The following is a 57,671-nucleotide window of genomic DNA, read 5'->3' as shown; positions in this document are numbered from 1 at the left end:
TATGGCCATCAGCATGGTGACGAAGTGTTACGCCGGGTGGCCAAGGCGCTATCCGGTTGTCTCAAGCGTCCGGCTGATATGGTCGCCCGTTATGGCGGGGAAGAATTTGCGGTATTGCTGCCCGGGACGGATCTGGAGGGGGCTGCCAGTGTTGGTGAGGAGCTGCGCAGTACGGTTGAAGCACTTCATCTGGAGAATGCCAAGTCTCAGGTGTGTGAATGGGTCACCATTAGCCTGGGTGTCGCAAGCTGTATTCCAGCGCCGGGCGATATTGAAACAGAGCAGCTGATCAAGCAGGCGGATGAAGCCCTGTATGAAGCCAAGGAACAGGGCCGAAACCAGGTCGTCAAGGCGTCTGAATCGGCTGAGGGGAATAGTGCATCATCATGATGTCGGGGGCGAACATGAGTAGTCGCAGTTATCGTTATCGTGTGCTGCTGGTTGATGACAATCCCAAACCGGTAGAGACGTTGCGCAACCTGCTGTCATCACGAGGCTATGGGTGTGAAGTGGCCCTGACCTGGCGGGATGCATTGACGCAGGTTAAACGGCAGGTGTTTGACCTGGTGGTGAGTGGTTACCGGCTTAAGGATAAGAATGGTGTCATGCTGATTCAGGAAATGCAGGGGATAAAGCCGGGGCTGGCTGGACTGGTACTCAGTAGCTTCAGTGATATGAAAGCAGTGGCGCATGATACTCATCAATCGGACGCCATACACTTTATGACGCGACCCTATCAGGACGATAAGCTGCTGAAGACTGCTGATGATGTGATCAGAACCTCGAAGAAACAGAAAACGGCGAAGCCCGAAAGGTCAGAGAAAGACTATATTCTGGATCATAAGGTCTATAGCCACAGTGCAATCAGTGATCTTGAACGTGTTTACCCCGGTATTACCCAGGGGATTTGGGATGAAGCCATTGACAAAGTCAAGTGGCGGCGCCATAGACGCTAACGTCGCGACCGCCACATGTAAGAACGCAGGTTAGCTACCTGCGTGTGTCACCTGAAGAATGCTGTGACGGATCTCACTGGGTAACACCCGACGGGCGTCACGTGCGACCACCGCAATCTCCTCACCAAACTCCAGCTGGTTGTCAGCATTAATGCGAACAACGCCATTGTGTTGCAATTCCTCAATAAAGTGCCGGAACAGCGTTTTATCAAAGAATTCCGGCGCATTGAGGCCGTGAATGATGGACAACCGTTGCGCCATATCCCGGCTCTGGCCTTCCAGGGATTCCGCATCGACTTCGCCGGACCCGTTACGCAGCATCAGACTGATCACAACATAGAAACGCTCAAGAGCCTGTTGGATCGGACGCGACAGGATAGTTAGTGTAATGAAGCCGGTGCTGCCGGATTCCGGACGTCGCAGCAGGGTGCCGTCCACCGTCAGCAGGCCGGCTTCTGCCATGGCGGAGAGCCAGTGTTTGACGATCTCGTCCAGCGCTTCAATATCCCACTGAAGGAACAGCTCGGATTTCAGGTAGGGATACAGAATCCGGCAGAAATTGATGACTTCCTGCTGCTCAATGGCGTGGCTGTTGGCAAACATCCGGCTGATCAGCGAGGGGATGGCAAACAGGTGCAGGATATTGTTGCGGTAATAGGTCATCAGGACTGCATTGCGGTCATCCATCCGGATGATATCGCCCAGGCTGTCCGTCTGCCGGTAAACCATTTTCATGGATTCCACATAGCGGATCATATCCTGGCCGGACATACCCACCGGCTGGGTGGTATGGCTGTTGTAGGGTACCTTGGCGAGCAGTTCCTGACAGGCTTCCAGCTGGATCACCAGCTCTTCTTCTCCCAGCGCATGGCGGGGAGAGCTCAGCAGCACCATGGCGACCAGGTTGACCGGGTTGATGGCGGCGGCACTGTTGATACGGCTGGCAATCAGGGTGCCGAGCTGATTCGTCGTGTCCCACAGCCAGGCAGGACGAGGATTATCGCCATAGTCCTGCGCTTGCCAGGCCGGTTGTACCTGGTTAAGGAACTGATCCAGCAGTATGGGCTCGCCAAAGTTGACATAGGCATGGCCGAAGCTGTTTTTCAGACCCGCGACGGTGCGAATAATGTCCAGCGGCGATTCTTTTTTCTTGGTCTTGCCATGAAGTTCACCCAGGTAGGTGTTCACTTCCAGCAGCTTTTCATAACCGATATAGACCGGGACAAAAGCGATCGGCTTGCGGCTGTCTCGCAGGAAACTGCGCAGGGTGATGGACAGCATGCCGGTCTTGGGGCGCAGGGTGCGTCCGGTTCGTGAGCGACCGCCCTCGACAAAGTATTCGGTTGGAAACCCCCGGGTGAAGAGTGTGTGCAGGTATTCGTGGAATACCGCAGTATAGAGCGGATTGTCCTTGAAACTGCGACGCATAAAGAATGCACCGGAACGACGCAACAGGGAGCCAACCAGTGGCATGTTCAGGTTTATGCCGGCCGCAATATGGGGTGGCTGCAGCCCCTTGTGATACAGCACATAGGACAACAGCAGGTAGTCGATATGGCTGCGGTGGCAAGGTACATAAATCAGCTCATGGCTGCCTGCCAGGTCTCGGACCGGTTCGATGTGATTGATGTCCACACCGTTGTATATCTTGTTCCAGAACCAGGTCAGGAGTATGTCCAGGAAGCGAATGGCGGAATGGCTGAAGTCAGAGACAATCTCGCGGGCATAGTCCCGGGCCTTGGCTTCGGCTTTTTCCAGGGGGATATTGCGGGTTTCTGCCTGTTCAGTAATGACTTTGCGCACGGTATCGGAGCTGATGATACTGTTGACCAGTATGCGCCGGTGCGATAGGTCAGGACCAAGGACGGAGGCACGGATTTGCCGAAAGTGAACCCGGAGGATGCGTCCGATCTTGCGTAGTGTCCGGTTATGGTCCTGTCCTTCGTCAACAATCTCACGTAGAGACAGTGCCGGGCTGAAGTGCACCAGAGTCTGGCGGCCATGCATCAGGATCGCCAGAAATTTGCGGAAGCGACTGCCAACATTGTAGTTCCAGGCAAACAGTAGCTTCAGGGGTGAGTCTTCCTTGTCAGGCGCCCGTCCCCAGAACACGCTGACAGGCACAATCTGTACATCCTGATCGTGATTGGTTTCAACCGCGTTAACCAGTCGCACCAGCCGGTCAGAGTGGTACATCCGCTCTCGCGTCAGAAACAGGCCTTCCGGGCGGGCAAGGAAAAAGTAGGCGTGCTTTTCACTGATGGCCTGGCCTGTCAGTGGTGTATAAGGACGGGGCAGGCCGGCTTTCTGGCATTCACGGTCCAACACCAGCAGGTCAGACAAAGAACGGCTTTGCAGTACATAAATGACAGGTTTGTCAGCGTCGAGCCCGAGTGCCTCAACAGTGTTGTTTTGTACCCGGGTTCTGACCCAGAAAAACATAAGCCGCCGCAGCAGGTTGAACAGAAAGCGGCTGAGTTGGATCGGTTTATCCATAAAAGTCTGCAGATTCGGTGACATGGTGATGAAACTGGCTGTATAGCTCCGAAAACCCGGTTCCATGCCTGCTCTCACAGAGGGCAGGCTCAAGGGGCGCTATTCTACCACCGGGCGTTGATGCCAGACAGTCGTTTCATGCGTTATGCCCATTCAATGAGTCGCTCTTCGCCGTTTTCGGCGATCTGCCACCACTCATCCATGTTAGCGCTCTCTTCCTGCCAGAAGGCGCCGTTGCAGCGGATTTGGCAGTTCAACGCCGTATGGCAGGCGCGGGCACAGTCGACATCACTTTCCCAGGGCGTGTCCGGTGAGTTGAGCCAGATACTGGTCCAGGCCTTACCAGCGGCATCTTCGACAACGGTGACGGGAATCGTCTGGCTATTGAGTGTCAGGGTCAGCGAATGGCTGCGCCCCTGTTGCGTCACATCCGACATGTCGTCGGCACAGGTTTCCAGCCAGGAAAGGATAGCGTCGATCGGCGTGCGCTTGACGTAAATTTCAATATCGGGCTGCTGCATGGTGTGTGTCTCTGTAGGCTGATCGGCGAATGGCCTGTGTGCAAGCCGGGTTACTGTGTCAGCTGAAGGGTGTAGAGCGTGATCTCGGCTGTGCACTGCAGCTGATGCAATGCATCCAGTCGCTGGCGCTGGGCGGCGCTAATATGCCAGTTATGGGGCGTCATAGCCAGCAGATCACGGATGTCTGCCGCGCTGTTAAGGCAAAAGTCCGCCTGAACGGTGTGTTCGCTGATGACTGTATAGGTTTCCGGCATGCTGTTCAGAACCTTGCCGGGCTGGTAGCTTCGTACCTCTTCATAGATGGCTTCCCGCAGAGACATCAGGTGATTGGCGCCAGGTGCCAGAATGACCAGATGGCCGGCGGGTTTCAGCACCCGTGCAAACGTATCCCAGTCAATCCGGGAAAAGATGCTGACCACCAGGTCGGTACTGTTATCCGCCATTGGCAGGTCAGCCACACTGCCAATCAACCAGTGAATGGCGCGGCTGCGCTGGCAGCAGGCCCGTATGGCGGGCTTGGAGATATCCAGTGCATACAGGTCCGCATTGGGGATAGCGGTTTTCAGCTGGTGGGTGTAATAGCCCTCGCCGCAGCCGGCATCCAGAATGACGGGGTCTTCCCTGTCAGTGAGTAGCTGGGTCGCAGCCTGTGCGACGGCATCGCTGACAGGCTGATAATGGCCTGCGTCCAGAAACCGGGTGCGAGCCGCAACCATGTCCTGGTTGTCGCCAGGCTGTCGGCTATTCATCTTATGGCTGAGCAACAGGTTCAGGTAGCCTTGCCGGGCGAAGTCAAAACGGTGCCGGGAGGTGCACTCCATGCCATTGCCGGATACCGCTAATGGCGCATGGCAAACAGGGCAACGAAGTCTATCTCGGGTAAAGAGGGCTTGGGAGACTGATGTCATTGGAGGTTAACTGCAGGCTGAGAGGGTAAGGGCGAAAGACCGATTACCGGATATGGATGTATGAAAGGCTGAAATTGTATCAGAGCTTGCAGGGTATCAGACAGCAGTTCTGCAACGGGGATCATCCATTATCCCGACTGCAGGAAAAACCGGGCGATCAGGTCAGCAGGTTCACCAGGACCTGTTCATAGATGTTGCTGAGGATATCCAGGTCATCGGCCTTGACGCACTCATTGACCTGGTGAATGGTCGCATTGCAGGGGCCCAGCTCAACCACCTGGGTGCCGGTCGGGGCAATGTAACGGCCATCGGAGGTGCCGCCCGTCGTCAGCAGCTGGGTGTCCATGCCGGTGATATCGCGGATAGCTTCTACTGTGGCATCAATCAATGGGCCTTCAGAGGTCAGGAACGGTTGGCCAAACAGTGTCCAGTTCAGATCATATTCCAGGTTATGGCTTTGCAGGATCGCATCGGTGCGTTCCCTGAGTTGTTGATCGGTCTGTTCCGTGGAAAACCGGAAGTTAAACATCACATCCAGTTCACCGGGAATCACATTGCCAGCACCGGTGCCCGCATGAATATTGGAGATCTGGAAGCTGGTGGCTGGAAAGAATGCGTTACCCTCATCCCAGACTGATTCTGCCAGTTCAGTCAGTGCCGGTGTTGTCCGGTGGACCGGGTTGTCCGCCAGATGGGGATAGGCGACATGGCCCTGATGACCTTTGACAGTAAGCTCGCCGGTCAGTGAACCGCGGCGGCCATTTTTGACGACATCCCCCGTCTTTTCCGTGCTGGAAGGTTCACCAACAATGCACCAGTCAATTTTTTCGTTACGGCCTTCCAGCGTTTCCATGACTTTCTGGGTGCCATTAACGGCCGGGCCTTCCTCATCACTGGTGATCAGCAGGGCAATGGACCCTTTATGGCCAGGATGCTTGGCGAGGAAGCGCTCAATGGCTGTTATCATGGCCGCCAGACTGCCTTTCATGTCAGCGGCGCCGCGTCCGTACAGGTAACCGTCTTTGAACGTTGGAGTAAAAGGTGGAGAATCCCAGCGATCCTCGGGGCCCGTTGGCACAACATCGGTATGACCGGCAAAGGCCAGCACTGGCCCGCGGTTACCGCGACGTAGCCAGATATTATCCACGTCGCCATAGCGCAGTCGCTCAATCATGAACCCCAGGGGGGCGAGCCGATCGGCCAGCAGATCCTGACAGCCAGCGTCGTCTGGGGTGACTGAGGGGCGCGATATCAGGTCACAGGCAAGTGTGACAGTAGGCGAATGTGACTCCATTGATGCTTCCGGTAAAACTGTTGTGATTATTAAAGAGACGCTATCTTAGCAGAATGTTTCCACCCTATGTGTTGTCGTTCCTTTCAAACCGGTCAGTGTCACAAACCAAACGACGTCAGCCAACCAGGCGCCATTATTATTCTGTTTTGTCCCGGTATTCACACAGATCCTCAATGATGCAGGAACCACACTGGGGCTTGCGGGCCTTGCAGACGTAACGGCCATGCAGAATCAGCCAGTGATGCGCATCAATCAGGAATTCCCTGGGGACTAGCCGGAGCAGGCGCTTTTCAACGTCCAGCACATTTTTGCCCGGCGCAATGCCCGTGCGGTTGGCAACCCTGAAAATGTGGGTATCCACTGCCATGGCCGGCTGACCAAAGGCGGTATTGAGGATGACATTGGCGGTTTTTCGCCCAACACCCGGTAGCGCTTCCAGGTCCTCCCGGTTATCCGGTATGACGCTGTTGTGTTGGTCAATGAGGATTCGGCAGGTTTTGATGACATTCTCCGCCTTGCTGTTAAACAGGCCGATGGTTTTTATGTATTCCTTCAGGCCGTCAACTCCGAGGGCATAGATGGCTTCCGGCGTATTCGCCACAGGATAGAGTTTGCGGGTCGCCTTGTTAACACCAACGTCAGTGGCCTGGGCCGACAGAATCACCGCGATCAGCAATTCAAACGGTGTTGTGTATTCCAGTTCGGTGGTGGGGTGCGGATTATTCTCACGTAGACGTTCAAAGATCAGTCTGCGTTTTTCCTTGTTCATTTATGATGCCTTACATTCTCATCAAACGGCGGGATCATAGCATGACAGGCAGTGGAATGGGGGGCTGGCGGTCGTAGTCAGTTGCGCTGACAACGGAAGTCCCGGCCGGGTTAACCAGCCGGGTTTGGTCGGGCTTAGAAGAAGCCGAGCGGGGACGTATCGTAGCTGACCAGCATGTTCTTGGTCTGCTGGTAGTGATCCAGGATCATCCGGTGGGTTTCACGACCCACGCCGGACTGCTTGTAACCCCCAAAGGCGGCGTGTGCCGGGTAGAGGTGGTAGCAGTTGATCCAGACCCGGCCGGCTTCAATGCCGCGTCCCATGCGCTGGGCACGGTTCATGTCGCGGGTCCAGACACCGGCGCCAAGACCAAACTGGGTATCGTTGGCGATAGCGAGGGCTTCCTGCTCATCCTTGAAGGTGGCAACGGACAGTACGGGACCAAAGATCTCCTCCTGGAAGATCCGCATGTCGTTGTTACCTTTCAGGATGGTCGGCTGGACGTAGTAGCCGTTGGCCAGTGAGCCATCCAGCTGTGCACGGTCACCGCCCAACAGGCAGGTGGCGCCTTCTTCCTGACCGATCTTCATGTAGCCAAGGATCTTGTCCAGCTGGTTCTGACTGGCCTGGGCGCCGATCATGGTGTCGGTATCCAGCGGGTTGCCCATACGGATCTGACGGGCGCGTTCCAGCACCTTTTCCATGAATTCGTCGTACATGGATTCCTGCACCAGTGCCCGGGACGGACAGCTGCAGATTTCACCCTGGTTCAGGAATGCCATCAGCATGCCTTCAACGGCTTTGCTGATGTAGTCCTCTTCTTGCTGGAGGATATCGGCGAAGAAGACATTCGGGGACTTGCCGCCCAGCTCGACGGTGCAGGGGATGATGGATTCCGCCGCGCAGTGCATCATGTGGGAACCTACCGGCGTGGAACCGGTAAATGCCAGTTTGGCGATACGCTTGCTGGTGGCCAGCACTTCACCGGCCTCGCCGCCGAAGCCGCTGACCACGTTGATAACACCGGCCGGCAGCAGATCAGCGATCAGGTCGACCAGCATGAGGATGGAGGCTGGGGTCTGGCTGGCGGGCTTCATCACCACGCAGCAGCCGGCCGCCAGGGCCGGTGCCAGCTTCCAGGCCGCCATCAGCAGCGGGAAGTTCCAGGGAATGATCTGGGCGACCACACCGATCGGCTCATGGAAATGGTAGGAGGTGGTATTGGCGTCGATTTCGCCGATGGTGCCTTCCTGGGCGCGGATGCAGCCGGCGAAATAGCGGAAATGGTCAACTACCAGGGGTAGGTCGGCGTTCAGGGTTTCGCGGATCGGCTTGCCGTTTTCCCAGGTTTCGGCCACGGCCAGCATTTCCAGGTTCTGCTCAAGGCGATCGGCAATGCGCAGCAGGATGTTGGAACGTTCGGTGGTGGAGGTCTTCGCCCAGCTGGCGCGGGCCTTGTGGGCGTGGTCCAGTGCCAGCTCGACGTCGGCGGCGCTGGAGCGGGCAACTTCACAGATATGCTCGCCGGTCAGTGGCGAGTGGTTGGTGAAGTAGCGGCCTTCGAGCGGTGCTACCCACTCGCCCCCGATGAAGTTGTCGTAGCGGGGCTTGAAGTGAGTCAGTGAGCCTTCATGGCCGGGTTGTACGTAGATCATGAACCTTGGTGCTCCGATACTGTACGGATTGTGTTGTGGTTCTCACCTGTTATTGAGGTGTGTACCAAGATCCAATGATGGTATGAAAGCAACCCTTATGTAATTAGGCATTTGTCGTATATTTGCTCACAAAAGCGAACTTCGGCATGTTTGATTATGTTTGAAATGGTTACGGGCGATAGAGACGATTGCAAACGGGGTAAATTTGGAACAACCGTATTGAAAAATTCAGGCTTGATAGTGCTTTAGAAAAACTAAGACTGGTTGCAATGCCAACTTGCGAGATAGTTTGTCAAGTTGGCTCAAGAAAGCTGGCGACAGATTATAGAGGCTGTGGCAGCTATGGTTTACTGGATGGTTCCGGTTACCCGGACACGCTTGCTGCCCACCGATGTTGTTTTTTTAGATAACTGGTGTGTCGTTATGCGCTCATCCAGAAGGTTTTTCAAGGCTATCAGGAAGCCCATGAAGACGAATGCACCCGGCGGTAGAATCGCAAACAGGAATTTCTTGTAGTCGGGTATGACTGTCATTTGCCAGTTCTCAGCAACGGGTCCAAACAGCAGGTGCATGTTGGCAAAGAGAGTGCCCTGTCCGACCAGCTCCCGTAAGCCCCCCAGCAATACCAGTACCAGCGTAAAGCCGGTGCCCATCATGAAGCCATCCAGTGCGGCGGGTGCAATGCCGTGTTTTGACGCGTAAGCATCGGCCCGACCAAGAATAATGCAGTTGGTGACAATCAGCGGGATAAAAATCCCCAGTATCTTGTACAGCTCATAGGTGTAGGCCTGCATCAGGAGTTCAACGCAGGTGGTCAGTGAAGCGATGACCATCACGAATACGGGTAAACGGATGGCTTCTGTCATCTGTCGTCTGAACAGGGAGACCGCGATGTTGGAAAAGGTCAGCACCGCAATCGTGGCAATGCCAAGGCCCAGTGCGTTCACGACACTGTTGGAGACGCCCAGCAGTGGACACAGGCCCAGCAGCTGCACCAGTGCCGGGTTGTTTTTCCACAGACCTTCCAGGGCGATATGACGCGGGTCAGTGCTGGCCATGGGGTGACTCCTTCAGGCGTTGAAGCCCGTTGGTGAACAGGGCGCTATGGTAATCGGCAAAATAGTCCAGGCTACGGCGAACGGCCGCAACAACCGCGCGGGGGGTAATGGTCGCACCGGTAAACTGGTCAAACTCACCACCATCCTTGCGCACGGCCCAGCCTTCCCCGGCTGGATGATTGATGGACTTGCCATTAAAACCCAGAATCCAGTCAGAAATACGGGTATCAATGCTGTCGCCCAGGCCGGGGGTTTCCTTGTGGGTAATGACCCGAACGCCGGATATTCGTCCGTCGGCATAAATACCGACCAGCAGGTTGATTCGGCCACTGTAACCGTCAGGTGCGACGACCGGCAGGATGATGGCTGACGGTTTATCGTTCTGAAATGCGATATACGCTTCAGGCGGTTGCACGTAAGGGCCCAGTCGCTCGGGTTCTGGCAGTATGACACGGGTATCGAGCAGACTGTTGTCAAACGCTGACAGAGGCAATACCTCGTGCAGGGCCTTTTCTTCGCTGGCGCGTACCTGGCTGGTTATCTGGTCGCGCGTGGCGTACCAGGTCAATGCCACGAGGCCGGTTGTCAGTACCGCGAACAGACCCAGCGTCAGGCTGTTTTTACTGATGGTTCGAAAGAGTGCAGTCATGGTTATTCAGACTTCGCCAGCCCCCGTTTCGGTTTTTTGTGGCCGTAGGTACGGGGCTGGGTGTAGTAGTCAATGGTGGGGGCAGCCATGTTCATCAGCAGCGTGGCAAAGGCGACACCGTCAGGGTAACCACCCCAGGCTCGAATGATGTACGTGATCAACCCAACGCCCAGGCCGAAAATAAAACGTCCCTTGGCGGACGTTGCACCGCTGACCGGATCGGTAATGATGAAAAAGGCGCCCAGCATGGTGGCGCCGGAAAAGAGATGGAGCAGCGGAGAACCGTGTGATTCGGACCCTGATCCTCCCCAGAACACCAGTGACATTACGATCAGACCTGCCAGCATGCCCGCGGGTGCGTGCCAGGTGATAACTTTCCGGTACAGCAGCACCAGGCCGCCAGCCAGAAACGCCAGGTTGACCCAGAACCAGCCGATACCGGTCATTCCCTCCAGTTGGGGTTTGCTTTCCCATAGCTCCGGCATGGTCAGTGAGCGGTTTTCACGCACGATATCCAGAGGGGTGGCCAGGGTCCATCCGTCAACCGCCAGCGTACTGCTGGCGGGTGTGAAAATAGCCCTGAAGGCATCACCGAAACCGGTAATGGCCGGATGCCCTTCAACACCCGTCGGTGGGGCCCAGCTGGTCATTTCCTGAGGGAAGGATATCAACAGGAGCACATAGCCCAGCATGGCCGGGTTGAACGGGTTATAGCCCATGCCGCCGTATAACTGTTTGCCAATCACAATGGCAAACACCGTACCGGTCAGCGTGAGCCACCAGGGTGAGAACGGTGGCAGCGCCAGTACCAGAAGAAGGGATGTGACCAGTGCGGAACCGTCTTTCAGGTAGAACGACAGTGGGCGTTTACGCAGGGTAAGCACAACTGCCTCAGCCGCAAGGGCGATCAGCGAGCACCAGGCCAGATTGATCAGCGTGCCCCAGCCAAAGAATCCGGACAGGGCCAGCAGACCGGGCAGGCTGGCCGCCAGTACCCATTGCATGACGTTGGGCGTCCGGTTGGCGCCGAGGGTATGGGGTGACGTTTGTCGTATAAGCGCCATGGTCATTCCTTCGGCTGTTCGTTGACGGCGGTAGACGGCGCGGTTTCCTGTGCCAGGCAGGCAGCCAGAGCGTCATCAGCCTGTTGTGCCTCGGTTTCAGCCGTCTTCAGCGCCTGTTCAAGGGTGGTCATATCGTCATCGGCAGAGGTGTTTTCCAGTGCCCGCCGTGCTTTTTTGACCTTGGCCCATGCCATGGCGCTCTCGATTTTGTGCTTTTTGGCCGCATCACTCAACGGTACCCGTTTAGACTTGGCTGGTTTTTCCTGGGTGGGCGCGGGTGTTCCGTTGTCGGCGGATTCAGCGACCGCTTGTTCACGCTCGGCCAGAATTTGACGACAGTTTTCGACTTTGACCTTGAGGGCTTCAGTCTGATCGTTGTCAATCTCAAGCGCTTCTGCCAGCGCCCGTTCGGTCTTGCGCAACTCAGCACGGGCCATTGCCAGCTCGATCTTCAGTTTTTTCTGATCATCGCTCAGGGATGGTTTGGCTGCTTTTGGGGGCTGGGCTGCTTGTGAGCCTGATGTGCCAACCGACTCGGTGGTGTCACCTGCCTGATCAAAATCCTGCTGAAGTTGTGCCTGCTGTTCACGCAGGCGATCAATGTCTGCCTGAAGTTTAGCGGCTGTTTCCGAATCACTGTCGTCCAGCTGGGCGAGCGTCCGATCCGTCTTCTTCAGTTGGGCATTGATCATGGAGAGCTGTATCTTCAGCTCTTTTTGCCTAGGGTTCAGTGTAGGGCGTGCCTTGCGTATAGGCTCGCTGGCGGGTTGTCCGGCCGCTGCCTGTTTGCGTGCTTTTGCCCGTTCGATGGCGGCCTGGATGGCATCCTGTTTTCCCTCATCTGCTGTCGCTTCAGACGCTTTGGCAGGAGCAGACTTCTCCGCTTCCCGTGCAGCCTTGAGTTGGGCGGCCCGCTCGGCATTGGCTTTGCGCTTAGCTTCTTTTTCTGCCGCCATGCGTTCCAGACGCTGCTGACGATTTTCAAAGCGGCGCTTTGACTGTTCGGCTTTTTCGTGTTTCGCCTGCTGCAGCCGGATCTCGTCCTTGCCGGCTCGGAAGTACTGCACCAGCGGAATGTTGCTGGGGCAGACATAGGAACAGGCACCACATTCTATGCAGTCAAACAGGTTATGGTGTTGCAGTTGATCATTGTTCGCGGCCTTTGCATGCCAGTAAAGTTGCTGTGGCAACAGCGACACCGGGCAGGCGACGGCACAGTCTCCGCAGCGTATGCAGGCACGGGCGGGGGGCGCTGCCGGGAACTCCTGCGCCGTACCGGCAATCAGGCAGTTGGTGGTTTTAATCACAGGAATATCGGTGCTGTCCAGGGTGAATCCCATCATGGGGCCACCCAGGACCAGGTTGTTCATCGAATCCTGCCTGAGACCGGCAAAGGCCAATAGGTCGTTAGCCGGGGTGCCGATGAGCGCTTCAACGTTTTGAGGTTGTGCCAGCGCATCCCCTGTCAGGGTTGTGATCCGGGAGATCAGTGGCCTGCCCAGGATAATGGCATCATGGATCGCAGCAATCGTGCCGGTGTTGTAGCAGAGAATGCCGATATCCACCGAGCGCGCATCGCTGGGGACTTCCCGCCCGGTTAGCAGATAAATCAGTCGCTGGGCGTCGCCGGACGGGTATTTGGTGGGCACGGTAACGACCTGGTAAGCGCGGTCCTGGCAGGCACGTTCCATTGCCTTTGCGGCGTCAGGCTTGTTGTCCTCAATGCCAATGAGCACCTGTTCCGGATGCAGCAGGTGGCAGAGGATATCAATACCGCTGACGATGCGATCGGCACGCTCACGCATCAGCATGTCATCAGCGGTGATATAGGGTTCACACTCGGCGCCGTTGACGACCAGGGTATGGATTTTGTCTTCGTTGCGTGACGCCATCTTCACAGCGGCAGGGAAGCCAGCGCCACCCAGACCGACAATGCCCGCGTCGTAGATACGCCGAATCAGTGCTTGATGGTCTACCGTCGTATAGTCTGGCTCGGGGAACAGTTCGCACCAGTGGTCGTCCCCATCACTGGCCAGCACGATACAGGTTTCGGTCAGCCCGGAAGGGTGGGGGACTTTACGGGCTTCAATCGCCGTGATGGTGCCAGAGGTCGGCGCATGTACCGGCGCACTGACAAAGCCGCTGGCCCGTGCCAGCAACTGTCCTTTTAATACACTGTCACCGACTTTGACCAATACCTGGGCCGGTGAGCCGGAGTGCTGGTTCAGTGGTAACACATACTCGGCGGACAGCGGTGGTGTAGCGATCGCCGTCCGGGTTGATTGCTGTTTGTTTTCCGGTGGGTGAACGCCACCCGGGAACTCGTGAATAGTAATCAGGTTACTCATGCAGCCTGATCCCCCGGTCCGGGCGCGGGCCGGCGGTCAGTGGCGATCAGTTGTTCCGGCGGCACTGGCAGGCTCCATGCCCAGCTTTTTGTTGTCACTTCAAGCGGTACCATATCGATACAGTCTACAGGGCAGGGTTCGACACAGAGATCACACCCCGTGCACTCATTGACGATGACCGTGTGCATTTGTTTCGCGGCGCCAAGAATGGCGTCCACAGGACAGGCCTGGATACACTTGGTGCAGCCGATGCATTCGTCTTCCCGGATATAAGCGACCATGGGCGGCTTTTCGGTGCCGTGCTCACCATCCAGGGGAACGGCTTCTACATCCAGCAGATCGGCCAGTGCGTTAATGGTGCTTTGACCACCCGGCGGACAGTGGTTGATGGCTTCACCGTTCGCAATCGCTTCGGCGTAGGGACGGCAGCCGGGGTGGCCACACTGGCCACACTGGGTCTGCGGCAACAGTTCGTTGATCTGGTCAACAATCGGATCGCCTTCTACCTTGAACTTTTCTGCGGCGAATCCCAGCAGGGCGCCAAAAATCAGGGTCAGCACCAGCAGGGCGAGAATCGCGTGAATGATGATGTCCAACAATGCCCCCTTACAGCTTGATCAGGCCGGTAAAGCCCATGAAGGCCAGGGACATCAGACCGGCGGTAATCATGCCGATGGCCGCGCCGCGAAAGGGAATCGGCACGTCGGCGACCGCGATCCGTTCACGCATGGCGGCAAACAGGACCAGTACCAGCGAAAAGCCGATGGCCGCGCCGAAACCGTAGGTGGCAGAGTCCACAAAGCTGCTGTGCATACGGTTGCTGTTCAGCAGGGCAACGCCGAGTACTGCACAGTTACTGGTGATCAACGGCAGGAACACGCCCAGGACCCGGTAGAGGAGCGGACTGACCTTTCGCACCACCATTTCGGTAAATTGCACGACAACGGCAATGACCAGAATGAACGACAGGGTTTTCAGAAACTCCAGACCCAGCGGGATCAGGATGTATTCGTAGGTGATGTAACTGCAGATGGACGCGAGGGTCAGCACAAAGGTGGTGGCCATCGACATGCCCATGGCCGTTTCCAGCTTGTTGGAAACCCCCATAAACGGACAAAGCCCGAGAAACTGCACAAGGACAAAATTATTGACCAGTATTGCGCTCAACAGGATCAGCGCCAGCTGGGTCAGGGTTTCGGTCATGACTCTCACCGATAGCTGCAAGGCAGCCGGTATCACACCGGGCTGCGACAAGCGCTGTTTACCTTTGCGTCGTAGTAACTAACGACGCGGCTCCTGGTAACAGCGCACTTTATTATATGGCGACCCGCGCCTGAGGCGGCCTATTATCCGGCAGGGCGTTATTCCATACAATAGCGGTTGGTTATCTTGTAAAGCATATTTGGTTATATACTTATGGATGTCGCGGTTCACACTGCCATGGTTTAAGTGTCTTCGGGCAGGGCGTTTCCAGCCGCGAAATTATAAGGTTTTGAATGAAAAACACCAGTGGCCAGTGAGGTTGTATTGCCTGTTAAGTAAGTGCGCAGATTATGATGAATCGCTTTTGGGGATGGAAAGCAGCGCTGTTAGCTTATCAACGACCTGCTTGAAAGCGAGTTCGAATGCTGTAGCCTTCTCCTCGTTTTTCCCGTTGTAACTGATCGTCATTCGAAACTCTTGATCATTGGGGTAGTAAGCGATTCCGAGTCCATCGTCTTCGACGGGCCCAAACAGGAAGCGCCGAACAGCTGGAGACACCACGCAGGACGTTGACAGTGTATTGGTATTGATTAACGCCTTGAACAAGGGGTTTTCAAACAGTCGGGGCTTTTCAGGTATACCGAGTTTCGGACCAAATTTTTCCCAGGTCTTCTTGAGGGCAAACAGGTGTCGGACAATACCTTTACCAGCCTTGCAGTCTTTGATTTTTTTGCTGTGTCTCTCAGCTGCCTGTATTAGGAGTGCTTGTTTTTGTTTGTCTGTTGTTTGAGGGTCTTGTAATCCCTTAGCCAGTGCTATCGCTTCGGCGGACCAGCTACGAAGGCATTCTGTACGGCCCAAATGAAGATGGCGCATGGCGACGGATTCATAGGTGGGTACCATGGATTCCCAGGTGCGCCAAGCTGCTACCTGGAAGGCTACCTGATAAAAAGAATCCGGACTGATATTGTGTTTACCCCTGAGCGTGGCGCGTCCAATGTCAGGGATCTCTATTTCCTTTAAATGGGTTGCTTTGATAGCGTTCTTAAAGTGTGAGCGCTGCGTTTGAATGAATTCTTTGAGTGATGGATTAATATCCCAGTCCAGCTTTTTGGGTGTGGGTGTCAGGTTGCCTTCAGTCGATGGTTCGGCACTGAAGTTGTCGTTGATGCGCTTGAAAATAGGGAGATAGGCGTCGGCATCGGCCGGTGTGTGTTCCAGGGTGGCGCCGATTTTGCCGTCGGCTTGCATAACAATCTGCACTGTTTTATCAAACCATCGATCGTTACCATTGCCGGCCAGAAACTGGCGGGCGGTAGAATCAGGATTGACATCTTGAGCATCGATAGCCTGATCCCTGTCAAGACATACGCAGCAGAAGGCGCTGTCGACCTGTTGCATGAGGCGAGCATTCTTGCCGCTGTCATGAAGAAGCTGCGTCTGAAGCGTGGCGCATAGGTCTCGATCGACAGCGGTCAGTGGCGTCAGGTCAACTGCTGACCGAGTGCTTTTCTTTGTCTGCAGAAAGGCTAACAGTTTGGCAAGGTGTGAGCGTTCGATTCGATGACCGTTTTTGTCAGCAATTTGCAGGGTGTGCATATGTCCACCGGATAGCACGAGGATAGATTGTTCTTTATTGCTTGTATCTTCCTCTTCTGCGCAAGGTTTCAGGATATCCTTCTCCTGTTTGGGTTTACGGTTATTGAATAACCTGAGAACCTGATCCATGCAAACTGGATGTTGTTCTTTGTCGCGTGTTGTGTATGTGTCCTGCGGCAGAGTTCCTGCCTGCAGTTGGTCGTAGTGTTCAGAAACAGCAAGGATAACGTCTGCCAATTGTTCATGGGATGGTTTTTCAAGCCATGCGCTTTTATCGAATTCGACGGCAAAGCTGACATTGATGGGTGTCGCATTCCTTGCTTTGAGATACATTTCATCCCAAAAAGGCTTCAACCATCCACTTGGTTTCCTGGACTGTTTCAGAAGTTTTTTCTGAAGTGGTTCAGCAGACACTGTTACGAAATCGTCCAGATCTTTTTTGAAGCTTGCCTGATGTTTGTGCAGCTCTTCATCCAGTGTTGCGGCCTCGCTGGCCATTGTTTTCAGTTCGTCCAGCGTATTGTTCAGATCCGGCATTGTCCACTTTGGTGGGGTTTTGTATTCAACTGTTGTGATTTTGCGTGCCCGTGATGACGTATCTGGCGCAAATAATCCGGTGGATGCTGTTGAAGAGAGTCTTGCCGCTTTTTCAGGGCGTATCGTCTCGGCCTGATGTGAATCGGTCTGACGCTTACGGGCTAAGAGTCTTGGCGATTTTCTGGGACGTGGCGTTTGGTCCTGCTTCGAATCGGCGGGACGTTTGCGGGTCGGGATGCTTGAGTGTGGTCCAATGAGCTCCATAGCCATGCTCTCTACCTGTTCTAATACAGGAATTATGACAGCATGGGGGCATTGTAAGTTCTGACAACGTTGACAGGCTGAGTAAGGCTTATTATCCCCACATAATGAATGTCTTTATCGTTGTGGCTTACATAAGGACAGTTTTTTTGTCCGTCCCAACAGAAACGTATCGAAATCGTTGGCAAGAAATAGCATGCCGGTAAAAAAATGTCTCGCTTCCTGTTCTACTTCGTCAAGGGATCGGCTGTTGGCTGAACTCCCTTTTATGGTTTGGTAACGGGGGCTGAAATGCGTCAGGATGAGGTTAGGAATTGGTGTGTCCGAACAGGTTTGCGCCACCTGTGCGGCAGTACTGTGTTGCACGTTGATGGCTAGCTGTTGATAGACAGTTTCTGTGTACGTCGCTTCGTGAACCAGGAGATCGCAATCCTGCAGATACGGTTGCAGTAACTTCGGTTCTTCGTTGTCTCCGCCAATAATGATGGTTCGGCCGGGTGTGTCGGGCAGGCAGTAAGTGGCGCCGGACACGGTGCGGCCATCGTCAAGTGTCAGCGTTTCCCTGTTTTTTAAGCGGCCATAGAGTGGCCCTTCCGGAATACCGTCAGCCATTGTCAGTGATTTATCAAACGGTCCCGGGAATGCTGGTTCACGGATGCAATAGGCAAAGCTGGTGATATTGTGCTTCAGGGGAATGGCCTTAATCCCATGGTTGTGCCAGTGATACTCACCCCCATGATCGGGCAACTCAATAATCTCCAGGGGGAAATTCAGTGACAGCTGCGAGTAATGCATGATGGCTTCAAGCATGGCCTTCAGGCCTTTTGGGCCGATCAGTGTCAGTGATTGATGTTCGCGAGCGAGTGTTGTCATGGCGCGGCTGGCCAGAAGACCGGGCAGGCCATAACAATGATCACCATGTAGGTGCGTGATCAGGATAAGGCCGAGTTTAGCCACCGAGAGTGGGCATCGCAGTAAGCGATGCTGAGTGCCTTCACCGCAATCAACCAGAATCCATGGGCGCACCTGTTCAGGCTGCAGGGCCAGTGCTGTGACATTACGGTGTCGGGTGGGTACGCCGGCAGAGGTGCCCAGGAATGTTAGTTCCATGAGGGTTCGGTTATCCAGAATTGTGTGACCGTGACTATGTTACCCGTTTAAGGAGGTGAAGATAATCAACCTTGCGCTTGTGATAGTGAGAGTGTATCAACAGATTAACATTAATTAATTAGCGGCAACGTTTCATCAGGCATATCTTTCATCTCAGCAAATCGATTGATGAAAGAGGAACGCAACCATGAACAAGAACCTGATTGGTCTTGAACTTAACCATAGTGCCGCCATTGCTGAACAGCTGAACCGTCTCCTGGCCAGCTACCAGGTGCTGTATATGAACAGCCGGGGTTACCACTGGAATATCCGTGGTGGTAGTTTTTTCCAGCTGCATCAGAAGTTTGAAGAGATTTATACCGACCTTCAGAACAAGGTGGACGAACTTGCAGAGCGCATTGTGACCCTGGGGCATACGCCGGAACATTGTTTCAGTGGCTACCTGGAGCACAGTGAGATTGCCGAACATACGAATGTGACCGAAGGCAAGGCCTGTGTCGGCAACCTGGTGGACAGCTTCAGCAAGATATTGGTCAAACAGCGTGAAATTATGGCACTGGCGAGCGATGCCGGTGATGAAGGGACGGTGGCGTTAATGTCTGACTACATTCGTGAGCAGGAAAAACTCCTGTGGATGCTGAATGCTTACCTTCAGTAACCCTTATTGTCGTTTTAATGTACAATGCCCCGATGATATTAAAAATCATCGGGGCATTGTACATTCTTCCTAACGCATAGTATTAACCTGATTGTATTGTTATGAACTATTTCTGTTCCTGGGCTGTCTAGGTAATGTTTTTAGGTTATTTTAGTGCAACTTTTTTTGGCAGCTTTTAATGCCATTAAATATTACCGTAAACATATTGGGGGATAGGATGAAGTTCGAATGCACAATAAGGCATAGGCATTCATTGTCACATCATGATGGCATTAATAAGCAGCGAAGGAGAAAATCAAAAGGATCACCTGTAAAGCCTTCTGCGCCTGCGGCGAAATTGTTATTCAAACAATTAGCAGAACACAAAGCGACTTCGCAGCCATTATCAAGCGAAGCAGGTTTTACTCCAGGTATTCCTTTGAGAGAAAGACCTATATCAGGTCATGTGAAAACGATGGTGAAACAATTTTCAAATATTGAAGGGCTGAAGGATCAGTCTCCTGTTCTCAAAAGAAGGCGTCCAATGCGCAGGCCGAGCGATTTGAATATTGCACCACGAAAGCGATTCGAAAGAAACAAAGAAAACTATGAAAAAATACGGCCATGTATGCTCGAACGCCAGGAGTTTCGGTGTGCAATCTTAAAATTGGCAGCCATGGATATGGATAGTGTTGCAGGCATTGATGTTGAGGCATGTCTGGAATCAACCGATAGGCAAATACTCAACCTCATGGACAATCTTGCTTCAATAAGAAGAAATCCTCGTATTCCAGAGAATTTGAAAGAATATCTTTGTAACTATATAGAGTTATCGGTGTGTTATTTGGAGACAATGATTCGCCCTACAATGCAGGGCTTGACGCCAGGTTTAGTAGAGACTTTTGCTTTTGAAGATGAGCGTTTGGCGCTTGAAAAAATATTTGTGGAACAGTTTGGTGATGAGTATAACCTGTCACGTCAGGATGATGGAGCTACTCCAGGTGATAAGGGCGAGGTATCTGTCATAGCCCCCGTCAGTGGGTCAGAGAATGATATTGTCGATGAGTCGCAGTCAGGTGAAAGTTATGAACAGTACACCAGTTATCGTATGCCTGTTCGTAAAGCGTTATCGGAATCAATGCAGGTTGCGTTATCGGTTCCTATTTATTGGAAGTCTAATTAAAACATCAGGTTGATAAAGCATGCTTTCGAGTATGATTCATCTATGTGGGTATAGAGAAAGTTACTTACCCTTTGGTATATAACGCTGACAACAATTGTTTTCCTTAAGTGCGCTCAGTATAAAAACCTCTATTCGAGCCCATCAAGTTTTATTGTGTCAGCGTTGTTTCCAGTTGTTATCAGACTTTAGCGTGCTCCAGTTTGCTGCTGAAGAACTGATTGATCGCGACAGCGGACAGAATGACGGTCAACGCGATCCAGGTTGTACCCGGCAATATCTCGTTATTAATGGTTGCACCCAGCAGTACGCCAAACAACGGGACCAGGTAGTTGCTGAAGGAGGCGAAGACCGGCCCGGCCCGCTGAATCAGTACCATGTACAGGAAGTAAACGACACCTGCACACATCAGTCCCAGGTAAACCACTGCAGTCAGGCTGTCAGCGCTGGGTGACAGGGTGGTAGGTGGCACCATGATGCTGGCAATGACCAATAGTTGTGATGAGGCGGCCAACAGTACGTTTCGCGCCACCATCAGGGGATGGCTGCCTTCAATACGCTTGAGCATCAGCAATGCAATCGCGAAACTGCCGGAGGCGCCGATGATGGCCAGTGCACCGACCAATGACCCATTACTGCTACCTGCCATCAGCTGCGGGTAAAACAGCAGTAACAGGCCGGCAAATCCAACAATTACACTGGTGATACCGGTCACCGTTATACGGGCGCCGGCAACCAGCAGCGGCGCCAGTAAAATGGTAAAGAACGGGATGGTACCCATCAGGATGGCAGCGACAGCCGTATCCATGTATTGCTGTCCCCAGGCCACGAGCACAAAGGGCAGGGTTGCTTCCAGGAAGCCCACCAGGTGATACATTTTCCAGTTGTTTTTTTCGCTTTTGATATTGAGCAGGCGGCAGACCAGCAGCAGGGTCACGCAGCCGACCAGCGCCCGGCCAGCACCAACCCAGACCGCAGGCAGGTCAGCCACAGCCATCTGTTGGAACAGGAACTGTGAGCCCCAGATCATGCCAATACCAAGCAAAAACAGCAGATTCTTAAACATAACTTTTATCCAGATGCATTCTGCGCGCGATGATAGTGCGCCCATAGAAATGAATAAAATGAATACTCAGCATTGTGATATGCTTGATTTCGATAGCTGTGTTTGCCCGAGATGTTTCCGTCATGACTTCCCTGTTTCATCGCTTTGACCTCAACCTGCTGCGGATTTTTGACCTGCTGATGCGTGAGCGCAGTGTCAGCCGGGTCGCGCGGCAGCTGCACCTGTCGCAGTCAACTATCAGTCATTCACTGGCCAGGCTCCGGGAAGGACTGGGGGATCCGTTATTTGTCTCAACCCGCAGTGGCATGTTGCCGACGCCACGGGCCCAGGCCATGGCGCAGCAGATCCGCGATTCCATGCAGCTGCTGGAGCAGAGCCTGGAGCGGGAACCTGATTTCGATCCTGAAACCAGTCAGCGGGTATTCCGGATCGCCGCGGGCAGTTACTTTGAACTGATCATCCTGCCGGCTCTGCTGATTCGGCTGGCTGCGGTGGCGCCCGGTGTTCGGTTGGATGTGTCAGAAATGTCGGCGAGTGATTATGAGCACGAACTGGAGCGGCAGCATGTGGACCTGGTTATCGGTTTTGAGCAGCCGGTGCATTTGTCGGATAAATTGTCCAGTTGTCCCTTTCTGACGGAGCAGTTGGAAATCCTGTCTGCCAGCCCACTGGTGAATGCGGAGGATGAACTGCCCCTGGATACGCTCCAGGAAAGGGCATTTATTTACCCATCCCCCTGGGGGCACAGTCAGGTCATCATGGACGACTGGTGTCGGCAGCGAGGTATTGAGCGTAATGTTGGTATTCGCGTACCGGGGTTTATCGCCGTGCCTCCGCTGTTGCAGACCGGCGACTGGCTGGTTGCCTTGCCGACCGCCGTTGCACGCTATTTTGCCCAATACTATGGTTTTCATGTTCATACTTTACCGGACAATCCTCCCTGGTTTCGCCATATGCTTGCCTGGCATCCCGTGCAGGCTGGCGACAAGGGGTTGGAGTGGCTGCGGGCGCAGTTGCTGCAGGTAGCGGATGGTCTGGCACTGGCGGTGAGTTGATGTGATGGTTATTGGTTTCGAATTTGTCGAAGGTTTTATCAGATATTGTGTGATTTTAAATAGAAAAAAACGATAGATAATAGGCAGTGTGAGATTCAAGACGACCCAATGAACCGTTCAGGGAGCTATTACAACGATGAAACTGCTGCAGATTAATGCCGGGATTTTTGGTCAGGATTCCCAGTCCACTCAGCTGGCTGATCACTTTGTCAGTGAATGGCAGGCCCGTCACCCAGAGGGCGACGTGGTGACTCGGGATTTTTCGGTGGAGCCTGTGCCCCATCTGGATGGTTTCCGCTTCGGTGCGTTTCTGGCAGCGCCTGAGCAGCGGACGCCGGAACAGGATGTTGTTGTGGCTTACTCGGATCAGTTGATTGAAGAAGTCCGCCAGGCTGACACGTTGGTTATTGGGTTGCCGATGTATAACTTCAGCGTGCCGTCGACCCTGAAAGCCTGGTTTGATCACATTGCACGGGCTGGCGTGACTTTCAAATATACTGAAACGGGTCCGGTTGGCCTGTTGGACAGCGCGACGAAAGTCAGGGTTGTCGCCGCTCGTGGGGGCTTGTATCAGGGAACGCCAAAGGATACCCAGACAGACTATGTGCGTTTGTTCCTCGGTTTTCTTGGGCTCACGGATGTGCAGTTCGTTTATGCGGAAGGTTTAAGCATGGGCGGTGATAGTAAGGATGAAGCCTTGCAGAATGCCAGAGGACAAATCGCTGCGATGATTTAAATCGATAACCCGTCATTGCCTACTCCAATGTGTTGACAGCAATGCTGTTGATCACTTTTAACGCAGATTGCCCCGGTCTGCGTTTTTTTATTGTAACCTTCATGAGTATTCGTTACTGATCATCATTCAGTGTTAGATCAATTCATGAGCACGGTAGAGGCATATGACCCAGTAAAGTGGACAGCTTTTACCAAGCGTGATGGGGTTGGCGAGGGCGTTATTGATGAGTTTCATAACGAGTGGCATTTAGAGCCAAGACATAAAACAACGATCATGAGTGGCCTTCCGGCGGCGATAGAAGGTAGCACTGTAAAACGAGTAGAACGAGTAGAACGGCCTCAGTATAAATCACTTATTCATATATCCTGTTATTCAAGTGTTCTCGGATTCACTAAAAGTTAATACTTGAATATATGTAAATGCTAACTTCAAACAGAAAAATAAAAACGCTACCGAACAGGATCTTTGAGACGGCACTTCAAAAGTGTAGATACCCTTATTCATCCGCCATTATTATCACGGATGCTTTCCGTGAAATCCTGTATAATGCACCAGAATTCACTTGCAAAGCACCCTGAACATCATGTCAAAGTTTTTTTACAAAGGTAGTCGCGTCAATATGCAGGACAACCGCGGCACGGGTTACACCTCCAAAAAAGTGGTTCGCGTAGGCACAGAGACCAGTCCGGCCAAAGTCTTGGTCCAGACCGAAGCGCGTGAGGAAGAGCTGCTGGCGCTCGCCAAAGCGCACAATATCGTGGTTGATATCGTTGTCTCTGAAGAAGAGCCAGAAGATACCTGCCAGCTGGACGCCTTGATTAACACGGCAACAACTCAGGTCAACGAGAAGCTTCCCTCGCGTAACGATCCGTGCCTATGCGACAGCGGGAAGAAGTATAAGAAGTGCTGCGGCGCCTGAGTCTGAACAGGGTACGCTGAAACAGGAGGCAGTTCTCTCTTACTTCAGATCTGCTGATTGAAGTAGTTCGTCAGGCTGGCTCCCTGGCTATTGGAATGCCAAGGTATGACTTCAGTGCGCTTCGATCCTGAAAGCCTTGTTTGACCCTGTCGCCCGTGCCGGTGTCACCTTAATAAGTGCACTGAAGTCGGGCGATTGGGTTGCTGGACGGTGCCACGAAAATCAGGATTGTGGCTGCCCGTGGCGGTATGTTCCAGGGCGCACAGAAAAATAACCAGACAAAATGTGTGTATGTGTCTCGGTTTTCTGGGGCTGACGGAAGGATAATTAATCTATGCAGAAGGCTTAAGTATGGGAGGCCATACTGAGGATAGCGTTTTGCCGAATTCGAAAAGTTAAATTGTCCCTATGCAGTAAAGCGCTATCATTCTATACCCTCTACTCCATCAGGTTGTAAACAGCGTTATTGGCGCAGACTTCCCCTGTCTGTTTTTTATTGGATAATTAAACTGTTGTTATTATCCACTCACTATCATTAGCGAGAATTCACTTTTTATTCGCACTGCAATAAATATTGCTAACAATAGTGTTCGTGTATGGCGCAACAGGAATAATTTATTAAATCGTTGTGAACTTAATTTGACCGGCGGAAGTCATATCAAGGTGATTAATTGTGTCATTTTTCAGGTCAAGTGGATTGACCTGTAATAAATTATGTCAGTTTTTACATTTGGATTTGATAGTCAGAGTGTATTGATTTGTGCAATTAAATAAACGGGAGTAGTTAGTGGTATGAGTTTTCCAGAGAATCGGGGTGGCTATAGTGGAGATCAAAGGCAAGTCCGTCCGCATCATCTAATGACAGCAAGCTCGCGGGGAAGGGGAGGTCAGCTTTCTTCTGGCAGTAATATACATCCGCAAATGGGCCCTTATCGCTATTCTGTACATCCCTATTCAGATCAGTCTCCATATTATCCTCCACTTTGGGCGGCTCAGGGATCAATGGCGCCGCGGATGCCTATGATGCATAGACAAGCTGCGTCAGTCAGTTCCATGCCTATTCCTCCTGGTATTTCCCAGGAGATGCCAGTCCATAGTTCAGGAAGGGCAGGACCGACTCTTCCGTCTATGCAGCAAACCCATGCAGGGCAATCAGAGCCTCTTCATCGCTTTTGGCAATCCAGTGATCAGGCTTTAGCTACGCCGCAGTCTATGTCAGCACATTACAGCGATCCGTCTTATGTGCGGTCAAGTGGTGGGACTGGGGCTTATGAACCGGCGGCTATGCATTCGCATCAACCCCGTCAGCGTTCAGAGCCGTCAAGGGTTCAGGCTTCACGCGGTAGGCAAAAGCCTTACGCTCAAAAAGGTCGCTTACCAAAAAGCGATCCATATCCAGCAAAGCAGGCAGCTATGCCTTCTGGATTATCAGGTAGCTTGCAGCCATATCAAGGTTATGGAAATCCGTTCGGGGGCTTGACTACTGTCAGTGCGGCAATGCTTCAATCGACAAGTGCTCACTATAGATTTCCTCATCAGTCAGCTTTTGTAGGGCAGTCTCATGGCAGAAACACCGCAGTGGCTTCTGCTACTGTGACATCATCAGCGAGTCAGCCCCTCGTAGCGAGCAGTGAAAGTCAGGGCGCGGTGTTTTCACCTCCAGAGCCAGAGATAAAAAAGGCCAAGATAGCAACTTTAGACACAGGCGTATCAGTGACAAAGCCTGTAGAAACCGACCTATCGATAGTTGGCACTGCTTCGCTTACGGCTGCATCGCGTGGAAAGGTGATAAACGAGACATGTGATACTCTTGATGGCATAAGAAACCTCATGTTTGAATCACTTCAGAGACTTTATAATATTCCCAAAAAAGACGCCGAAAATGTTTTTTTTGAGCGGGTGCTGAAAAAGCAAGCATCACAGGTTAGCCAATCAGGTAATATTTCTGGAATACCTGTAGCCACAACCAGTGATCAAGAAGCGGGAGACCCCTCGTCTGGCTCGACATCGTGGATTGAGAGAAGCTCTCAACTCGGATTGAGCCGGTGGGAAGGTGCCCCGTGCTTTGAAGGTGAAGCTGATACCGCTCCAACGACTCTGAGAAGCCTGGATGTCGGTATTTATACTGCTAGAGATGAAAGTAGCACGGCTTTAAAAGTGCCTGCGCAACAAGAATTTCAGAGGTCATTGTCTTATCCGGGAGCTGAAAGTACCCTCGGAAAGAAACGGAGAAGGCGCATGGAATTGGAAGAGGAAAAAAAGAGGTTGGAATCTGAGGCGAGTAATACTTCAATGTCATTGCACATTCAAAATGTGTCAAGAGAATCTGAATTACCACTCATACAGCCATCCCAAAACTTGCCCAGCCTCGGTCTTAGTCAACCGTTTTCCGTGCTTTCTTTAGAGGAAGAGAAGCGCGGACTGATACAGGCTGAATTAAGCACTGTTGAAGATAAATCAGCAACAGCGAAAAAGGGTAAGGGCAAGTCTAAAAAAGGAAAGGGTAAAAAGAGTGCAAAAAAACAAAGCCTTGAATCTTTAATGCCGGAGGGAGAAAAAGAGCGGCTGTCGGTTCCGGCTATAGTAATACGTCGTCCATCTGCAGAAGAAAAATATGTTGATGATACTGTAGCCAGTGAGAAAGAGAGTCGTTCCTCTGGACAGCATGGCCAGGCAAGTTTTTCAGTAGCAGGGGGTTCTGAAGAGAGCCCAATGCTGAGAGGTATCCTGGAAAAGCGTACGGAGCCAGCAACGTATACTGAGAAAGATCGATTATTGAAAGGTCTTTTGGGCGAATCTGGGGAGGGACAATCCTCATCGATTCTAGCTACACTGCAAGCTGATTCTGATTCGTTCCTCAAGGAACAGTCTGGCGCGGCTTTATCCCATCAAGCGCCTCAACACCTTTCTCGGGCAGGCATGAGGGGTAGGGCTGAGCATTCTGACTCTTCAGTTGGAAACTTGGATATATTGGCCCGGGCGTGTGAAACAATCTATGAGCCTGATGTTTCTTCAGTAAGTAGTTCTGGTAGCGAAAAACTGCAAATTGATGAGAGCAAATAAATTGTAAGATGCCTGATACTTTCGATATATCGTACATAAAGAATGATAGGAATTGAGATAAGAGGCGTAATCAATGGTTCGATTAGCCTCTTGTCTTTTATTTGTAAGTGGGCTTACTACATCACCCGCATTCCAGGCTCAGCACCATCATGGGGTTCCAGAATCCACAGGTCAGCGCCACCGGGGCCGGCAGCCAGCACCATCCCTTCGCTCATGCCAAACTTCATTTTGCGTGGCTTCAGGTTGGCTACCATGACGGTGTGTTTGCCAACCAGGGCTTCGGGGCTGTAGGCCGCCTTGATGCCGGCAAAGACATTGCGGGTTTCACCACCGATATCCAGAGTGAGCTGGATCAGCTTGTCAGCACCTTCCACGTGTTCCGCATTGACGATTTTGGCAATGCGCAGATCCACCTTGGCAAAATCACCGAATTCGATCTGCTCGGCGATGGGTTCTTCTTTCAGCCATTTGCCGGTGGTGTCTTCAACAGTGTCCTCTGCTGGCATATCGGTCTTGGCGTCGGCCATTTTTAAAGCCTCCTTACTGGCGTCAATCATCCCGTTGACCCGGTCGCTTTCCACGCGGGTCATCAACGGCTTGAATTTGTTGATCTTATGGTTCAGTAGTAGGGTCTGGCTATCATCCCAGCTCAGTTCACCGCACTGCAGGAAGGCTTCAGCATTTTCAGTCATTGCCGGGAGCACAGGCTTGAGGTAGATCAGCAGCAGGCGGAACAGGTTGATGCCGGCGGTGCAAATGTCGTGCAGTTCCTGATCCTTGCCTTCTTCCTTGGCGATCACCCAGGGTTTGACCTCATCTATCCAGGCATTGGCTTGGTCAGCCAGCGCCATAACTTCCCGCATGGCCTTGCCGAATTCCCGGTTTTCATAGTGCTCGGCGATGGTTTCGCTGGCAGCCATGAATGCTTTGGTCAATGCCGGGGCGGCGTCGTTGGCGGACAGCATGCCGTCAAACCGCTTGTGGATGAAGCCGGCGTTACGGCTGGCAATGTTGACCACCTTGCCGACCAGGTCACTGTTTACCCGCTGGATAAAGTCTTCCAGATTCAGGTCCAGGTCATCAATCCGGCTGGAGAGCTTGGCAGCGTAGTAGTAACGCAGGTATTCCGGGTTCAGGTGGTCCAGATATGTCCGCGCTGTGATGAAGGTGCCGCGGGATTTGGACATCTTCTCGCCATTGACGGTCAGGTAGCCGTGCACGCTGACCTTGGTCGGGGTGCGGTAGTTGGCGCCGGACAGCATGGCGGGCCAGAACAGGCAGTGGAAGTTAACGATATCCTTGCCGATGAAGTGGTGCACTTCACAATCGCTGTCGGCTTTCCAGTATTCGTCGAAATTGAGATCGTCACGGCGGTTGCACAGGTTCTGGAAGCTGGCCATGTAGCCGATGGGAGCATCCAGCCAGACGTAGAAGTATTTACCGGGTGCGTCAGGAATCTCAAAACCGAAGTAGGGGGCGTCACGGGAGATGTCCCAGTCCTGCAGGCCGGCGTCCAGCCACTCGGCCAGCTTGTTGGCGATCTCGGGCTGGATGGTGCCGCTGCGGGTCCAGTCTTTCAGGAAACCCTGGAAGTCAGTCAGCTTGAAGAAAAAGTGCTCGGATTCCTTGTCGATCGGCTTGGCGCCGGAAATCGTGGAAAAAGCGTTTTTCAGTTCGGCCGGTGTGTAGGTGGCACCGCATTTCTCGCAGTTGTCGCCGTACTGGTCCGGTGTGCCGCACTTGGGGCACTCGCCCTTGATGTAGCGATCCGCCAGGAACATCTTTTTTTCCGGGTCATAGGCCTGGACGATGTTGCGGGTGGCGATATGGCCCTTGTCACGCAGTGCCTTGTAGATGGACTCGGACAGTACCCGGTTCTCCTCGGAATGGGTGCTGTAGTAGTTGTCGAATGCAATGTGGAACTCGCCAAAATCCCGGATACGTTCCTTGTTGATCAGTGCAACGGACTCTTCCGGTGTCATGCCCTGCTTTTCGGCATGCAGGCTGATCGCGGTGCCGTGGGCGTCATCGGCGCAGACGTAGGTGCAGGTATGGCCACGCTGCTTCTGGAACCGGGCCCAGATATCGGTCTGAATGTATTCCACCAGATGACCCATGTGCAGTGGACCGTTAGCATACGGGAGGGCACTGGTGACGAGGATTTTGCGTTTTTTGCATTGATCAGACATGGGGAATCAGACTTGCTCCGGTCTACAGGGGGCGCATAAGGCGCAAAGCCGCCATTATATGCCGCTGTCAGCAGACACGGAAACTGTTGTTAGCCGTAAGACCCGTTTCCGTGTGATATCAAAAAGCACTTTAAATGTTTATGGAGGACGTCGATTGCATTATTGCTGTAACGGTTATTATCAAAACGTGAAGTATGACTTCGAGCTTTATGCGACAGATTTGGTGGTATCTCTGCCAAACATATCAGTCGGTCACTTTCAATCTCCTGATATAACCGGCTAATATGCATGGTTGTCCTCATCGATCCTGAGGTGTTGGCCTAGGTTCATTCTGGAGCCAATAGGTACTTTTGGCACTCACACGCTGATTGTTGATCCACCTCTGTAGTCCACCAACGGCCAGTCCATAGTGCTCCTTCCTTGTAACATCGCAGCGCGCAGCTGGATTGAGCCTCATGGCTATTCCATACCGGATCATTATGCAGGGTAGTGATAATCTGTAACTCTCGTTTAACCTTGGTTCTGCTCCACAGTAAGAGCTCTACATACGGCTGGACTGATGATTCGTTTCCCCAGTCCGTCAGCATTGGCCACAAGGGGCCAAGGCTCATCCTGCCATCGACAACCGAGAACTCTGCCGATACATGCGCAATGTTTTCATTTTCATAAAATTCTTTGGGAATCCAAATGCTTTTTGTGGTTGTTGCGTAGCGGGCTGTGCCTTGACCCTCAAATCTCAGTTCTGCATCAGCCATAGGATGAATGTAACCAATAAATCCGCCTTCCCTTATTATCGGAGGTGATGATAAAACCCGGTTACCTTCGGTATCATAGGCGTGAAGGGAATGGACAATCATCTCCACAGGGCCGTAGTCCCATAAACCGTAGTAACCATATTTACCCGCGGCAAAGTAGTAGCGGTTTCCAGAGCTATCAACGCTGATTTTCACATCAGTTGCTGAGTTTTGAATCTTCGGGGGGGAGCCATTCGCACCGGTAGAGATTAGAGTGCAAATTAACAGGGATTGTTTAATCCATTGTTTGAAAGAATTCATTGTACTGATCCCCCTTTGTTGTTTATTGAATCAAAAGCTGTAACAGAACGTTTCTTCTGCACAGCATGTGGTTAAGTGTTATCAGGCGTTGTTCCTGAATATTTTTTGACAATCGTTACCGCTAGATAGTTCTAAAGAAGGTAGGGTTAAAATGCTATGACTGATCACTTGAAGCGTGCGAGCTTGACTGTAGGCATGGAATGTTAATGTTGCTTACCATAGCAGGAGTTTCAAATGTTCACGCACTGCTGATGAATCACCCCAGTTGCCGGTCATGGGAAGCCAGGGACCAATACTCATCCGGCCGTCGACCACTGAAAAATCCACGGCAATATGTTGGATCTCCCTGTTGAGGTAAAAGGCGGCGGGTATTTGAAAAAGATCCGTGCTGGCATGGCGGGCCTTTCCGACACCCTTGAAGGAGAATTGAGCGTCTGGTGAAGGAACACCCTCTGTGGATGCCTGCGCAGGCGCATAATCGATGACGTTACCCTCGGTGTCATACCCCAGAATGCCATGGATCTTCAGCTGGGTTGGGCCGCCATCCCAAAGAAAACGGTAGTTGTATTCCCCGGTCGTGAACCGATAGTAATTCGAGCCGTCATGCTCCAGTTTTATCATGACATTATCTGCGGATGTGACCTTCGAGGGAGGAAGGGCATAGACGAGTGCCGGCATTATCAGTGCTAGCAGCATGACTGAGAGCAGGGAGTGAAATATGTATCGTTCTGTTGTCATTCTCCATGTCCTATCGGTCTGATGATAATTGTCTGCGTTGGCCACTTCGGATGATGGCCAATGTGTCACTGATAGGACATTAGACCGGCAGGCCAGGGAGAAGTTTCCTACAGAATGGACGATTTTTAGCCGTCTGTCCCAGGGATGTAATTGTAACGCGCAGTAGCGACAGCCGTTTCACCGGGGCTGTGGCAGGTATCGACAGTGTCGGGAAAATACTATGGCGCCGGTCTAACCCACCGAAGTAGAATGAACGTTTATAGTTAAAGTAACAGTCAAGACGGCCGGAGTGCTGTCAGGGGTTATGGTTTACTGATGTCAAAAGGCTATAAGGCGCCGGGTCGCAGGGCCTACGAGCAGGACAAGCCGCTGTTCCAGATCATGGATGAAGGCGGTGATGACTCGCCGACGCATCCGGTGTTTGCCGAGAACCGCGAAGTGAGAGAGGGTGCACGCGTGCAACCCTTGCCGGAAGACTTTGAGCCGGACTCAAGGTATATTCAGTTTTTGCAGTTACACCACGGCATTCCGCCGGAGTTCACCCTCGCCCAGTTGCCGGATTTCAAGCTGTACTGGCTGGAGACGGGGGAAGGCCGCAAGGCCTGGCAGAACCGTTTCAAGAATCATGTCATTTATCAGTGGAGGCGTCAGCAGAGTGAAGGAGGCCGGGAAAGTCATCGATCAACAGCTGAAAAGCTCACTGACACGAGCTGGTCAGACGCGTACCGAATCGACCTCGACGAAGACTGAGTCCTCAGTCCGTCCCGGTCGCGAGCACGAGTACGCCATCAATACCCTGTTCACCCTGCTGGAAGATGCGTTTCCGCTGAAATTCCGGCGTGCGTTTCCCTCGGCGGAAGACCAGGCGCGGGCCAAGAGTGTCTGGTTGCAATCGCTCAAGGAGTTCAGTCCCCGCCGGATCCTGCGGGCCGCCAAGAAAGCCATTGATAACACCCGTTTCTTCCCGGATCTCGCGGATATCCGGGAGCTGTGCAAGCTGCGGTTTGATGAATATGGGTTGAAGGAGCCACTGCAGGCGTATTACGAAGCCTGCAATGCGTCATCCCAGAGCCGGGATTATGGTTGGTCACATCTGGCAGTATATCTCGCTGCTCGGGAGACCGGGTGGTTTATGATTCGTGGCGAACCCCAGCAAACCGCTTTACCTGTCTTTGAGCGGAACTACGAGATTCTCTGCAACCGGGTGCTGGATGGCGAAGACCTGGAAGCAGACATTACCCGTGCACTGGAAAATACCCAGACCCGGTCGAGTACCGACTGCGCCGAAGAGGCTGCCCGGAAACAGCAGCAGGCACTGATGAAAGAACAGGGGATCGACCCGAAAGGCGGTCGCGCGGCCTTTTTGTCCATCAAGGACAAATTATCCCGGGGCTAATCCGCAGGGTTGTTGTGCTGGACCGGTGAGCGGCCAGCGCATGAGTGAATCACTGACTGGAATAGGTATGTCGGAAGTCATTAACAGAACAATGATTGAGCAGGTACTGAGACAGTACCACGACCCTTATCTGGGGATGGATCTGGTTGCTGCCGGGTGTGTTCGCGATATCGCTATAGAGGGTGGGCAGGTCCGTGTGGACCTTTTCATGGGCTATCCCTGTGGCGGTCTTGCGGCGGGTATTACCCGGATTCTTCAGGATTACCTGGAAGACCTGTCCGGCGTGACGTCGGCAGAGGTCACCCTGGCCTGGCATGTAGAATCCATGCCGACCCAGGGTAACCTGCCGGCAATGTCAGGCATTCGCAATATTATTGCGGTCGCTTCTGGTAAGGGTGGCGTAGGCAAGTCGACGACGACAGCCAACCTGGCGCTGGCGCTCGCGGCCGAAGGCGCCCGTGTGGGCGTGCTGGATGCGGATATTTATGGCCCCAGCCAGGGGCTGATGTTTGGTATCGCCGAGGGTGTTCGGCCGGACGTCATCACCGAAGGCGAACAGCAGTTCTTCCTTCCCATTGAAGCCCATGGCGTCCAGGTGATGTCCATGGCGTTCCTGGTGACGGAAAACACACCGATGGTCTGGCGCGGCCCGATGGTCAGCGGTGCCCTGCAACAGCTGTTGACCCAGACCCGCTGGGATAACCTAGATTACCTGATTGTCGACATGCCGCCGGGTACCGGGGATATCCAGCTGACCCTGGCGCAGCGGGTACCGGTGGCGGGCAGTGTGATTGTCACTACCCCACAGGATCTGGCGTTACTGGATGCCCGTAAAGGCATCGAGATGTTCCGCAAGGTCGATGTGCCGGTACTGGGCGTTGTGGAAAACATGGCCACCCATACCTGCACTAACTGCGGCCATACGGAACACCTGTTTGGCGAAGGCGGCGGAACCGTATTGGCTGATGAATATGATACTGAGCTGCTGGCCTCCTTGCCGCTGACCCTCCGTATTCGTGAACAGGCCGACGGAGGCAATCCTTCCGTGATAGCCGAGCCGGATGGCGAGATCGCCATGACCTACCGCGAGTTGGCCCGCCGAATGGCGGCCAGGCTTTCTGTCAGAAATCGTCAGGCGCCGGCGGCGCCGACCATCAGCATCAGTGATGACTAAGGAATTGTGAACCATGCGGCTATGTGATCGTGACATAGAAGCCTGTCTGAAAAGCGGCCGGATCGTGATTGAGCCGCGGCCGACACCGGATCAGATTTCCGGTATCAGCGTGGATCTGACCCTGGGCAACAGCTTCCGGGTCTTCAATGACCATGCGGCGCCTTACGTGGACCTGAGTTGTTCACGGGAGCAGATTGACCAGACACTGAACTCCATCATGAGTAAGGAGATAGTGCTGGGGGAGAAGGAAGCCTTCTTTCTGCATCCCGGAGAGCTGGCGCTTGCGGTGACCCGTGAATCCGTGGGCTTGCCGGATGACCTGGTGGGCTGGTTGGATGGTCGTTCTTCCCTGGCGAGACTGGGCCTGATGGTTCATGTGACCGCGCACCGGATTGATCCGGGCTGGAGTGGCCAGATCGTGCTGGAGTTTGTGAATGGTGGCAAGTTGCCAATTGCCCTGCGCCCCGGGATGACCATTGGTGCGATCAATTTTGAAACCATGACCGGCGCGGCGGAAAAACCCTATAACAAGCGCAAGAACGCCAAATACCGCGATCAGCACAGTGCTATCGCGAGTCGAATTGGTGAAGACTCTTCCGTTTGATCAAATAAACCCAATCAGGCTGCCCGGGTGGTGTCAGCCTGTTCCTCCATGGCTGGTGGCGAAATGGCATAGGCTTGCCCTTTGTGTTTTTCCTTGTAGCAAACCCATAAAAAATAAACGAGTGCAGACACAGTCAGCAACGTCAGGATGATGCCTGATGAGAGGTGATCGACGACTGTTGGTTCCTCGGTTTTATAGAGATCGTTATATTTGTGCTGAAACATATCCCCTAATCCCGTACCTAATGTGCCGGTATAACTTAATACGTAGAACAGAGGCCTGAAGTGTGATGACAAGGTTCTAATAAGCGCAGACTTCTCATTAATGTGCTTAATTGCCTTGAATACTTTTTTACAGGGAGAGTGAAAAAAACGATGTTTAATATTACCCTGATTTTCACGCTGGACAATGAATTCACCGCAATCATGAATGCCAAATAATATGCCGGTGAACAGCATGATAAACATCCAGTTAAAAGCCCAACCGTGCTCTTGCCATTGTAGGCTAATACTTCTGACAGGATGGGTACTGCAGCAAAATTATACCCCATGGGGGTAAATAATTTTTCTAAATCCCTGTAATTGTCACTGTCAGTATGTGATGTGATTGAATGCGATTGTCTGCGTCGTGTTGTCATGGGAATGTTTGGTCTTGGGATGTCAATGTCATCACTGATGTTGTCGTCGCTCTGGATTATGAAGTTTGTTGTTCTGGGTCGGACAGGGTGCAAGTCTATATTTTCGTCCCGCTGGCTGAATGACTCGTCAGCTGTATGCCAGGAGATATTGTCAGATGCGTCGCAGGATGAATGACTGGAATGGGTTGAGGGCTCTTGCGTGTCTTTTATGAGCTTAACTGTGCGATAGTCCCAGGTAACACACAAATCAGTCTGTGCGCTGTTGTCTTCCTGTGTGTTCTCGGGTTGGTTTAGAGCATGATGTATGAACCATGGTATTGGTTTCCAAAAGCGTTAAAAGCTATTGGACATTTAGAATGTGATATTTTCTTCATCGATTAAAATGAAAGCGGTCTATAGAATTGACAAAATCTGATATAAGCAGAAAAAAAGAGCACATATCTGGTTTCCTTTCCGTTTTATCCGTCAATTTGACGCTTATGCGCTGCAATACCATACTCTTTGAGCGGTCAAACCAGTCTGCTTCCGGGTGCTGGCCTGTCTGTTGATATGGGTCAATAATGGCTTTCTCGGAAGTGTAATACTGAGCCTACAAGCAGCGAAGAATAAGATCAATCGCAAGTGGAGCGTGCCTTTACGCAGTCAGTAGCAGGCCGGCACTTTTTGTTCGCAAGCTGCGAATCCCTGGACTACAGGAGGCTAACGATGCTTTCGCTTGATTCTCTTGGTACGGATACAGCCGGCACAACCGATAGTGACTGGCGGCAATTGACCGCCGCTGATGTAATGACCCGTGATGTCCGTACTGTCCCGCTTGACTGGTCTGTTGACCGTCTCTCACGCTTTCTCACCGATAACGCAATCTCTGGTGCACCGGTGGTGGATGAGGCCGGTCGCCTGACCGGGGTGGTGACACTGACGGATATTGTTCGTCAGACCGGTTCCGGTCTGCTGGATCTCGCCCAGCGGGATGACAGCTTTTACCAGGGGCTATTGGATCGTGAACTTTCCGATGAAGAACAGCGGGCTTTCCACGAGGCTGTCGACGATGGTGTCCTGATCTCGGATATAATGACACCTGTCGTGTATAGCGTGGCTCCCGAAACGCCGATGACCGAAATGGTGGATGCCATGGTGCGGGGGCATATTCATCGGGTTCTGGTGACTCAGAACCGTCAGGTGATCGGTATTGTCACGGTACTGGATCTGTTGCGAATCATTACCCGGAACTAAAGTCCCTCCCAGGGATGATCTGGATCAAGGTCATCCCTGATAGTGTCCCTTTCAGCACAATACCTCACAAAACTTAACCTAACTCAATAATTCTGCCTCAGCAGGTCGCTATGATGCGGTCAGTGATCAGGGCGCCAGGCGCATGACCATGGCGTTTCCTGCAGAAAAACTGATCTTAGGCTGCCTGATCCGGGCAATGATAACCCAACACTCGAAACAGAAAGGGTTAGTGCATCTGTCCGGTATTGCTATGGGATTAAGGTGTTACGGATGCTGGAAAATTTCGGGTCTTATCTAAAGCGAAGACGTAGGGACAACGGACTGACACAGGACCGGCTGGCGCTGGCGCTTTCGTGTCATTCTAACACCCTGGGGGGCATTGACTCAGTGACTATCAGTCGCTGGGAGCGGGGAACCACGGAACCTACGCTGGAACGGCAACGCCATGTCATCCACTTTTTCCAGGATGATGCGGACCAGGTGCTGCCATTCCGTTCTGCGCGCCCCAACCTGTTGAGTCCCGAGCAATCGGTGGGATACCTGATCAGGCATTATCTCAATTCTCCCAAACTGGGCAGCAAGGTGGGGACCTTCCCGGAGAAGGAAAACCGCAAATATGAAATTCGCCACTTATCCGGCAGTGATGTGGATGATCCGTTCATTGAATTGATCCTGGATTATGATCATTCCATTTTCGAGGCGGGACTTCCGGTCAGTCATGAGTTGTTGCATGGCTGGATCGGGCATAGCAATGTGCTGAGCGTTGTCAGTACCAAGTTCAACCACTATTTCGGCCACCTGATTGCATTGCCACTGGCGGAAGATATCTATTGGCGACTGATCCATGGCGAAATGGAAGAGGCGGAGATTCGCAACAGCGATATCGTACCGCCGGAAGAACCCCATGGGTTGTATATCTATTCTCTGTACGGTGCCAGTAAGATTGCGGCAGCCTTGCTGTTGATCGAGATGGCGCATTATGCCGGAAAATACCTGGAGTCGATTCGCCATATTGGCGGGCTTTGTGCCACCAGTGATGGTGCACGTCTGGCGCGGTCTTTTCATTTGCAGCCTGGCCATGTGGGGCCGGAAGTCGCCCATGGCCCGGTGCGTTACCAGGGACGGGAGGTGCAGTACCTGACCTATACAGCGCCGTTAGCGGCTATTCTGAAGGATGCCGGTTTACGAAGGATCTTACCGTTGCATTAGGTAGCATGGAATATCACTGCCAGCGGTAATATGTGTTGGCAGTGATAAAAATAACAATCCCTTCAACTTCATTACCTGTTTTTCCTGACGATTATTTTTCTGGGAACTAAAAGCATTATCCATAGTCTACATAAAATGAAGTAAAGCTTTGTAATATTAGGTGGATTGTGGATTCTGTAGCAGTTAATAGGTTGTTTCATACGCTATCCAGTGTGGAAAATAATGAATCCTCTCAGGATGTGGTGCGTTATGATGGCAACCAATTTCTGGTTGGAGAGGGCAACAGAAAATTATTGGCCTTTCTGGGGGGAGTGAAGCGTCTGGTATCCTTTGTTTCCTGTTGCCAATGTCATTGGTTGGATGAAAAACTTGAACAAGTTAATAACAGAAATCAGTCTGAGCAGGAAGCTGCAGTTGAGCGCCTGAATGCATTGTTTAATCTTAATCTAATGGATAGGTCAATTACTGTCAGCATGGCGCTTAGGTGTTGCACAACAGAATTGCAACTAGCGAATGGGCGGTTGATGCCGCTTCCCGCAGATAGGACAGTTTTTTTCCGAGAAGATAAAACTCAATTTATAGGGGTTAGAGAAGAAGTTTGTACACCTGCTGATATAACACTCATAGCTCATAGGGATTATCGAGTTGTTTATGACACTGAAGCAATTGAGAGAAAGTTTGATAATAGTCGGCGTGATGCATTAAAACAGCAGTTTAAGCAAACGAGATCGCCTGCATTTGATCAATGGATCCTTTCATTGCTCGAAAAACTTGAGGGTTTTACTGATATTAAAGAGCCATCTTCAGAAATAAAACGAAGAGCCATTTCAAGCGCTAACGATTACGTAACTTATTATACAGACCAAACCACACAATCCGGAATCGCGCAGAGTATTGGCAGGAAAAAAAACATGGAGGATTGGGTGATCCCTTGTCGATCAGAGCCTGTAGGTCAGGACACTACGCTTATTGAGCATGGCTTGTCATTTGATCGTAATAAAGTGGTTGGTGTGCAGGATGGGCATCAGCGAACAGAGAAAGCAGTCAGTGAAGACCACTTTACCGCAGCATTTGTGTCGAGAATGTTACCCTATGAATTGGAACAACAATTGATGATATGGCATGAGCTTGACTTGCCGGATCCTTCCGACGCAGTGAGAACTTATAACCCACTTAAGTTATCGTTTACGGCTGTAGACAGGATGGCATTTGAAAAGGACGGTGGGACAACGGCTGTTGTTGCAATGGTTATCGGTTCGACACTTTTTGTCTGCAATGTGGGTGATTCCAGAGCGATATTGATAACGGCTACAGGCAGAGTTTTTCAAGCCAGTGAAGATGCAAGATGTGGATTTGATGAAACTCAATCCTCTGAAACCTCTCAATCACCTGATAAGTATACCCAGTCAGCATTAAAACGCGGAGGTTTTGTGTTTTCTGGTGGAGTGTTTGGGAACCGTGTTAATGGAGAAGTAGAGCCCGCGCGTACCATTGGTGATCACAATTTTGGTGGATCACAGTTTACCTATGCGTTAAACCCTCGCCCGAAAATTGTACCATTCACAGATGAGATACTGGATGAGATGTTGAATGAAAGGCCGTATGAAAGAGTGCCAGGTGACGCCAGCCTGAAAGACTGCCTACTGGTATTAGTCAGTGATGGCGTAACAGAAAAAAGCTCCTCACAACAAATCGGTGATTTAGTTTGCCTTTTGTGGCAGGACGGGTTTAGCTCAGAGGAGATTGCAGCTTATTTAATAGAAGCTGCACTCCAATGTGGTAGTAAAGATAATATGACTGCGTTAATAACCCCTGTCTCTGCACTGTATCCTGATTAAGCGTTATTGCGTTTTTGTGTTTGCTGTATGCGACTCAAAATACCGCGCAACATATTCATTTCCTCAGACTCTGGCCGTGCCCGGTTAAAGAGCCGACGCAGTTTGGTCATGGCATTGCCGGGATGCTGTCGAATGATGAAATTCACATTGTATAGTGCTTCTTCCAGATGCTGGTAAAATTGCTCCATGGCGTTGGCATCCGGGTAAGTGGTCATGTCCTCATCCGAGTCAGTCTCTGTTTCCATGTGTGCTTCCAGACTTTGCCGGATCTCGTAGCAGAGAATCTGTATCGCTGACGCCACATTCAGCACGGGGTACTCCGGGTTGCCGGGAATGCAGACGTGGTAGTTACACTGCTGCAATTCCTCATTGGTCATCCCCATCGTTTCCTGGCCAAACACCAACGCGACCTGACTGTTTTCAGCTTCCTGAATCACCTGCTGGCCACAAGTCCGGGGGCTTAGCATCGGCCAGGAAAACGAACGGCTGCGGGCTGAGGTGCCGATGACCAGCGAGCAGTCGGCTATGGCCTCAGCCAGATTATCCACTACCTTGACCTGATCAATCAGGTCAGCGGCGCCAGCGGCCATAGTGTCGGCATCCGGATGGGGCCAGTGCGGCGGGCTGACCAGGGTGAGGTGGCGCAAGCCCATGGTTTTCATGGCGCGCAGGGCGGATCCGATGTTACCCGGGTGCCAGGTACGGATCATGACGATACGGATGTTATCCAGCATAGTGGCAGATGTACTTGTCTGAAAACGGCGTATTATCAGCGATACCTTCGGAGTATGGGAAGTGTTGCGACTACGGGTTGGTCTGCCTGACACCCTTGTCATTGAAAACCCTGACGCTAATCGTTACCTCAACCCTGAAGGCTGCTAGAATCCGCATCCATTTTCCTTTGTGTTGTCATAGCAGCATATCCTGATCCCTACCGGCGTCCTGATGGTATGAGCCCGGTTGCAGAGTGAAATAGCGCAGTAAGCATGAATAAAACCACCGAACGTGAGGTTTATCGCTGGTTACGCAGCCAGAAGCAGGCAGCAGGACGCTGGCTTGGCTGTGTCATGGCGTTTGGTATCGGCAATGGTTTGATGATCATTGCCCAGGCCTGGTTATTAGCCACTGTCGTCCATAGCCTGGTGATGGCAGGCGAGGAACGGGCAGCGATTCTTCCATATCTGGGGGGATTCCTGCTGGCCAGTCTCGTGCGGGCCGGCTGTCTACTGGGGCGTGAACAGGCTGGATTTCGGGCCGGTCAGGCAGTCCGCCAGCAGGTGCGGCGTTTGCTGCTGGACCGTATGGGGCAGCTAGGGCCGGCAGCCGTAGGCCGGCGGCCGGCGGGTGAGTGGCTGACGCTGCTTCTGGAACAGGTGGAAGAGCTGCAGGATTTCTTTGCCCGTTACCTGCCGCAAATGACCCTGTCAGTGGTTATCCCCTTGTTGATCCTGGCTGTGGCGTTGCCGCAGAACTGGGCGGTTACCCTGATCTTCCTGGGGACGGCGCCACTGATCCCTTTGTTCATGATTCTGGTCGGCATCAAGGCGGCAGACGCCAACCGTCGTAACTTTCAGGCATTGTCCCGCTTGAGCAGCCACTTCCTGGATCGGCTGCAGGGGCTGGCTACCCTGCGCCTGTTTAACCGAAGCCGTCAGGAGAAAGCCATGGTTGAGTCGGCCTCAGAAGCCTTCCGGGTCAAGACCATGCAGGTGCTGCGACTGGCATTTCTCTCCTCGACCGTTCTGGAATTCTTTGCCTCTGTGTCCATTGCATTGACGGCGCTTTACCTGGGCATGAGTTACCTCGGATACCTGAATTTTGGTCACTGGGGAAGCGAACTGACGCTGTTCACTGGCCTGTTCCTGCTCCTGTTGGCGCCGGAGTTTTATCAGCCGCTACGGGAACTGGGAACGTTCTATCATGCCCGCGCCCAGGCGATTGGTGCTGGTGATCGTCTGATGCATTTCCTTAATGAACCCGTACCGACGCGCCCGGAAGGAGGGCTCGCCTGTCCCGCACAACCGGCAGTCGAGATTGTCTGTGACCGCCTCACCGTGCAGGCTCCGGATAGTGACAAGGTGCTGTTGAATCAATTGTGCTTCACTGTGGCGCCGGGTGAGCATCTGGCCGTAGTTGGACTGTCCGGTGCTGGTAAAAGCACGCTGCTGAATGTGCTCCTGGGTTTTCTCGATTATCAGGGCAGCCTGAAGATCAACGGGGTTGAATTGCGAGAATTCAATCCGGATCACTGGCGACGCCAGCTGACCTGGCTGGGGCAGAATCCGCTGCTGGTGTGCGGCTCAGTGCGGGACAATGTCCGGTTGGGACGACATGAATTGTCGGAGGACGCCATTAACAAGGCCTTGCAGCAGGCTCATGCGGATGAAATTGTCGCGAACCTTGAGCAGGGCCTGGATACCTCCCTGGGCGAAGCGGCCAGCCGGCTGTCCGTTGGACAGGCGCAGCGCATTGCCCTGGCCCGTGCGATTGCCCGATCCGCACAACTGGTATTGCTGGATGAGCCGACCGCCAGCCTGGATCATGTCAGTGAACGGCTGGTGGACGATGGCATCCGGCATTACAGTGCAGGCAAAACGGTGTTGATGGTGACCCACCGTCCGCAACAGGTACAACGTGCAGACCGCGTGCTGGTGCTCGATGGCGGAAAATGCATCGCGTACGGCGATCCGGACAGACTGCGCGCGCAGGACGGGCCATTCGCCCGACTCTGGAAAATCTGGGAGCAGGAGCTGGATGACATGACGCCGATGGCCACCTCGGCAACGAAGGGAGTGACAGAGCATGCGTGAGTTGCTGCCTTTCCTTAAACTGTATCGCCACCACAGTCTGCAGATGGGGCTGGGAATCATCCTGGCACAGGTGACGCTGGCGGCGAGTGTTGGTCTGCTGGCGCTCTCTGGCTGGTTCATTACCGCGACAGCGATTGCGGGGCTGACCCTGGCCACGGCACAGGTCTTTAACTTTTTTACGCCAGGTGCCGGTGTTCGCGGATTTTCGATAGTGCGTACGGCGGGCCGTTACTTTGAGCGGGTGGTCAGCCACGATGCCACGTTTAAATTACTGGCCCGACTCCGGGTCTGGTTCTATGGCTGTGTCGAACCGCTGGCCCCGGCAGGTCTGCGACGGTTCCGGCAGGCGGATCTGCTTAACCGGATGGTGGCAGACATTGATGCGCTGGATAACCTCTATCTCCGCCTGTTAACGCCGTTGATCTGTGCGATCCTCGGTGTGGTCGGATTAATCGTGCTGGCCAGCCTGTTTTCACCGGCGGCAGTGGTGCCTTTGGCGGCCGTTCTTTTGCCGGCTTTGTTACTGCTGCCCGTGTTATTTTACCGGTTGGGTAACCGGGCGGGACAGGCTGTGACAGAAGCGAAAGGTCAGTTGCGTACCCGGTTGCATGATTATGTGGCTGGGCAGGCCGAATTGCTGATCTTCGGGGCTGAACCCACCTACCGTGCGGCGGTTGAGGAAGAAGAGGCACAGCTGATCGGTCAGCAGTCCATCCTCGCACGAGTCAACGGGTTTGCAGTGGCGCTGGTCACGGTATTGGCTGGCTTGACCCTGGTCTGGCTGTTGTGGGTGACGGCGGCTGAGGTATCGACGGGGGTATTGGCTGGGCCCATCATGGCGATGCTGGCATTGGCGACGTTGGCCGCCTTTGAGGCGATCATGCCATTACCCGGTGCCTTCCAGGTACTGGGTCAGGTAAAACGATCAGCGGCACGGTTGAATGAGGTCACGCGTCAGACGCCAATGGTCAGCTTTCCCGATGAAAACCAGAAGGTTCCCGTCGTTGATGGAAAAGGCATGGCGGTGACAGTGACAGGACTCAGTTTCCGTTATCCGGGAATGATCGGTGACCCCGTCCTGGCTGGGTTTGATCTGAGTGTGCGTGCTGGCGAGCGTATTGCCATCACCGGTCATACCGGGTGTGGCAAATCCACCCTGTTGCAGTTGCTGAGCCGGGACTGGAATCCGGATGCCGGTACGATGGCTATTGGGGACTGTCCCATTGAGCGACTGTCTGAATCCACCCTGCGCAACGTGATGGCGGTGATGCCGCAGCGCATCCATGTGTTCAGTGCCACGCTCAGGGACAACCTTCGAATTGCCCATGAACAGGCCAGTGATGAGGCGTTGATGACAATACTGTGCCAGGTGGGGCTTGATCGCCTGACAGGCGGTGAGGATGGACTGCTGGATCTTTGGCTGGGGCAGGGCGGTGTGCCGTTGTCGGGCGGAGAGCAGCGGCGACTGGGATTGGCCCGGGTACTATTGTGCGACAGTCCGTTACTATTACTGGATGAACCGACAGAGGGGCTGGATCCCGACACCGAAGACAGGATCCTTCAGGTGCTGAATGATGCAACGCATGGCAAAACGCTGTTGATGGTAACCCACCGGAAAGCCCCCCTGACACTGGCCGACCGAATAGTCTCTCTGTAATTCATTTTCGATGATAAACAGGATTGCGGTATTCGCCAGAGAGGACTGTTCAACACCTGCTGCAGGAAGCAGCAGGTGTTGCGCGATCCATGGGGGAAGTTAATAAACTTAAAACCGTTTGAGCGACAACAGCAGGGTAATTGGCACCAGGGCAAAGGCGCCCAGAATACCCGGGAGAGAGGCCGCCCAGTGATGCCAGCTGAAGGTCAGTCCACCGGTAAAACCGTAAACCATTAGCTGCAGCGCCACCACGACCACCACTGAATAGAGGCGCGCACTGGTACCCAGGGCAAACAGCAGGGCGAGGGCAGTGGCCAGGGTAATCGCAATCCATGGCAGGGTGATGGTCACCAGACCAGAAAGGAAGATGGCAGTGTTTCGGTGCAGCCAGTCGGGCAGGGCATCCACAATTGCAAACTGCTGGGCAAACGACAGCGCCGGCTCCAGAAGGGGCAGCAGTGCCAGTGCGAAAAAGAGCGAGATATAGGTTTTTTTTATTATCAGCCGCATGGGGGACATCCCTGTTCGATAGCCCAATAATGATATGTGCTTCGAGACAGGGTGTACATCCATGATGTTGACCCTGTCATTGATCCCCGCGGTTGTACAAACGTGTAGGCGTTGTTTATTCCCCGGTGAAAATCTCAGCCACCATGCAGCGTGCGCTGCCGCCTCCGACTGTCTCCAATGTATCCAGCGGTGCAGAGACCAGTGTCCCATAGCTTTCCAGTGTCGCGCGCTGTACGGATGTTAAATGATCTCGTGCCTGTTGAGAGAGCAGTATCAGTGGTTCTCCCTTCCGGCTTTTGAGTTCCAGCAGGTTGCCCGCCATATGGCCCACCTGTGCCGGTGTGATGTAGATCAGCTCCCTGTCCCCGAGCTGTTCTATCACCTGCCCACGTTCCTTGGCATTGGGAATACATTGTTCGCACAGTACGGCAAATCGGGTACCGATACTCAATATGACATTGGTATGGTAGATCGTCTGACCATGCTGATCAATCGCATGAAAAAATACCGGTTGATAACCGGCCTGGCGGGAAAACGTTTCAGTCAACGCGAGGCTGGTACGGGGAGACAGTGCAGCAAACGCCTGCTGATTGATCCGATCCAGTACCAGGCTGCCCGTGCCTTCCAGCGCTTCACCGACGTTGGATGCCTGGCGGAGGTCGTGTTGATCTGCCAGAGAGATACTGGCGTCATCGAGTCGTTGTTCCAGTGCCTGCAAACGCACTTCATTCTGGCGGGTAGGAACCAGCATCGGGAAGATATAAAGCTCTGTTGCATGGTTGGCTGCAGGCAGGGTGAGGAACCAGTTGTTGGGAAAAGTGGCTTCGGGGGTGGGAACATCATCCCGGCTGGGCATTGATAGCACCCTGACGCCGTGTGTTTCAAGTGCCTGGCGAAGTCCGGCGAATTCAGCGAGTGCATTGTGCCGGGTAATGTCGGCCGCCTGGTCAGGGATGTTCTGGAAATAATTGGTGACGGCTGTTTCGGGATTAAACCCGAAGTGGTCGGGTGAAATCATGACCACGGTATCAGTGGTCTGGCTGGGATTGGCCTGGCATACCATCGTTATAAAGGTACTGAGAAAAACGAGCGTCAATAGATGACAGGTCGTTCGCCAGAGTGCGCTCATGGATGGGGTTGCGAGCGTATTCATACCGGTGATCCTCACAGTTATCCTGTTGCGGAGTCACCAATATAGATGGGCTCGGAAGGGATGCCACTGACTGACGAGTCAGCAGCGCTGTACACTGTGTCTGTGCACGAAGCTGTACGCTTCTTCAAGCCGCTGTGCGATCAACTCAATGGTCGATCCTACCTCGCAGGTTTTTGGTGTTGCCCCGGCGTTTTTTGCTGTCGAGGCGTTTCTTGCGGGCTGTCTGACTGGGACGGGTGGCAACACGCTTCTTGCGAAACACCGCGACGGAGCGGATCAGTTCGCGTAACCGTTCCAGGGCGTCAGCCCGGTTTTTCTCCTGGCTGCGGTATTGCTGAGCCTTGATGATGATCACACCCTCAGAGGAAATGCGTTGATCCTTCAGCGCCAACAGCCGGTGTTTGTAAAACTCGGGCAGCGAGGAGGCCGCGATATCAAAGCGCAAATGGATGGCGGTTGAGACCTTGTTGACATTCTGTCCCCCGGCGCCCTGGGCGCGGATGGCGCTGAGTTCAATCTCACTGTCGGGCAGGGAAACGTTTGTAGAAATTTGTAGCATGACAATAAAGCTCGACCTGAACTGGCTCAAGGTATCCGGTGGATTTGCGTTGGAGCTCTTCAACCGATCAGAGCACATAAATATCTTATCTATATTTGCATGGGGCTCATCATACTGTTTTTAGTGTCGGTCAGCAGTCACCTTTTTGGCTGTTGATTCTGTGGTGTTGTGAGCAGTCATTCTGTGAGGCTTCTCATAGCCTGACACTAATGTTAGTTTTTGATCAATCAAATAACCGTGGAGGTTAGCAAAAGTGATAATTTAAAGCAGGTAGTGTTGTAATGACATGAATGTTTCCAATCCAGGTGAACAGCTTCAATTTATTATCGCTTTCCGATGGGGGTGCCAAAGCCAAAGCAGTGTCACGTGGAGAGGGTGAAAACGAGGAGGCCAAGTGTGGATATATTGGTTCTGATGTCGAGCTCATGGGTCATGAATCAGATCCGTTGAGTACATAGATATAACAGTCCCCAGTAAGGGTGATGCTGCGCACGCGGATCAAACGTTTGAATCACAAGGCTATCCGCTTCTCACACTCAGAGGAGCTACACGACAAAGTCATTAAAGAATTTTTGTGGGCTAATTAAATGCGGGCAATGCATTTTACCTTTTTGTTAGATTGATTATATATTGCTAAATGAAATAACAAGCGCACGATCAGTATATTAATAGTAAGAACTTTCTTTTTTTTTTTGAAGTCAGAGTATAAGGTATCTTCGTACTAGTTTTATGAAAGGATTTAGACGTTATGCAGGCTATAGATAATAATGGTAATAGCCTTATGGCAGCAGAGCGCCTTCAAAGAGCAGGGCAAGATGGTTGTTGTGCTCGATTTTCTCGTTTCGTTGTCAGGATTGTCCAGGGTGTAAAGGCTTTTTTTGATGAACTGATTATTAGGATTATCAATTGCTTTCATCCAGAGGATCAGGATCATTTTGGTGCTCCAGAGTGTGTAGGCAGTACCCTGTCCTTAGTATCACAGGCTTCAGATGACATGGATCTTGAGTGTGATCATGACATTGCTACTGCCAACGAGTGTGCTGTGTGCCTGACTGAAGGCGAACTAATACAGTTGTCAGGCTGTAACTTGAGAGCCCATGCCGGGTGTATACGAGATGCTGTGAGAAATGCGATAGCGAACTACGATCCAAGCCACGTTAATTTTCATTATAACGTTGACCTTGTTGTGTTACCTTGCCCACTCGCAAGTTCCGCCCCTGACGGAGCCCATGAGGAGCACCCAGCTATAAGGTGTATGAGGCTTGATAATAATGACATTACAGAGAGGGATATCAATTTTAAACTTGAATTGACGACATTTTGTTCTCGTGTTCAAGGTGACGCGATGGCGCAAAGGCCAGAATTTCAAGCAGATAACAGTCTGTTTTCTTGTAGGGAGTTTGTGGTTACATGCAGAAGGTGTCGTGGTACACAGAGATTCTTCAGTGCCCCACGTAAGGATTTAATGCATCGGTGTCAAGGTCTTATAAATGGTAAGTTATGTGGGAGAGTGATATGCCCTGTCTGTGAGGAGGATTATCACCCTAATTTAACGTGTCAACAGAAAAGGGAGATTGTGAAAAATGAAGTAGATAATCAGGCAAAAATGTTGCGTGATAGGCTTGGCATTTACGAACTAGTGCTGTCAGGGAGTGACGAGCATGCTCGTCCTTGCCTTAAGTGCAATCAGCTAATAGAGCATGACGGGGGTTGTTTGCAAATAAATTTGGGTACCCATGCTGGAGTAAATAATACAGTTCGTGCTCAAGCAGCAGGAGTAGATCCAAATAATTGCTCTCATAATATGTGTTGGGATTGCTTAGAAGATTGGCCAGAGGCAATGAAAAATAGGAATCATGGTTATTATAAATGTAGCAAAAGCAAACGTGATGCTAGGGACCATAGAAAAGCTAAATATAGTGAAAAAAAATGCCTGATTGATAAAGAGTTGTCGAATTTAACCGGTTTGCCCGATAAGCAACGAAGAGCGTATGGGTAATAATTATAATAGAGGCAAAAAAACAACAAGAATATAGATGCAGCAACCAACAACTCAAGGTCGCGTTTCAAACAGGTTGATCCCACATTCTGGATATGAACTCTCCGATGACTTTGTCGTGTAGCTCCTCTGAGTATGAGAAGCAGATAGTCTTGTGATTCAAACGTTTGATCAGCGCTGTCAGTCTATTCAGCGTTGCGTTTGTCCTGCAGCCGAACACATGAGCAGTCACATGCTGATGACGTGGTCTTCGTCGACAGGAAGGGCTGACAGGACTGCGGTGGAAAAGCGTTGCCACCGGTTCTTTGAGCACGGTATGACAGGGATTCGCTGAAGCAAGCGTTTATCGCTGTAGAGTGAAACCTGGTGAATACTAACCATCTGATGCAGAAGGCATGATGCTATCTTGCGGACGGTTGCCAGTAGTGACTGGGGCCGTACACAGGTACAACCCCAGCAAGATTGAACTATACGTTATGTGCCTTCAAGCCAATCCCGAATATCAGATGGTTAGATAACACTTTCTCCTGTCCGTTGATGATGAGGGAACCATTAACATAGAGAAGATCCTCAAACCGTATGTCTTCGTCTTCACTGTTGATTCGCTCAAACAACACATAGATGCCTGTTCTGAGGAAGGCGCTGCCCGGAATCGGTTCCAGTTCCAGTAATGGGACTTCGCCCCAGATATGATCGTCCGGGTTTTTACCGAATGTGGTGATCACGCCTTCGAACAGGTTGGTCGCGAGATTCAGGTAGGGAATACCTTTGAGCACATCCAGGTTGTTGATCTCAGGGACGTTACCAAGAACCGATTTGATTTTCTCGTAGTAGACGCTGCTGTCTGTATCCAGCTCGTACAAGTCAAATCGCAAGTTGACCCAGTCACGAAGCAGTACATTCCGGAAGACGCCCCGATAGAGAAAGGTTGGCGCATGCGATCCATCACTGACCTGGAACTCCGAGGCGAAGGTCGCATCATTGGTCTCACCGTCGAGATCCTGCGGATTTCGGGTATCAACCTGAATTTTGATCAATCCTTCATTGTCTGACGTGAAATCTGGCAGATTGTCGATGTACAGCTTGAAGAGATCGACACTCATCTTTTTGATATCAGAATCTGGATAGCTTAAATCGGCTAATAAATCGCTGGAGGCAGATACGACTTCATACTCGGTGTTTCGCTTTGGCCTTTTGTCTTCATTGAGGTTCACAAAGCCGATTTCGAGGGCTCTTTCTGACATGTTTCTTCTCCTCTCCGGTTTTTATTGTTGCCACGCATTTATCACCCTTAGCTTCGCGGCATGTTCCATCACACTCAGTCCAGCGTAGCGGGTTAACTGCCTCGATTCATTGATGGTCATCAGGTCTGGTGTCGTAAACGAACTAACAACCGCGCTATTAATCTGCCGGGCAAATCAGAGCACCGGGAAAACGCCCATCTCAGGATGCCACTAAAAAAAGGGATGTTTACAGCAAGACCTGGCACCGTTTTGTACACACGACGGTAGATTGATTAAAAAGGGGAAGTAGTGATTAAGCGGCTATCTACCTCCGGTTCAGCGACGCGCCTAGGTGAGGAACTGTGTTGAAACAAACCCCCAGACGATAGCGCCGACACCGCCAATCTCTCCGACAATCAGTGGCAACATGCCCCATGTTGTCAACAGGCCTGGATTCTTGAACTGGTTTTTAACCTTGTTCTGGATACCCAGTTTGAAATACTGCGCAATGGAGGCCGCAAAGAAAACCAGCGGTACCCCGGTAATGACTAACTGAACGTCGATTGAATAGGGGCTGTACGTTAACAGCTCTGCCATCACCAGGGCGGCAAAGCTGTATAAGAGAGCTGCTCTGTGTGCAACATCGATGTAGAGTGGCGCCCGCTGAGTCGGACTTGTCATGATGCCGCGGAATTTCAGAACACCGGCTATCATGCCTGTCAGCAGGAAAATCCCTGACGCTAATAATGTTATTTTTACGGCTAAAGTCACGCTGGTATTCCATTGCAGGATGGGTGCATCGTGACGGTGCTGAAGGTCATCAGCACCGTCAATCGTGGGTGTGTTGTGTTAATGCGTGTTCAGGCATATTACTGAGACGCTGGACATCTTTCGAATGATTAGAGTTTTGATGCCCATATGGCCAACCGGTGCTTGATGGCTTTCTGGGACACCTGCTCTTCAGGGATCGGCTGTATCACCTTGTCGTGTACCAGCAGACGATAAATGTATTCAAGTTTTTCATTGACCGAATCAGTGGCCTCAAACTCAACCACGCCTCGTGATTCACCGTACTTCATACCCGCAGCGATGGCTTTTTTGACTAACGCTTTTTCATCTTTAAGTTTCTTCATTTCTGATCCTGGATGCTAATGGTCATTCAGCGAACGGGGTTAGCATTGTATGTGCTATGCAGAATGCAGCGCGTTGGACATATTGTTATTCGTATTGAAAGAACCGTACAGGTATTTTTGGGATATGGACTGTCTGGTTCTTTTTTGCCAGCGTCAACCGGGTTGCATAAACGCCATTTTCAGCCTCAGACAGCTTGGGTACTATAGGCTGATGGATAGGAAGGCCACCTATGACGATTTGTGCACATCTTTAAAGCGGAGCATATCGGCCAGTTGTTCTTCCCGCTCCGGGGTGAAACCGCAGGTCTGCGTCCATTCCCTGGGATTTTCGTAGGTGCCAAACAGCATGTCCCACCAGACGATATCGCCGTAGTTATTTTTGTGGCGGCCTGCCTGGTGATGAACACGGTGCATTTCCGGGCGTTGGAAGATAAAACCGATCCAGCGGGGTGTCTTGATGTTGGTGTGGTAAAAGAATTCACCGACAGCAGTGCAGAACGTGTAAATGGCGCCAGCTTCGAGTGACAGGCCGAGCAGCGAGTAGACCAGTAAACTGCCTAAAATGGAATTGACCAGCATCTCACCCGGATGCTTGTAAAATGAGGTGAGAACCTCTAGCCGACGGGGGCTGTGGTGTATCTGGTGGAACGTGACCCAAAGGAAATCCGACTCATGGCGCCACCGGTGCCACCAATAAAAGACAAAGGTCGCAATAAAATAAGCGATGACGCCGCCGACAGCCGGAGAGACATAATGCGACAGCCTGAAGATAGACCAGGAGGAGAGCCACGCTTCCCATGTCACGCCTGCCAGCAGGACAACACCGAGCTGTACGGCATTCAGAATGAGTACCCGGACTGGCCATGTTTTTATTTCGGGCAGTTTCCAGCCGACAAAGAGCCGTTCAATAAGCAGGCATCCCGCCATGATGATTATCAGTTCGATTAACATGTCCATTCCCTGGATTAACAGTCTATGTCCATGCTTAGAGACCGTTTTTTCCGGAAAGTTCCTGACTTTCCGCACGTATGGCAACCAGGCATTAAAGCCCGTGTTTACCACCCGAGGTGAATGACAGACGCCAAACCTGATAGTTACCAGGATCAATCGGAATGCATACCTTTATCCCATGAAGGCTTAGGCAGGAGAGAGGTGATATTTACTGCCGTGATGGCGTTAAAAGCAGCGACGTTTCAATGGGAATAAACTTGGTAGCGGCATCAATCAAGGATTGTGCGGTCAACGAGGGAACCCCATAGACTTCCGCAGTGACGCCAGCATCATCCTGGATTTCCGTCAGCAGTAAGTCAAAGTCTCCATCGCCGGAGGCGAGTACGATAACATCGGAATGGCTGGCATAGGTGATGGCGTCCAGGGTAATACCGACATCCCAATCCCCTTTGGCCGAACCGTCTGCGCGTTGGATATAGGGTTTCAGTTTCACCTCAAACCCTATGCTCCTGAGAATATTTTGAAATTGCCGCTGCTGGGCATCCCCCCGGTCAATGGCATAGGCGATGGCTGCCACCACCTCTCGTCCGGACGTGGCGTCAGCCCAGAACCGACGGTAGTCAAAATGGCAGCCATAGGCTTGCCGGGTTGTGTAATAAATATTTTGCACATCAACGAGCAGGGTGACTTTTTGCATAGTTGGCTTACGTTTGATTATTCGATTTATACCGGTAATAACACCATGATTTCACCTGCGGGTGGAAGCAATATTCTTCAGTAGCCGCTGCATTTCCCTACAAAATGCCCATTGACTGCCGTTCAACCAATGGGCCACTTGGCAGATGACCTGCCTGGTCGCCAAACGATAAACTAACTCCGACCTCATCGACCCTTGCATTTTTGAACAGCTGGTGTTTTGTTGGATACGTGTGCAGTGGCAGGAGGGTTGTTTTGCAACCAGGCGGAAAAAGAAATCTACCGTCACGTCGCCCCGCTCAAGCTTAGAGAAATACAATGTAGAGAAATACGATCCAGCATTTCTACAGGCCTTACAGGCCGACGCTGTTAAGTAGGATTTTGTCCCGATTTTTTAAACTGTTTCATGAATGCAGAGAAATGAGGCAAGAGTTCTGAAAAAAGCGTTGAGGTTCGATTTTGTAGAAGGATGCCCCCAAAAAGCTTGATGCCTAAACCTAAAGGCGCTGCTGTCTCAGGCTCAATATCCGATCTGTTTTTCAGTTTTTCTATAATGCTCAATATTTCGTCGTGGCTCGAGAATTCAAACTCAACCTTCTGGTCTTCCGGTGTCGAACCATCAGGATTCATAACATGATCAATGCTGATTTTGTAGTGATGCCCTTTTTTCATGGTGAAGCCTCAACAACTAAAACAGGATAAGGATAGCATCATTATTTAATTCGCCCGGCAGTATGAGTTGAGGTAGGGCTGAGTTTCTCCCACACGAATGACGGGTTCTGTGTTACCAACCATTTGCCTCTAGATATTTATCTGGTATTCGAAGACGTATCTCGTTATAAACCTTAGGCAGTGCCTTTGTGATTGATTCAAGTGGTACCGCAGTATTTGTAAATTTTAGAAGAGCACCACTATTAAGTTGGGAAAACCAAACAAAATTGTACTCCACAGTTAATTTAACAACCATGAAGTTGTACGCGGTAAACGCCATCTCCAGCCTATTGTAAGGCGTAGAAGTCGAAACCATTTCTACAAAATCCTTAACTCTATTACCCCAATAACCACTCAATTCATCGATGATTGTTTCTGCTATCTCTTCCATATACGCACTCATTACGTTAGCACCTCTTCCTATCTAGCCGTTCTCCAATTTCGGCTAGTGCTTCATCCATATCGAAGAAGACTCTACCAAGGAAGCCACGATTCACCGCTACTGTTTCACCAAGCTTGCGGGAGTCTGCAATGGGTGGTGGGGCAACGGCGGCGACATAACAGGTCGTTGGCGACTTGCGCTGCAGTTCAGCTCCCCTTTCACCCAGGATGAACCGATCAAATGTGGTTAGGGCAGTGGCATCGAGCTTCCTGCAGTCAATTAGTATCGCCGTCACGCCATGTTCCTGGGCTGCGCTAAGCCCCTTCGCAATGAGACCGATAAACGACTCAGCTGTCACTATTCCGGCGCACACCAAGCATAGGTAGCCTGCCCGAACCTCGAGATCAAAGTCAATGTCCACTGGGGTTCTCCATTCTGGTGCTAACCGTTGATGTTACTCGCGACAAATAAAGGACTAGAAGATAGATAAGTACAAAGAAATCGTACCTCGGGGATTTTGGAAGGCAGGCACACCCACGCCAGCAGCAAGTACTGTGGGTGAGCTGATTGAGGTATTAAAGCAATTGCCGCCAGAGATTCAAATCAAGCAAGGGTATTGTGGGGAGGGCGTAGCAATCACCCTTTATAACATTGGTGGTGATTTTGATGGCGCACACATTGAGATAGAAGAGATCGACGAAGATGAGCTTGACGAGGGTGACCTTTGGGATTAGGACGACAGAGCGTGTAATGCAAAATTGTGGGGGGATGAGCACGAAGTGGGAAGGTCTCAGCCTAGAAAGGGGAAACACCAGCGTATTGTTAAATTTCGTTTAGCTCACCAGTTTCGTTCAGGATTGGTTGAGCCCAAGAATAATATTCTGGTTTTTTCTCATTCCAAGGCCAGACTCCATTCGTTGTTGGCCATATCAATTGCAATACTTCAAAGTCATTGCCATTATGAAGCCATAAGCCCCAACCAAAATATTCTTGGAAGTGTATTTTAGCTACTTTGACAAAGCATACCGGGAACCCTTCAATAAAATCATAATAGTATTTTCCAGGTTCGAATGTTTCACCAGCCATAAGCCGGTCTTTGTAGTCATTAACTATAAAGTGAGCTAGTTCATTTTTAAGACCGAGAATGACAATGTCTGGTTTTCCCTGCTCTTTATCTATTCCAATTGAATATGTGAAGCATGGCTCTCCATCACCTTCCATTATGTTCAGGACGTGACAGCCATATTTTTCAATATCATCTAGTGCTTTTTTATCTATATCATCCATTGCTTTGCTTCTTCAGAAATTTAACGCCGGCCACAGTGGTGAGTTAACCTGACCCTTGTTATGTTCATGTTAGAAACCTATCACGTACTTCCTTTGAAGGTACCATGCAGGCAGATCGTTTACCAAATAAGTTGTACCTGTTCCGAGCAAACAGCCTATAAAAGAAATCTCTTATGACTGAAGGAATAATTTTAAGGACTCGAAACATAAACCATAATCCATCAAGGTCTTTTGTTATTTCTAGTGCAGCATTAGTGCGTACAAAGCATTGTTCATTCTTGATAAGAAGAAAAGTGTCATAGCCCGCCTCATTGATTTGATGCTTTGATATGAGTTCCTGAGCTATTTCACTTTGCATCGGAGAAAATTTAAAGACACCTTTAGAATCTCTTTCAATAATGAAATTTACCGCACCATTGCAGAAGTTACATATTCCATCAAAGATGATTATCTGATGATCTTCCATATCTCTCCAAGAACATAACGTTAAGTGTTGTACTCATCCATATAAAACAGATCTAATTCATGCCCCGTTCTATATAGATTTTCAGGAACACCCCATTTTCTTTTTACCCTTAAGCTCGCTGTGGGTACCGCTCCATTCCTTGCTGGCATTGGATGACATCTTGCGACCATCAATGGCAAACATGTCTTTACCGATCAGGCCGAGCTGATCGCAGATCATCAAAACCTGAATAAAGAGTTGTCCCACCGGCTTGTGCATACGACTGATAAAGTCGGCAATAGTCGTAAAGTGAGGCTGACTGTCGGCGGAAAGCGCCATGAAAACCACATTCTCACGACAGGCTTTCTCAATCCTGCGGCTGGAGGTGATGCCGCGAGAATAGGCAAACAGCACCACCTTCAACAGCATGGCCGGATCATAAGCCAGACGACCGGTTTCATCGTTGTGGTAATGGTCATGGAAGATGGACGTATCGATCTCATGATCCACAAGGTAATTCAGCGTGTACTCAAAAGAACCGGGCACTAGTTGCTCGGCCAGGTTAATCGGTAATAAAAGATTTTGACGAGTGTCGTACGGCTTGAAGCGAGGCATGGCGAGGCTCGAAATGGAACTCTGGGGCAGATTTCTAAAGGATATCTGCTACGCCGGGGACTGCCAGTGCTTCCAGACGTTTTTCTACAGACTCAACGCTAAGCTTAAGGGCTGCGCTTTAGCGCAGTCCCAGCCCCGAAGGGGCGAACTAAAGCGCCTTGTTATAGCACGGTGAGCACCGTGCTGATGATTAAATTTTTGGTTTTTCACCCAAGTGTTGGGTTAAGCGTAGAAGATAACCATCTGGGTCTTGTACCAGAAACTCGGACTGTCCTGATAGTACCTCTGGACTTACTTCATACCATGATTCTGTAAGCTCTCTGTAGATGCTGATCTTAGAGTTTTTTACCCTCTGGTAGATAGGAGCAATATTTGAGAACTCCATCTGAAGGTTGATCCCTCGGCCAAATGGATTCAAAAGATCTCCAGTGTTCCAAGAATCATCATGAATTTGCTCAATCATTAATTGCACTTTCTCTTGTTCAAGATATGCAAATTCAGGATTATCCCTTTGGTTGCGGACAGAGAAGCCAAGAATATCGGTATAAAAGGAAAGAGATTTTTTAAATTCCGTAACAGAAAGTTCTGGAACCATTACGTTCCAATATTCACTCATTCTCAATCCTCAAGTGATTTATTAATTTTGTTGAGTGTTATAACGCTAAGCTTAGGGGCTGCGCTTTAGCGCAGTCCCTAGCCCCGAAGGGGCGAGCTACAGCGAATTGTCATGCTTTGTTTATTAGTGCTGTAACTATTGGTGAAAGGGTTAGTGCGCATGAAATAATTATTGCAACTATTGCTGTTATCTGTGCTTTTTTTGCTGATTCTACTGACGATTTAAATTCTAAGAATTGAAGATAATTAAAGAATGCTTGTTGAGAGAGTGTCCACTCTAGCACTTCGTTAGGGTGGATTTCACCTTCTTGATTTTTGTGTGGAATGAACATGTCGCGATAAATAATGTCGAATTCATGATGCGCAAGTTTTGATGCGTTGCAAGCTTGCTCTTTGGAAAAGTTTTTCTCTTTTAGAGCGTATTCAATGAGTTTTAAATATTTATGATTTTTAAGTTTTTCCAAGTCCATATGTTTTACCTGTGAGCATAACGTTAAGTTTTGGGGCCGAGCAGCAAAGCTGCGAAGGTCCCAAGCCCCGAAGGGGCGAACAAAAACGCCTTGTTAGCTGCGATTTATTGATAGTCTGTGTTTGAGGTTTTTCAGAACAACTGGCCACTCATGATCGATGATTGAGAAAACGACTGTATCTCTATAGCAGCCATCTTGGTCTATGGCGTGATTTCTTAGAACTCCATCCTGCTTTGCACCAAGCCGCGAAATTGCTGCTCTAGAGGCTTGATTATGCCAATGAGTCCGAAACTCAACGGCTATAGCTGACAGGCTTTCAAAGGCATGATTGAGAAGTAGTAACTTGCATTCAGTATTTACTGAAGATTTTTGATATGATTTTGAATACCAAGTGTATCCGATTTCCAATCGCTTGTTTTCAGGGGTTGCATTACAGAAACGAGTGGAACCAATAATTTTTCTATCTTTCTTATGGTAAACGACAAAGGGAATGGATCTCCCTGCATCTCTCTCGGTGAGTGCGAATTCTATATAGGAATTTATAGTTTCCTGACATGGCACTCCTGTGAACCAAAGATTCCATAGATTTCCATCGGAGGAAGCTGCTACCAAGTCTGCTGCATGCTCTTTTATGAGTGGTTGCAGCTCAACAGTATTGCCATTCAGTGTCACGTCACTGAGCCAGTTATTATTCTTCATGATTTATGATGCTAAGTATGATGTTGCAATAGCAGCTAACGCTAAGTTTTGGGGCCGAGCAGCGAAGCTGCGAAGGTCCCGAGCCCCGAAGGGGCGAACAAAAACGAATTGTTATATGCCATGTGTATGGACACCGTTGCCGCAATGAATACAGCGGACGAACCCACTAAACCATCTGATGGTAGTTGCAGACCAACTGCCATCAGAGTTTGGGTGGGCTTTTTTGCCACCTTGTATAGTTAGGCATTTATTACAGTGAGGGCAACGGACAAAGTAGGCCAAAACTAGATGTATGGTTGAAAAAAAGCCGAATAATATCAGCGAAATAATAATGATGCTTTCTTTATTGTGCAATTCTGCAAAGGCAGTGCACAGAGAAACAATAAACACAGTAAAAGAAAGCCAAGAACAATAGACGGCAATGACATTAACCTTACCGAATTTCAACTCATACCCCTTTGTGAATGGCATATAACGAGTCTGTAGAAAATCTAAGAATGAAACCACAATGCCTTCATTGTTAATGAATGAAATCTGCTTCAGCTTTCTACAGACATATCGCTTGATGATTTCGTGTTTTATTTATCCGCTAATGGCTT

Annotated in this window: 58 protein-coding genes (1 of these 58 running past the window's edge); 20 read left to right on the top strand and 38 right to left on the bottom strand. The window is 51.4% G+C overall.

Annotated elements, in window-relative coordinates:
- A protein-coding gene (locus tag KHS78_RS15765; RefSeq protein ID WP_343216923.1) for a diguanylate cyclase crosses the window boundary here: on the top strand, positions 1-390 show its 3' portion. The gene continues 654 nt to the left of window position 1, outside the view; the window shows 390 of its 1,044 coding nt (coding positions 655-1,044); its start codon lies off the left edge, out of view; the stop codon is at positions 388-390.
- Positions 391-404: 14 nt separating this feature from the next.
- A complete protein-coding gene (locus KHS78_RS15760; RefSeq protein WP_211829432.1) occupies positions 405-956 on the top strand; it encodes a response regulator in 552 nt (183 codons plus the stop codon).
- A gap of 30 nt (positions 957-986) precedes the next feature.
- Here the strand turns inward: KHS78_RS15760 and plsB are convergent, their stop codons facing one another.
- The 14 genes from plsB to KHS78_RS15690 all read right to left on the bottom strand — a co-directional run bounded on the left by plsB (position 987) and on the right by KHS78_RS15690 (position 18,428).
- Positions 987-3,452: a glycerol-3-phosphate 1-O-acyltransferase PlsB gene (gene plsB / locus KHS78_RS15755; RefSeq protein WP_211829431.1), complete on the bottom strand. Its 2,466-nt coding sequence runs from the start codon at positions 3,450-3,452 to the stop codon at positions 987-989.
- Between the two features lie 143 nt (positions 3,453-3,595).
- Positions 3,596-3,973 carry a hypothetical protein gene (locus KHS78_RS15750; RefSeq protein ID WP_211829430.1) on the bottom strand — a complete coding sequence of 126 codons (378 nt, stop codon included), beginning with the start codon at positions 3,971-3,973 and terminating at the stop codon, positions 3,596-3,598.
- 50 nt (positions 3,974-4,023) lie between these two features.
- Complete coding sequence (locus KHS78_RS15745; RefSeq protein WP_211829429.1) at positions 4,024-4,881, bottom strand: putative RNA methyltransferase; 858 nt, start codon at positions 4,879-4,881, stop codon at positions 4,024-4,026.
- Between the two features lie 157 nt (positions 4,882-5,038).
- Positions 5,039-6,175: a succinyl-diaminopimelate desuccinylase gene (gene dapE / locus KHS78_RS15740; protein ID WP_211829428.1), complete on the bottom strand. Its 1,137-nt coding sequence runs from the start codon at positions 6,173-6,175 to the stop codon at positions 5,039-5,041.
- Between the two features lie 136 nt (positions 6,176-6,311).
- The gene (gene nth, locus KHS78_RS15735; RefSeq protein WP_211829427.1) at positions 6,312-6,944 is read right to left on the bottom strand and encodes an endonuclease III; all 633 of its coding nucleotides are present in this window, start codon (positions 6,942-6,944) and stop codon (positions 6,312-6,314) included.
- A gap of 134 nt (positions 6,945-7,078) precedes the next feature.
- Complete coding sequence (gene exaC, locus KHS78_RS15730) at positions 7,079-8,599, bottom strand: acetaldehyde dehydrogenase ExaC (RefSeq protein WP_211829426.1); 1,521 nt, start codon at positions 8,597-8,599, stop codon at positions 7,079-7,081.
- Between the two features lie 347 nt (positions 8,600-8,946).
- A complete protein-coding gene (locus KHS78_RS15725; RefSeq protein ID WP_211829425.1) occupies positions 8,947-9,657 on the bottom strand; it encodes an electron transport complex subunit E in 711 nt (236 codons plus the stop codon).
- Positions 9,644-10,306, bottom strand: a complete 663-nt coding sequence (gene rsxG / locus KHS78_RS15720; protein WP_211829424.1) for an electron transport complex subunit RsxG — start codon at positions 10,304-10,306, stop codon at positions 9,644-9,646. Before rsxG ends, KHS78_RS15725 begins: the two co-directional genes overlap by 14 nt.
- Before the next feature lie 2 nt (positions 10,307-10,308).
- Positions 10,309-11,370: an electron transport complex subunit RsxD gene (rsxD, locus tag KHS78_RS15715; protein ID WP_211829423.1), complete on the bottom strand. Its 1,062-nt coding sequence runs from the start codon at positions 11,368-11,370 to the stop codon at positions 10,309-10,311.
- Between the two features lie 2 nt (positions 11,371-11,372).
- A complete protein-coding gene (gene rsxC, locus KHS78_RS15710; protein WP_211829422.1) occupies positions 11,373-13,718 on the bottom strand; it encodes an electron transport complex subunit RsxC in 2,346 nt (781 codons plus the stop codon).
- The gene (gene rsxB, locus KHS78_RS15705) at positions 13,715-14,314 is read right to left on the bottom strand and encodes an electron transport complex subunit RsxB (RefSeq protein ID WP_211829421.1); all 600 of its coding nucleotides are present in this window, start codon (positions 14,312-14,314) and stop codon (positions 13,715-13,717) included. Before rsxB ends, rsxC begins: the two co-directional genes overlap by 4 nt.
- 10 nt (positions 14,315-14,324) lie before the next feature.
- Positions 14,325-14,909 carry an electron transport complex subunit RsxA gene (gene rsxA, locus KHS78_RS15700; RefSeq protein WP_211829497.1) on the bottom strand — a complete coding sequence of 195 codons (585 nt, stop codon included), beginning with the start codon at positions 14,907-14,909 and terminating at the stop codon, positions 14,325-14,327.
- 360 nt (positions 14,910-15,269) lie between these two features.
- A complete protein-coding gene (locus KHS78_RS15695) occupies positions 15,270-17,327 on the bottom strand; it encodes a choline/carnitine O-acyltransferase (RefSeq protein WP_211829420.1) in 2,058 nt (685 codons plus the stop codon).
- 108 nt (positions 17,328-17,435) lie between these two features.
- Positions 17,436-18,428, bottom strand: a complete 993-nt coding sequence (locus KHS78_RS15690) for an MBL fold metallo-hydrolase (RefSeq protein WP_211829419.1) — start codon at positions 18,426-18,428, stop codon at positions 17,436-17,438.
- 187 nt (positions 18,429-18,615) lie between these two features.
- Here KHS78_RS15690 and KHS78_RS15685 point away from each other — a divergent pair, with 187 nt between their 5' ends.
- Both KHS78_RS15685 and KHS78_RS15680 read left to right on the top strand, forming a co-directional pair.
- A complete protein-coding gene (locus tag KHS78_RS15685) occupies positions 18,616-19,086 on the top strand; it encodes a Dps family protein (protein WP_211829418.1) in 471 nt (156 codons plus the stop codon).
- A gap of 217 nt (positions 19,087-19,303) precedes the next feature.
- Positions 19,304-20,248 carry a hypothetical protein gene (locus KHS78_RS15680; RefSeq protein WP_211829417.1) on the top strand — a complete coding sequence of 315 codons (945 nt, stop codon included), beginning with the start codon at positions 19,304-19,306 and terminating at the stop codon, positions 20,246-20,248.
- A gap of 178 nt (positions 20,249-20,426) precedes the next feature.
- Here the strand turns inward: KHS78_RS15680 and KHS78_RS15675 are convergent, their stop codons facing one another.
- Positions 20,427-21,311, bottom strand: coding sequence for a DMT family transporter (locus KHS78_RS15675; protein ID WP_211829416.1), 885 nt, complete (start codon positions 21,309-21,311; stop codon positions 20,427-20,429).
- Positions 21,312-21,433: 122 nt separating this feature from the next.
- Here KHS78_RS15675 and KHS78_RS15670 point away from each other — a divergent pair, with 122 nt between their 5' ends.
- The 4 genes from KHS78_RS15670 (at position 21,434) to KHS78_RS15655 (ending at position 27,084) form a co-directional block, all read left to right on the top strand.
- The gene (locus KHS78_RS15670; protein WP_211829415.1) at positions 21,434-22,366 is read left to right on the top strand and encodes a LysR family transcriptional regulator; all 933 of its coding nucleotides are present in this window, start codon (positions 21,434-21,436) and stop codon (positions 22,364-22,366) included.
- Positions 22,367-22,502: 136 nt separating this feature from the next.
- Positions 22,503-23,102 carry an FMN-dependent NADH-azoreductase gene (locus KHS78_RS15665; RefSeq protein ID WP_211829414.1) on the top strand — a complete coding sequence of 200 codons (600 nt, stop codon included), beginning with the start codon at positions 22,503-22,505 and terminating at the stop codon, positions 23,100-23,102.
- Positions 23,103-23,664: 562 nt separating this feature from the next.
- Positions 23,665-24,021, top strand: a complete 357-nt coding sequence (locus KHS78_RS15660) for a PBPRA1643 family SWIM/SEC-C metal-binding motif protein (RefSeq protein WP_211829413.1) — start codon at positions 23,665-23,667, stop codon at positions 24,019-24,021.
- Positions 24,022-25,044: 1,023 nt separating this feature from the next.
- On the top strand, positions 25,045-27,084 hold the full coding sequence (locus KHS78_RS15655; RefSeq protein ID WP_211829412.1) for a hypothetical protein: 2,040 nt from the start codon (positions 25,045-25,047) through the stop codon (positions 27,082-27,084).
- Between the two features lie 116 nt (positions 27,085-27,200).
- Here KHS78_RS15655 and metG read toward each other — a convergent pair whose 3' ends face one another.
- The 3 genes from metG to KHS78_RS15640 form a co-directional block, all read right to left on the bottom strand.
- On the bottom strand, positions 27,201-29,273 hold the full coding sequence (gene metG, locus KHS78_RS15650; RefSeq protein WP_211829411.1) for a methionine--tRNA ligase: 2,073 nt from the start codon (positions 29,271-29,273) through the stop codon (positions 27,201-27,203).
- A 326-nt stretch (positions 29,274-29,599) separates the two neighbouring features.
- Complete coding sequence (locus KHS78_RS15645; protein ID WP_211829410.1) at positions 29,600-30,328, bottom strand: mannan-binding lectin; 729 nt, start codon at positions 30,326-30,328, stop codon at positions 29,600-29,602.
- Between the two features lie 213 nt (positions 30,329-30,541).
- A complete protein-coding gene (locus KHS78_RS15640; RefSeq protein ID WP_211829409.1) occupies positions 30,542-31,066 on the bottom strand; it encodes a hypothetical protein in 525 nt (174 codons plus the stop codon).
- A 315-nt stretch (positions 31,067-31,381) separates the two neighbouring features.
- Between KHS78_RS15640 and KHS78_RS15635 the strand changes: the two genes are divergently transcribed.
- The 4 genes from KHS78_RS15635 (at position 31,382) to dcd (ending at position 34,240) form a co-directional block, all read left to right on the top strand.
- Entirely contained in the window at positions 31,382-31,816 is a 435-nt protein-coding gene (locus KHS78_RS15635) for a DnaT-like ssDNA-binding domain-containing protein (protein WP_211829408.1), read from the top strand.
- Complete coding sequence (locus tag KHS78_RS15630) at positions 31,722-32,462, top strand: replication protein P (RefSeq protein ID WP_211829407.1); 741 nt, start codon at positions 31,722-31,724, stop codon at positions 32,460-32,462. Before KHS78_RS15635 ends, KHS78_RS15630 begins: the two co-directional genes overlap by 95 nt.
- Positions 32,463-32,529: 67 nt before the next feature.
- Positions 32,530-33,636, top strand: a complete 1,107-nt coding sequence (gene apbC / locus KHS78_RS15625) for an iron-sulfur cluster carrier protein ApbC (protein ID WP_211829406.1) — start codon at positions 32,530-32,532, stop codon at positions 33,634-33,636.
- Between the two features lie 13 nt (positions 33,637-33,649).
- Positions 33,650-34,240, top strand: a complete 591-nt coding sequence (gene dcd, locus KHS78_RS15620) for a dCTP deaminase (RefSeq protein ID WP_211829405.1) — start codon at positions 33,650-33,652, stop codon at positions 34,238-34,240.
- Positions 34,241-34,254: 14 nt separating this feature from the next.
- Here the strand turns inward: dcd and KHS78_RS15615 are convergent, their stop codons facing one another.
- Entirely contained in the window at positions 34,255-34,698 is a 444-nt protein-coding gene (locus tag KHS78_RS15615) for a hypothetical protein (protein ID WP_211829404.1), read from the bottom strand.
- Between the two features lie 884 nt (positions 34,699-35,582).
- On the opposite strand from KHS78_RS15615, the gene KHS78_RS15610 reads away from it, so the two are divergent.
- From KHS78_RS15610 to KHS78_RS22600, 3 genes are all read left to right on the top strand, one after another.
- Positions 35,583-36,110: a CBS domain-containing protein gene (locus tag KHS78_RS15610; protein WP_211829403.1), complete on the top strand. Its 528-nt coding sequence runs from the start codon at positions 35,583-35,585 to the stop codon at positions 36,108-36,110.
- 270 nt (positions 36,111-36,380) lie between these two features.
- Positions 36,381-37,319: a helix-turn-helix domain-containing protein gene (locus tag KHS78_RS15605; protein ID WP_211829402.1), complete on the top strand. Its 939-nt coding sequence runs from the start codon at positions 36,381-36,383 to the stop codon at positions 37,317-37,319.
- A 167-nt stretch (positions 37,320-37,486) separates the two neighbouring features.
- Positions 37,487-39,157 carry a PP2C family serine/threonine-protein phosphatase gene (locus KHS78_RS22600; protein ID WP_211829401.1) on the top strand — a complete coding sequence of 557 codons (1,671 nt, stop codon included), beginning with the start codon at positions 37,487-37,489 and terminating at the stop codon, positions 39,155-39,157.
- Here KHS78_RS22600 and trmJ read toward each other — a convergent pair.
- Positions 39,154-39,891 (bottom strand): tRNA (cytosine(32)/uridine(32)-2'-O)-methyltransferase TrmJ, encoded by a 738-nt coding sequence (gene trmJ, locus KHS78_RS15595; RefSeq protein ID WP_211829400.1) that lies wholly within the window; start codon positions 39,889-39,891, stop codon positions 39,154-39,156. The two genes, KHS78_RS22600 and trmJ, sit on opposite strands and share 4 nt — an antisense overlap.
- 252 nt (positions 39,892-40,143) lie before the next feature.
- Between trmJ and cydD the strand changes: the two genes are divergently transcribed.
- Together cydD and cydC are read left to right on the top strand one after the other, a co-directional pair.
- Positions 40,144-41,967, top strand: coding sequence for a heme ABC transporter permease/ATP-binding protein CydD (gene cydD, locus KHS78_RS15590; protein WP_211829399.1), 1,824 nt, complete (start codon positions 40,144-40,146; stop codon positions 41,965-41,967).
- Entirely contained in the window at positions 41,960-43,624 is a 1,665-nt protein-coding gene (gene cydC, locus KHS78_RS15585) for a heme ABC transporter ATP-binding protein/permease CydC (RefSeq protein ID WP_211829398.1), read from the top strand. Before cydD ends, cydC begins: the two co-directional genes overlap by 8 nt.
- Positions 43,625-43,732: 108 nt before the next feature.
- Here the strand turns inward: cydC and KHS78_RS15580 are convergent, their stop codons facing one another.
- From KHS78_RS15580 to arfB, 3 genes are all read right to left on the bottom strand, one after another.
- A complete protein-coding gene (locus KHS78_RS15580; protein WP_211829397.1) occupies positions 43,733-44,134 on the bottom strand; it encodes a hypothetical protein in 402 nt (133 codons plus the stop codon).
- Positions 44,135-44,249: 115 nt separating this feature from the next.
- A complete protein-coding gene (locus KHS78_RS15575; RefSeq protein WP_211829396.1) occupies positions 44,250-45,287 on the bottom strand; it encodes an arginine deiminase-related protein in 1,038 nt (345 codons plus the stop codon).
- Between the two features lie 145 nt (positions 45,288-45,432).
- Entirely contained in the window at positions 45,433-45,846 is a 414-nt protein-coding gene (gene arfB, locus KHS78_RS15570) for an alternative ribosome rescue aminoacyl-tRNA hydrolase ArfB (RefSeq protein WP_211829395.1), read from the bottom strand.
- 482 nt (positions 45,847-46,328) lie between these two features.
- Here arfB and KHS78_RS22680 point away from each other — a divergent pair, with 482 nt between their 5' ends.
- Positions 46,329-46,433: an IS1 family transposase gene (locus KHS78_RS22680; protein ID WP_211829394.1), complete on the top strand. Its 105-nt coding sequence runs from the start codon at positions 46,329-46,331 to the stop codon at positions 46,431-46,433.
- A gap of 161 nt (positions 46,434-46,594) precedes the next feature.
- Positions 46,595-47,845, top strand: a complete 1,251-nt coding sequence (locus KHS78_RS15560) for an Rcat domain-containing protein (RefSeq protein WP_211829393.1) — start codon at positions 46,595-46,597, stop codon at positions 47,843-47,845.
- 67 nt (positions 47,846-47,912) lie between these two features.
- Here KHS78_RS15560 and KHS78_RS15555 read toward each other — a convergent pair whose 3' ends face one another.
- The 9 genes from KHS78_RS15555 to KHS78_RS15515 all read right to left on the bottom strand — a co-directional run bounded on the left by KHS78_RS15555 (position 47,913) and on the right by KHS78_RS15515 (position 53,362).
- Positions 47,913-48,143: an IS1 family transposase gene (locus tag KHS78_RS15555; RefSeq protein WP_343216927.1), complete on the bottom strand. Its 231-nt coding sequence runs from the start codon at positions 48,141-48,143 to the stop codon at positions 47,913-47,915.
- A gap of 169 nt (positions 48,144-48,312) precedes the next feature.
- Positions 48,313-49,089, bottom strand: a complete 777-nt coding sequence (locus KHS78_RS15550; protein ID WP_211829392.1) for a hypothetical protein — start codon at positions 49,087-49,089, stop codon at positions 48,313-48,315.
- 327 nt (positions 49,090-49,416) lie between these two features.
- Positions 49,417-49,839, bottom strand: a complete 423-nt coding sequence (locus KHS78_RS15545; RefSeq protein ID WP_211829391.1) for a hypothetical protein — start codon at positions 49,837-49,839, stop codon at positions 49,417-49,419.
- Positions 49,840-49,967: 128 nt separating this feature from the next.
- Positions 49,968-50,201 carry a DUF5062 family protein gene (locus KHS78_RS15540; RefSeq protein WP_211829390.1) on the bottom strand — a complete coding sequence of 78 codons (234 nt, stop codon included), beginning with the start codon at positions 50,199-50,201 and terminating at the stop codon, positions 49,968-49,970.
- 228 nt (positions 50,202-50,429) lie between these two features.
- Positions 50,430-51,152 (bottom strand): sterol desaturase family protein, encoded by a 723-nt coding sequence (locus KHS78_RS15535; protein WP_211829389.1) that lies wholly within the window; start codon positions 51,150-51,152, stop codon positions 50,430-50,432.
- A gap of 208 nt (positions 51,153-51,360) precedes the next feature.
- Positions 51,361-51,849 carry a LabA-like NYN domain-containing protein gene (locus tag KHS78_RS15530; RefSeq protein ID WP_211829388.1) on the bottom strand — a complete coding sequence of 163 codons (489 nt, stop codon included), beginning with the start codon at positions 51,847-51,849 and terminating at the stop codon, positions 51,361-51,363.
- Between the two features lie 368 nt (positions 51,850-52,217).
- On the bottom strand, positions 52,218-52,520 hold the full coding sequence (locus KHS78_RS15525) for a DUF3861 domain-containing protein (protein ID WP_211829387.1): 303 nt from the start codon (positions 52,518-52,520) through the stop codon (positions 52,218-52,220).
- 112 nt (positions 52,521-52,632) lie between these two features.
- Complete coding sequence (locus KHS78_RS15520; RefSeq protein ID WP_211829386.1) at positions 52,633-52,950, bottom strand: hypothetical protein; 318 nt, start codon at positions 52,948-52,950, stop codon at positions 52,633-52,635.
- A 16-nt stretch (positions 52,951-52,966) separates the two neighbouring features.
- On the bottom strand, positions 52,967-53,362 hold the full coding sequence (locus KHS78_RS15515; protein WP_211829385.1) for a hypothetical protein: 396 nt from the start codon (positions 53,360-53,362) through the stop codon (positions 52,967-52,969).
- A gap of 133 nt (positions 53,363-53,495) precedes the next feature.
- On the opposite strand from KHS78_RS15515, the gene KHS78_RS15510 reads away from it, so the two are divergent.
- On the top strand, positions 53,496-53,675 hold the full coding sequence (locus KHS78_RS15510; protein WP_211829384.1) for a hypothetical protein: 180 nt from the start codon (positions 53,496-53,498) through the stop codon (positions 53,673-53,675).
- 88 nt (positions 53,676-53,763) lie between these two features.
- On the opposite strand, the gene KHS78_RS15505 is transcribed toward KHS78_RS15510, so the two are convergent.
- The 6 genes from KHS78_RS15505 to KHS78_RS15480 form a co-directional block, all read right to left on the bottom strand.
- Positions 53,764-54,228: a DUF4262 domain-containing protein gene (locus KHS78_RS15505; RefSeq protein ID WP_211829383.1), complete on the bottom strand. Its 465-nt coding sequence runs from the start codon at positions 54,226-54,228 to the stop codon at positions 53,764-53,766.
- Between the two features lie 64 nt (positions 54,229-54,292).
- On the bottom strand, positions 54,293-54,694 hold the full coding sequence (locus tag KHS78_RS15500; RefSeq protein WP_211829382.1) for a thiol-disulfide oxidoreductase DCC family protein: 402 nt from the start codon (positions 54,692-54,694) through the stop codon (positions 54,293-54,295).
- Positions 54,695-54,775: 81 nt separating this feature from the next.
- A complete protein-coding gene (locus tag KHS78_RS15495; RefSeq protein WP_246506554.1) occupies positions 54,776-55,288 on the bottom strand; it encodes a transposase in 513 nt (170 codons plus the stop codon).
- A 190-nt stretch (positions 55,289-55,478) separates the two neighbouring features.
- On the bottom strand, positions 55,479-55,904 hold the full coding sequence (locus KHS78_RS15490) for a bleomycin resistance protein (protein ID WP_246506552.1): 426 nt from the start codon (positions 55,902-55,904) through the stop codon (positions 55,479-55,481).
- A gap of 109 nt (positions 55,905-56,013) precedes the next feature.
- On the bottom strand, positions 56,014-56,373 hold the full coding sequence (locus KHS78_RS15485) for a hypothetical protein (protein ID WP_211829381.1): 360 nt from the start codon (positions 56,371-56,373) through the stop codon (positions 56,014-56,016).
- Between the two features lie 93 nt (positions 56,374-56,466).
- Positions 56,467-57,072: a GNAT family N-acetyltransferase gene (locus KHS78_RS15480; protein WP_211829380.1), complete on the bottom strand. Its 606-nt coding sequence runs from the start codon at positions 57,070-57,072 to the stop codon at positions 56,467-56,469.
- Positions 57,073-57,671 lie beyond the last annotated feature (599 nt).

It is taken from the genome of Kistimonas asteriae, assembly GCF_018263925.1.
GTDB classification, from domain to species: domain Bacteria; phylum Pseudomonadota; class Gammaproteobacteria; order Pseudomonadales; family Endozoicomonadaceae; genus Kistimonas; species Kistimonas asteriae.
The sequence above is the reverse complement of the archived record's forward strand: the minus strand, read 5'-3'. Positions and strand labels throughout refer to the sequence as shown.

Coding starts and splice junctions, on each gene's coding strand:
- plsB (WP_211829431.1), bottom strand. CDS start 3,452: ATGGATAAACCGATCCAACTCAGCCGCTTTCTGTTCAACCTGCTGCGG.
- nth (WP_211829427.1), bottom strand. CDS start 6,944: ATGAACAAGGAAAAACGCAGACTGATCTTTGAACGTCTACGTGAGAAT.
- dcd (WP_211829405.1), top strand. CDS start 33,650: ATGCGGCTATGTGATCGTGACATAGAAGCCTGTCTGAAAAGCGGCCGG.
- KHS78_RS15535 (WP_211829389.1), bottom strand. CDS start 51,152: ATGTTAATCGAACTGATAATCATCATGGCGGGATGCCTGCTTATTGAA.
- KHS78_RS15645 (WP_211829410.1), bottom strand. CDS start 30,328: ATGAATTCTTTCAAACAATGGATTAAACAATCCCTGTTAATTTGCACT.
- KHS78_RS15505 (WP_211829383.1), bottom strand. CDS start 54,228: ATGGATGATATAGATAAAAAAGCACTAGATGATATTGAAAAATATGGC.
- KHS78_RS15685 (WP_211829418.1), top strand. CDS start 18,616: ATGAACAAGAACCTGATTGGTCTTGAACTTAACCATAGTGCCGCCATT.
- KHS78_RS15615 (WP_211829404.1), bottom strand. CDS start 34,698: ATGCTGTTCACCGGCATATTATTTGGCATTCATGATTGCGGTGAATTC.
- KHS78_RS15495 (WP_246506554.1), bottom strand. CDS start 55,288: ATGCCTCGCTTCAAGCCGTACGACACTCGTCAAAATCTTTTATTACCG.
- KHS78_RS15550 (WP_211829392.1), bottom strand. CDS start 49,089: ATGTCAGAAAGAGCCCTCGAAATCGGCTTTGTGAACCTCAATGAAGAC.
- KHS78_RS15760 (WP_211829432.1), top strand. CDS start 405: ATGAGTAGTCGCAGTTATCGTTATCGTGTGCTGCTGGTTGATGACAAT.
- KHS78_RS15750 (WP_211829430.1), bottom strand. CDS start 3,973: ATGCAGCAGCCCGATATTGAAATTTACGTCAAGCGCACGCCGATCGAC.
- rsxD (WP_211829423.1), bottom strand. CDS start 11,370: ATGGCGCTTATACGACAAACGTCACCCCATACCCTCGGCGCCAACCGG.
- KHS78_RS15665 (WP_211829414.1), top strand. CDS start 22,503: ATGAAACTGCTGCAGATTAATGCCGGGATTTTTGGTCAGGATTCCCAG.
- KHS78_RS15490 (WP_246506552.1), bottom strand. CDS start 55,904: ATGAGTGAATATTGGAACGTAATGGTTCCAGAACTTTCTGTTACGGAA.
- KHS78_RS15725 (WP_211829425.1), bottom strand. CDS start 9,657: ATGGCCAGCACTGACCCGCGTCATATCGCCCTGGAAGGTCTGTGGAAA.
- exaC (WP_211829426.1), bottom strand. CDS start 8,599: ATGATCTACGTACAACCCGGCCATGAAGGCTCACTGACTCACTTCAAG.
- KHS78_RS15610 (WP_211829403.1), top strand. CDS start 35,583: ATGCTTTCGCTTGATTCTCTTGGTACGGATACAGCCGGCACAACCGAT.
- KHS78_RS15500 (WP_211829382.1), bottom strand. CDS start 54,694: ATGGAAGATCATCAGATAATCATCTTTGATGGAATATGTAACTTCTGC.
- KHS78_RS15695 (WP_211829420.1), bottom strand. CDS start 17,327: ATGGCTATGGAGCTCATTGGACCACACTCAAGCATCCCGACCCGCAAA.
- rsxC (WP_211829422.1), bottom strand. CDS start 13,718: ATGAGTAACCTGATTACTATTCACGAGTTCCCGGGTGGCGTTCACCCA.
- arfB (WP_211829395.1), bottom strand. CDS start 45,846: ATGCTACAAATTTCTACAAACGTTTCCCTGCCCGACAGTGAGATTGAA.
- KHS78_RS15520 (WP_211829386.1), bottom strand. CDS start 52,950: ATGGAAGAGATAGCAGAAACAATCATCGATGAATTGAGTGGTTATTGG.
- KHS78_RS15655 (WP_211829412.1), top strand. CDS start 25,045: ATGCATAGACAAGCTGCGTCAGTCAGTTCCATGCCTATTCCTCCTGGT.
- cydC (WP_211829398.1), top strand. CDS start 41,960: ATGCGTGAGTTGCTGCCTTTCCTTAAACTGTATCGCCACCACAGTCTG.
- KHS78_RS15530 (WP_211829388.1), bottom strand. CDS start 51,849: ATGCAAAAAGTCACCCTGCTCGTTGATGTGCAAAATATTTATTACACA.
- KHS78_RS15680 (WP_211829417.1), top strand. CDS start 19,304: ATGAAGTTCGAATGCACAATAAGGCATAGGCATTCATTGTCACATCAT.
- KHS78_RS15580 (WP_211829397.1), bottom strand. CDS start 44,134: ATGCGGCTGATAATAAAAAAAACCTATATCTCGCTCTTTTTCGCACTG.
- KHS78_RS15540 (WP_211829390.1), bottom strand. CDS start 50,201: ATGAAGAAACTTAAAGATGAAAAAGCGTTAGTCAAAAAAGCCATCGCT.
- metG (WP_211829411.1), bottom strand. CDS start 29,273: ATGTCTGATCAATGCAAAAAACGCAAAATCCTCGTCACCAGTGCCCTC.
- KHS78_RS15675 (WP_211829416.1), bottom strand. CDS start 21,311: ATGTTTAAGAATCTGCTGTTTTTGCTTGGTATTGGCATGATCTGGGGC.
- KHS78_RS15745 (WP_211829429.1), bottom strand. CDS start 4,881: ATGACATCAGTCTCCCAAGCCCTCTTTACCCGAGATAGACTTCGTTGC.
- KHS78_RS15670 (WP_211829415.1), top strand. CDS start 21,434: ATGACTTCCCTGTTTCATCGCTTTGACCTCAACCTGCTGCGGATTTTT.
- KHS78_RS15480 (WP_211829380.1), bottom strand. CDS start 57,072: ATGAAGAATAATAACTGGCTCAGTGACGTGACACTGAATGGCAATACT.
- KHS78_RS15640 (WP_211829409.1), bottom strand. CDS start 31,066: ATGACAACAGAACGATACATATTTCACTCCCTGCTCTCAGTCATGCTG.
- KHS78_RS15605 (WP_211829402.1), top strand. CDS start 36,381: ATGCTGGAAAATTTCGGGTCTTATCTAAAGCGAAGACGTAGGGACAAC.
- KHS78_RS15690 (WP_211829419.1), bottom strand. CDS start 18,428: ATGGAACTAACATTCCTGGGCACCTCTGCCGGCGTACCCACCCGACAC.
- cydD (WP_211829399.1), top strand. CDS start 40,144: ATGAATAAAACCACCGAACGTGAGGTTTATCGCTGGTTACGCAGCCAG.
- KHS78_RS22680 (WP_211829394.1), top strand. CDS start 46,329: ATGCTGCGCACGCGGATCAAACGTTTGAATCACAAGGCTATCCGCTTC.
- KHS78_RS15575 (WP_211829396.1), bottom strand. CDS start 45,287: ATGAATACGCTCGCAACCCCATCCATGAGCGCACTCTGGCGAACGACC.
- dapE (WP_211829428.1), bottom strand. CDS start 6,175: ATGGAGTCACATTCGCCTACTGTCACACTTGCCTGTGACCTGATATCG.
- KHS78_RS15635 (WP_211829408.1), top strand. CDS start 31,382: ATGTCAAAAGGCTATAAGGCGCCGGGTCGCAGGGCCTACGAGCAGGAC.
- KHS78_RS15560 (WP_211829393.1), top strand. CDS start 46,595: ATGCAGGCTATAGATAATAATGGTAATAGCCTTATGGCAGCAGAGCGC.
- trmJ (WP_211829400.1), bottom strand. CDS start 39,891: ATGCTGGATAACATCCGTATCGTCATGATCCGTACCTGGCACCCGGGT.
- KHS78_RS15485 (WP_211829381.1), bottom strand. CDS start 56,373: ATGGACTTGGAAAAACTTAAAAATCATAAATATTTAAAACTCATTGAA.
- KHS78_RS15525 (WP_211829387.1), bottom strand. CDS start 52,520: ATGAAAAAAGGGCATCACTACAAAATCAGCATTGATCATGTTATGAAT.
- apbC (WP_211829406.1), top strand. CDS start 32,530: ATGTCGGAAGTCATTAACAGAACAATGATTGAGCAGGTACTGAGACAG.
- rsxG (WP_211829424.1), bottom strand. CDS start 10,306: ATGACTGCACTCTTTCGAACCATCAGTAAAAACAGCCTGACGCTGGGT.